Origin of the sequence: Roseovarius gaetbuli, assembly GCF_900172365.1 — a bacterium.
Lineage (GTDB): Bacteria > Pseudomonadota > Alphaproteobacteria > Rhodobacterales > Rhodobacteraceae > Roseovarius > Roseovarius gaetbuli.
Window position 1 is genome coordinate 1 of the sequence record NZ_FWFJ01000010.1, and the last position, 55,696, is coordinate 55,696.

Annotated in this window: 54 protein-coding genes, 1 tRNA gene and 1 pseudogene (2 of these 56 running past the window's edge); 29 read left to right on the forward strand and 27 right to left on the reverse strand. The window is 61.8% G+C overall.

The window, feature by feature from the left end; translation table 11 throughout:
• Positions 1 to 100 precede the first annotated feature (100 nt).
• Entirely contained in the window at positions 101 to 409 is a 309-nt protein-coding gene (locus ROG8370_RS20900; protein ID WP_085826351.1) for a transposase, read from the reverse strand.
• A gap of 66 nt (positions 410 to 475) precedes the next feature.
• Here ROG8370_RS20900 and chlG point away from each other — a divergent pair.
• From chlG to idi, 4 genes and pseudogenes are all read left to right on the forward strand, one after another.
• Positions 476 to 1,217: pseudogene (chlG, locus tag ROG8370_RS06895) on the forward strand (chlorophyll synthase ChlG); the annotation flags it as partial.
• Entirely contained in the window at positions 1,214 to 2,506 is a 1,293-nt protein-coding gene (locus ROG8370_RS06900) for a BCD family MFS transporter (RefSeq protein ID WP_085826352.1), read from the forward strand. The pseudogene chlG and the gene ROG8370_RS06900, both read left to right, overlap by 4 nt.
• Before the next feature lie 2 nt (positions 2,507 to 2,508).
• Entirely contained in the window at positions 2,509 to 3,648 is a 1,140-nt protein-coding gene (locus tag ROG8370_RS06905; protein ID WP_085826353.1) for a geranylgeranyl diphosphate reductase, read from the forward strand.
• Entirely contained in the window at positions 3,645 to 4,160 is a 516-nt protein-coding gene (gene idi, locus ROG8370_RS06910; RefSeq protein WP_085826354.1) for an isopentenyl-diphosphate Delta-isomerase, read from the forward strand. The genes ROG8370_RS06905 and idi overlap by 4 nt, the downstream gene beginning before the upstream one ends.
• 82 nt (positions 4,161 to 4,242) lie before the next feature.
• On the opposite strand, the gene ROG8370_RS06915 is transcribed toward idi, so the two are convergent.
• The 7 genes from ROG8370_RS06915 to bcoG form a co-directional block, all read right to left on the reverse strand.
• Positions 4,243 to 5,028, reverse strand: a complete 786-nt coding sequence (locus ROG8370_RS06915) for a carnitinyl-CoA dehydratase (protein ID WP_085826355.1) — start codon at positions 5,026 to 5,028, stop codon at positions 4,243 to 4,245.
• Positions 5,025 to 7,067 carry an acetate--CoA ligase family protein gene (locus tag ROG8370_RS06920; RefSeq protein WP_085826356.1) on the reverse strand — a complete coding sequence of 681 codons (2,043 nt, stop codon included), beginning with the start codon at positions 7,065 to 7,067 and terminating at the stop codon, positions 5,025 to 5,027. Before ROG8370_RS06920 ends, ROG8370_RS06915 begins: the two co-directional genes overlap by 4 nt.
• A 252-nt stretch (positions 7,068 to 7,319) precedes the next feature.
• Entirely contained in the window at positions 7,320 to 8,480 is a 1,161-nt protein-coding gene (locus ROG8370_RS06925) for an acyl-CoA dehydrogenase family protein (protein WP_085826357.1), read from the reverse strand.
• Between the two features lies 1 nt (position 8,481).
• Entirely contained in the window at positions 8,482 to 9,891 is a 1,410-nt protein-coding gene (locus ROG8370_RS06930) for a carnitine 3-dehydrogenase (protein ID WP_085826451.1), read from the reverse strand.
• A 14-nt stretch (positions 9,892 to 9,905) separates the two neighbouring features.
• Complete coding sequence (locus tag ROG8370_RS06935) at positions 9,906 to 10,430, reverse strand: lipocalin family protein (RefSeq protein WP_085826358.1); 525 nt, start codon at positions 10,428 to 10,430, stop codon at positions 9,906 to 9,908.
• On the reverse strand, positions 10,427 to 11,191 hold the full coding sequence (locus ROG8370_RS06940) for an SDR family oxidoreductase (RefSeq protein WP_085826359.1): 765 nt from the start codon (positions 11,189 to 11,191) through the stop codon (positions 10,427 to 10,429). The genes ROG8370_RS06935 and ROG8370_RS06940 overlap by 4 nt, the downstream gene beginning before the upstream one ends.
• Positions 11,188 to 12,102, reverse strand: coding sequence for a 3-dehydrocarnitine:acetyl-CoA trimethylamine transferase BcoG (gene bcoG, locus ROG8370_RS06945; protein ID WP_085826360.1), 915 nt, complete (start codon positions 12,100 to 12,102; stop codon positions 11,188 to 11,190). The genes ROG8370_RS06940 and bcoG overlap by 4 nt, the downstream gene beginning before the upstream one ends.
• Before the next feature lie 81 nt (positions 12,103 to 12,183).
• Here bcoG and ROG8370_RS06950 point away from each other — a divergent pair, with 81 nt between their 5' ends.
• Entirely contained in the window at positions 12,184 to 13,134 is a 951-nt protein-coding gene (locus tag ROG8370_RS06950) for a GlxA family transcriptional regulator (RefSeq protein ID WP_085826361.1), read from the forward strand.
• A gap of 6 nt (positions 13,135 to 13,140) precedes the next feature.
• On the opposite strand, the gene ROG8370_RS06955 is transcribed toward ROG8370_RS06950, so the two are convergent.
• Positions 13,141 to 14,424, reverse strand: a complete 1,284-nt coding sequence (locus ROG8370_RS06955) for a hypothetical protein (protein WP_085826362.1) — start codon at positions 14,422 to 14,424, stop codon at positions 13,141 to 13,143.
• 139 nt (positions 14,425 to 14,563) lie between these two features.
• On the opposite strand from ROG8370_RS06955, the gene ROG8370_RS06960 reads away from it, so the two are divergent.
• Positions 14,564 to 15,226: a transglycosylase SLT domain-containing protein gene (locus ROG8370_RS06960; protein ID WP_085826363.1), complete on the forward strand. Its 663-nt coding sequence runs from the start codon at positions 14,564 to 14,566 to the stop codon at positions 15,224 to 15,226.
• A gap of 58 nt (positions 15,227 to 15,284) precedes the next feature.
• On the opposite strand, the gene pepN is transcribed toward ROG8370_RS06960, so the two are convergent.
• Positions 15,285 to 17,837, reverse strand: a complete 2,553-nt coding sequence (pepN, locus tag ROG8370_RS06965; protein ID WP_085826364.1) for an aminopeptidase N — start codon at positions 17,835 to 17,837, stop codon at positions 15,285 to 15,287.
• Between the two features lie 108 nt (positions 17,838 to 17,945).
• Between pepN and ROG8370_RS06970 the strand changes: the two genes are divergently transcribed.
• The 3 genes from ROG8370_RS06970 (at position 17,946) to ROG8370_RS06980 (ending at position 20,603) form a co-directional block, all read left to right on the forward strand.
• Complete coding sequence (locus tag ROG8370_RS06970) at positions 17,946 to 19,430, forward strand: FAD-binding domain-containing protein (protein ID WP_085826365.1); 1,485 nt, start codon at positions 17,946 to 17,948, stop codon at positions 19,428 to 19,430.
• Positions 19,430 to 19,618: a DUF2256 domain-containing protein gene (locus tag ROG8370_RS06975; RefSeq protein WP_085826366.1), complete on the forward strand. Its 189-nt coding sequence runs from the start codon at positions 19,430 to 19,432 to the stop codon at positions 19,616 to 19,618. Before ROG8370_RS06970 ends, ROG8370_RS06975 begins: the two co-directional genes overlap by 1 nt.
• A 208-nt stretch (positions 19,619 to 19,826) precedes the next feature.
• Positions 19,827 to 20,603 carry a gamma-glutamyl-gamma-aminobutyrate hydrolase family protein gene (locus ROG8370_RS06980; RefSeq protein WP_085826367.1) on the forward strand — a complete coding sequence of 259 codons (777 nt, stop codon included), beginning with the start codon at positions 19,827 to 19,829 and terminating at the stop codon, positions 20,601 to 20,603.
• Here the strand turns inward: ROG8370_RS06980 and ROG8370_RS06985 are convergent, their stop codons facing one another.
• The 6 genes from ROG8370_RS06985 to ROG8370_RS07010 all read right to left on the reverse strand — a co-directional run bounded on the left by ROG8370_RS06985 (position 20,604) and on the right by ROG8370_RS07010 (position 30,896).
• Positions 20,604 to 22,439: a Hint domain-containing protein gene (locus ROG8370_RS06985; protein WP_245827238.1), complete on the reverse strand. Its 1,836-nt coding sequence runs from the start codon at positions 22,437 to 22,439 to the stop codon at positions 20,604 to 20,606.
• A 29-nt stretch (positions 22,440 to 22,468) separates the two neighbouring features.
• Positions 22,469 to 26,665 (reverse strand): beta strand repeat-containing protein, encoded by a 4,197-nt coding sequence (locus ROG8370_RS06990; RefSeq protein WP_085826368.1) that lies wholly within the window; start codon positions 26,663 to 26,665, stop codon positions 22,469 to 22,471.
• Between the two features lie 188 nt (positions 26,666 to 26,853).
• Positions 26,854 to 28,401, reverse strand: a complete 1,548-nt coding sequence (locus ROG8370_RS06995) for a Hint domain-containing protein (protein WP_085826369.1) — start codon at positions 28,399 to 28,401, stop codon at positions 26,854 to 26,856.
• A gap of 4 nt (positions 28,402 to 28,405) precedes the next feature.
• Positions 28,406 to 29,107, reverse strand: a complete 702-nt coding sequence (locus tag ROG8370_RS20510; RefSeq protein ID WP_085826370.1) for a hypothetical protein — start codon at positions 29,105 to 29,107, stop codon at positions 28,406 to 28,408.
• Positions 29,108 to 29,340: 233 nt separating this feature from the next.
• Positions 29,341 to 30,534, reverse strand: coding sequence for a kynureninase (gene kynU / locus ROG8370_RS07005; protein WP_085826371.1), 1,194 nt, complete (start codon positions 30,532 to 30,534; stop codon positions 29,341 to 29,343).
• Positions 30,531 to 30,896 (reverse strand): MmcQ/YjbR family DNA-binding protein, encoded by a 366-nt coding sequence (locus tag ROG8370_RS07010; protein ID WP_085826372.1) that lies wholly within the window; start codon positions 30,894 to 30,896, stop codon positions 30,531 to 30,533. The genes kynU and ROG8370_RS07010 overlap by 4 nt, the downstream gene beginning before the upstream one ends.
• A 182-nt stretch (positions 30,897 to 31,078) precedes the next feature.
• On the opposite strand from ROG8370_RS07010, the gene ROG8370_RS20515 reads away from it, so the two are divergent.
• Positions 31,079 to 31,255 (forward strand): hypothetical protein, encoded by a 177-nt coding sequence (locus ROG8370_RS20515; protein WP_170925192.1) that lies wholly within the window; start codon positions 31,079 to 31,081, stop codon positions 31,253 to 31,255.
• Positions 31,256 to 31,292: 37 nt separating this feature from the next.
• Positions 31,293 to 31,622 (forward strand): arsenate reductase family protein, encoded by a 330-nt coding sequence (locus ROG8370_RS07015; protein ID WP_085826373.1) that lies wholly within the window; start codon positions 31,293 to 31,295, stop codon positions 31,620 to 31,622.
• 69 nt (positions 31,623 to 31,691) lie between these two features.
• On the opposite strand, the gene ROG8370_RS07020 is transcribed toward ROG8370_RS07015, so the two are convergent.
• The 4 genes from ROG8370_RS07020 to ROG8370_RS07035 all read right to left on the reverse strand — a co-directional run bounded on the left by ROG8370_RS07020 (position 31,692) and on the right by ROG8370_RS07035 (position 34,288).
• Positions 31,692 to 32,168 (reverse strand): DUF1203 domain-containing protein, encoded by a 477-nt coding sequence (locus ROG8370_RS07020; protein WP_085826374.1) that lies wholly within the window; start codon positions 32,166 to 32,168, stop codon positions 31,692 to 31,694.
• A 121-nt stretch (positions 32,169 to 32,289) separates the two neighbouring features.
• The gene (locus ROG8370_RS07025; RefSeq protein ID WP_139838064.1) at positions 32,290 to 32,529 is read right to left on the reverse strand and encodes a hypothetical protein; all 240 of its coding nucleotides are present in this window, start codon (positions 32,527 to 32,529) and stop codon (positions 32,290 to 32,292) included.
• A gap of 174 nt (positions 32,530 to 32,703) precedes the next feature.
• Entirely contained in the window at positions 32,704 to 33,306 is a 603-nt protein-coding gene (locus ROG8370_RS07030) for a class I SAM-dependent methyltransferase (protein ID WP_085826376.1), read from the reverse strand.
• Positions 33,307 to 33,343: 37 nt separating this feature from the next.
• Positions 33,344 to 34,288: a LysR substrate-binding domain-containing protein gene (locus ROG8370_RS07035; RefSeq protein WP_170925193.1), complete on the reverse strand. Its 945-nt coding sequence runs from the start codon at positions 34,286 to 34,288 to the stop codon at positions 33,344 to 33,346.
• A 258-nt stretch (positions 34,289 to 34,546) separates the two neighbouring features.
• Here ROG8370_RS07035 and ROG8370_RS07040 point away from each other — a divergent pair, with 258 nt between their 5' ends.
• The gene (locus tag ROG8370_RS07040) at positions 34,547 to 35,083 is read left to right on the forward strand and encodes a YaeQ family protein (RefSeq protein WP_085826378.1); all 537 of its coding nucleotides are present in this window, start codon (positions 34,547 to 34,549) and stop codon (positions 35,081 to 35,083) included.
• Between the two features lie 328 nt (positions 35,084 to 35,411).
• Entirely contained in the window at positions 35,412 to 36,215 is an 804-nt protein-coding gene (locus ROG8370_RS07045; protein ID WP_085826379.1) for an alpha/beta fold hydrolase, read from the forward strand.
• A 24-nt stretch (positions 36,216 to 36,239) separates the two neighbouring features.
• Here the strand turns inward: ROG8370_RS07045 and ROG8370_RS07050 are convergent, their stop codons facing one another.
• Both ROG8370_RS07050 and ROG8370_RS07055 read right to left on the reverse strand, forming a co-directional pair.
• Positions 36,240 to 36,542 carry an SH3 domain-containing protein gene (locus tag ROG8370_RS07050; RefSeq protein WP_085826380.1) on the reverse strand — a complete coding sequence of 101 codons (303 nt, stop codon included), beginning with the start codon at positions 36,540 to 36,542 and terminating at the stop codon, positions 36,240 to 36,242.
• A 51-nt stretch (positions 36,543 to 36,593) separates the two neighbouring features.
• On the reverse strand, positions 36,594 to 37,346 hold the full coding sequence (locus tag ROG8370_RS07055) for an SDR family NAD(P)-dependent oxidoreductase (RefSeq protein ID WP_085826381.1): 753 nt from the start codon (positions 37,344 to 37,346) through the stop codon (positions 36,594 to 36,596).
• Positions 37,347 to 37,447: 101 nt separating this feature from the next.
• Here ROG8370_RS07055 and ROG8370_RS07060 point away from each other — a divergent pair, with 101 nt between their 5' ends.
• From ROG8370_RS07060 to ROG8370_RS07080, 5 genes are all read left to right on the forward strand, one after another.
• The gene (locus tag ROG8370_RS07060) at positions 37,448 to 37,882 is read left to right on the forward strand and encodes a methyltransferase family protein (protein WP_085826382.1); all 435 of its coding nucleotides are present in this window, start codon (positions 37,448 to 37,450) and stop codon (positions 37,880 to 37,882) included.
• Positions 37,883 to 38,009: 127 nt separating this feature from the next.
• Entirely contained in the window at positions 38,010 to 39,584 is a 1,575-nt protein-coding gene (locus tag ROG8370_RS07065) for a Re/Si-specific NAD(P)(+) transhydrogenase subunit alpha (protein ID WP_085826383.1), read from the forward strand.
• A gap of 13 nt (positions 39,585 to 39,597) precedes the next feature.
• A complete protein-coding gene (locus ROG8370_RS07070) occupies positions 39,598 to 41,031 on the forward strand; it encodes an NAD(P)(+) transhydrogenase (Re/Si-specific) subunit beta (protein ID WP_085826384.1) in 1,434 nt (477 codons plus the stop codon).
• 225 nt (positions 41,032 to 41,256) lie between these two features.
• The gene (locus ROG8370_RS07075) at positions 41,257 to 42,537 is read left to right on the forward strand and encodes a DUF3422 family protein (protein ID WP_085826385.1); all 1,281 of its coding nucleotides are present in this window, start codon (positions 41,257 to 41,259) and stop codon (positions 42,535 to 42,537) included.
• A 53-nt stretch (positions 42,538 to 42,590) separates the two neighbouring features.
• On the forward strand, positions 42,591 to 42,935 hold the full coding sequence (locus ROG8370_RS07080; protein WP_245827247.1) for a cupin domain-containing protein: 345 nt from the start codon (positions 42,591 to 42,593) through the stop codon (positions 42,933 to 42,935).
• Positions 42,936 to 42,977: 42 nt separating this feature from the next.
• On the opposite strand, the gene glyA is transcribed toward ROG8370_RS07080, so the two are convergent.
• Entirely contained in the window at positions 42,978 to 44,294 is a 1,317-nt protein-coding gene (glyA, locus tag ROG8370_RS07085; protein WP_085826453.1) for a serine hydroxymethyltransferase, read from the reverse strand.
• 103 nt (positions 44,295 to 44,397) lie between these two features.
• On the opposite strand from glyA, the gene ROG8370_RS07090 reads away from it, so the two are divergent.
• From ROG8370_RS07090 to ROG8370_RS07115, 6 genes are all read left to right on the forward strand, one after another.
• Positions 44,398 to 45,279 (forward strand): LysR family transcriptional regulator, encoded by an 882-nt coding sequence (locus ROG8370_RS07090; RefSeq protein ID WP_085826387.1) that lies wholly within the window; start codon positions 44,398 to 44,400, stop codon positions 45,277 to 45,279.
• A 79-nt stretch (positions 45,280 to 45,358) separates the two neighbouring features.
• Positions 45,359 to 46,507: a 3,4-dihydroxy-2-butanone-4-phosphate synthase gene (ribB, locus tag ROG8370_RS07095; RefSeq protein WP_085826388.1), complete on the forward strand. Its 1,149-nt coding sequence runs from the start codon at positions 45,359 to 45,361 to the stop codon at positions 46,505 to 46,507.
• 11 nt (positions 46,508 to 46,518) lie between these two features.
• Positions 46,519 to 47,064 carry a 6,7-dimethyl-8-ribityllumazine synthase gene (locus tag ROG8370_RS07100; protein WP_085826389.1) on the forward strand — a complete coding sequence of 182 codons (546 nt, stop codon included), beginning with the start codon at positions 46,519 to 46,521 and terminating at the stop codon, positions 47,062 to 47,064.
• Positions 47,061 to 47,558, forward strand: coding sequence for a transcription antitermination factor NusB (nusB, locus tag ROG8370_RS07105; protein WP_085826390.1), 498 nt, complete (start codon positions 47,061 to 47,063; stop codon positions 47,556 to 47,558). The genes ROG8370_RS07100 and nusB overlap by 4 nt, the downstream gene beginning before the upstream one ends.
• 224 nt (positions 47,559 to 47,782) lie before the next feature.
• Positions 47,783 to 48,118 (forward strand): hypothetical protein, encoded by a 336-nt coding sequence (locus ROG8370_RS07110; protein WP_085826391.1) that lies wholly within the window; start codon positions 47,783 to 47,785, stop codon positions 48,116 to 48,118.
• A 290-nt stretch (positions 48,119 to 48,408) separates the two neighbouring features.
• Positions 48,409 to 48,852, forward strand: a complete 444-nt coding sequence (locus ROG8370_RS07115; RefSeq protein WP_085826392.1) for an MmcB family DNA repair protein — start codon at positions 48,409 to 48,411, stop codon at positions 48,850 to 48,852.
• On the opposite strand, the gene ROG8370_RS07120 is transcribed toward ROG8370_RS07115, so the two are convergent.
• Positions 48,847 to 49,035, reverse strand: a complete 189-nt coding sequence (locus ROG8370_RS07120) for a DUF6324 family protein (protein WP_085826393.1) — start codon at positions 49,033 to 49,035, stop codon at positions 48,847 to 48,849. The two genes, ROG8370_RS07115 and ROG8370_RS07120, sit on opposite strands and share 6 nt — an antisense overlap.
• Positions 49,036 to 49,256: 221 nt before the next feature.
• On the opposite strand from ROG8370_RS07120, the gene ROG8370_RS07125 reads away from it, so the two are divergent.
• Positions 49,257 to 49,333: transfer RNA gene (locus ROG8370_RS07125), tRNA-His, on the forward strand.
• Positions 49,334 to 49,347: 14 nt separating this feature from the next.
• Here ROG8370_RS07125 and ROG8370_RS07130 read toward each other — a convergent pair.
• Positions 49,348 to 49,653 (reverse strand): DUF6476 family protein, encoded by a 306-nt coding sequence (locus tag ROG8370_RS07130; protein WP_085826394.1) that lies wholly within the window; start codon positions 49,651 to 49,653, stop codon positions 49,348 to 49,350.
• Here ROG8370_RS07130 and ROG8370_RS07135 point away from each other — a divergent pair.
• From ROG8370_RS07135 to ROG8370_RS07145, 3 genes are all read left to right on the forward strand, one after another.
• The gene (locus ROG8370_RS07135) at positions 49,652 to 50,710 is read left to right on the forward strand and encodes an RluA family pseudouridine synthase (RefSeq protein WP_085826395.1); all 1,059 of its coding nucleotides are present in this window, start codon (positions 49,652 to 49,654) and stop codon (positions 50,708 to 50,710) included. The genes ROG8370_RS07130 and ROG8370_RS07135 overlap by 2 nt on opposite strands.
• A 126-nt stretch (positions 50,711 to 50,836) precedes the next feature.
• Positions 50,837 to 51,733, forward strand: coding sequence for an RNA polymerase sigma factor RpoH (gene rpoH, locus ROG8370_RS07140; RefSeq protein WP_085826396.1), 897 nt, complete (start codon positions 50,837 to 50,839; stop codon positions 51,731 to 51,733).
• Between the two features lie 59 nt (positions 51,734 to 51,792).
• A complete protein-coding gene (locus ROG8370_RS07145; RefSeq protein WP_245827249.1) occupies positions 51,793 to 52,908 on the forward strand; it encodes an alpha/beta hydrolase in 1,116 nt (371 codons plus the stop codon).
• Here the strand turns inward: ROG8370_RS07145 and ROG8370_RS07150 are convergent.
• Positions 52,905 to 54,725, reverse strand: a complete 1,821-nt coding sequence (locus tag ROG8370_RS07150) for a M3 family oligoendopeptidase (RefSeq protein WP_085826397.1) — start codon at positions 54,723 to 54,725, stop codon at positions 52,905 to 52,907. The two genes, ROG8370_RS07145 and ROG8370_RS07150, sit on opposite strands and share 4 nt — an antisense overlap.
• Before the next feature lie 142 nt (positions 54,726 to 54,867).
• On the opposite strand from ROG8370_RS07150, the gene ROG8370_RS07155 reads away from it, so the two are divergent.
• Positions 54,868 to 55,696, forward strand: the 5' portion of a protein-coding gene (locus ROG8370_RS07155) for a fumarylacetoacetate hydrolase family protein (RefSeq protein ID WP_085826398.1). Its footprint extends 2 nt past the window's final position; only the first 829 of its 831 coding nucleotides appear in the window; its start codon is at positions 54,868 to 54,870; the stop codon is cut by the window's right edge — 1 of its three bases falls inside, at position 55,696.
• A protein-coding gene (locus ROG8370_RS07160) for an alpha/beta fold hydrolase (RefSeq protein ID WP_085826399.1) crosses the window boundary here: on the reverse strand, positions 55,646 to 55,696 show its final stretch. The gene runs 945 nt beyond the window's last position; 51 of the gene's 996 nt are visible here — the last part of the coding sequence; its start codon lies off the right edge, out of view — the gene reads right to left on this strand; it ends in the stop codon at positions 55,646 to 55,648. The genes ROG8370_RS07155 and ROG8370_RS07160 overlap by 53 nt on opposite strands.

Consider the following 55,696-nt stretch of genomic DNA (forward strand, 5'->3'; position numbering starts at 1 on the left):
AGGTTCTCGGCGCTCTCGCCCTTCGGCTCATAGTACAGATTTGACCGCGCCAATGTCAGCAACGCACATTGGCGGCGAACGCTTAGCTTATGGTTTCCGCTCACCATTTTTTGCCTCGCGTCCCGAGTAACTGTTGCGAGGCATCTGCCAAAAAATCCCGTTCCACCACAAGCTGGCCAATCTTGGAATGCAGCTTGTCGACTTCAGCTGAGCTTACCTGTTCTGGGGCTGCACCTCGGCGCGTGAATGCCGTTGCCATGTTCTCTATCGCCGCGCGTTTCCACGTGCCAATCTGAGTTGGATGAACGCTGTATTTCTTCGACACCTCCGCCAACGTCATCTCCTCGCGGATCGCCTCAAGCGCAACACGGGCTTTGAATTCGGGTGAATGGTTTTTGCGTTTCTTCATACCGGATCACTTCTTTCGTCATGCGATCCACCTTAACAACTGGTCCGAAATTTCGCGACCACCTCTGTGCTTGCCGGTCCGGTGGTCTGCGGCATGAGCCAGGCCGCCAATGACTGGTGTGACCGCCACGTCGATGCCATCGACGAACCCGACCGCCCGATCCCCTCGGGCCGGGTGCCGGGCCGTTGGGGGCTGTGGATCGCGCTGATCATGTCGGCGATGGCGCTTGGTATCGGCGCGCTGCTTGGTCCCTGGGGCTTTGGCGCGACGGTGTTTGGCGTGATCGCGGCCTGGGCCTATTCCGCAGTGCCGGTGCGCCTCAAACGCTCGGGCATCTGGGGGCCGGGGCTTGTGGGGCTGTGTTACGAAGGGCTGCCCTGGTTCACCGGCGCCGCGGTTTTGGCGAATGGCGCGCCTGCGCTGCCGGTGGTGGTTGTGGCGCTGCTTTATGCGCTTGGCGCGCATGGCATCATGACGCTCAATGATTTCAAGGCCTTGGAAGGGCGACCGCCAGATGGGAGTCAACTCTCTTCCGGTCACGCTTGGGCCGGAGCGCGCGGCGCGCGTGGCGTGCTGGGTCATGGCCCTGCCACAGGTGGCGGTGATCGCGCTTTTGTTGGGCTGGGATCGCCCCTGGCACGCCTTGGCGATTGCCGGGCTTTTGGCGGCGCAGTTCTGGGCGATGCGGGTCTTGCTGTCCGATCCCAAGGGTCGCACGCCCTGGTATAACGGCACCGGCGTCACCTTTTACGTCAGCGGCATGATGGTCTCTGCTTTCGCGCTGCGCACGATTGGCGGTCTGGGATGACCCTGAGCTGGCTTCAGATCGTCCGGCTTGGCCCGGTGCAAATGGCATTGAGCGCGATTGTCGTGCTGACCACCTCGACGCTGAACCGTCTGATGGTGGTCGAACTGGTCCTGCCGACGGTCTTGCCGGGGCTTTTGGTGGCGCTGCATTACGGCATTCAGATCACCCGGCCCAATTGGGGCTTTCTGTCCGACACGGGCGGCCATCGCACCCGTTGGATCATCGGCGGCATGCTGGCGCTTGCGCTTGGCGGGATGGGGGCGGCGTTGAGCGTTCTGGTGTTGGCCGAACATTTTGCCGTCGGCCTGGTGCTTTCGGTGGTCTCTTATGCCTTGGTCGGTCTTGGGGTCGGGGCCTCTGGCACCTCGCTTCTGGCGTTATTGGCCACGGCGACGGCGCCGCATCGCCGCGCGGCGGCGGCCACGATCACCTGGCTGATGATGATCGCAGGCATTGCGGTCACGGCCGCCACGGTCGGCTCGTTCCTTGATCCCTATAGCCCGGCGCTGTTGGTCAAGATCGTGGGTATCGTCACGACTGGCGCGTTTTTCGTGACCCTTCTCGCGGTCTGGGGCATCGAGGCCCGCGTCAGCGCCGACCCTGACCTGAATGCGGCGCCGATGAGGTTTCGCGAGGAGCTGGCCGAGATCTGGGCCGAACCCGAGGCCCGGCATTTCACCATCTTCGTCTTTTTGTCGATGACCGCCTATTTCATGCAGGAACTTATCCTTGAGCCCTATGCCGGTCTGGTGTTCGGCTTTACGCCCGGCCAATCGACAAGCCTGTCTGGCGCGCAGAATGGCGGGGTTTTCCTTGGCATGCTCAGGGTCGGCATCGCCGCCACAGGATTTTGTCTTGGCAGTTTGAAACACTGGGTCGTGGCGGGCTGTCTTGGCTCGGCCTGCGCGCTTGCAGGGATCACTCTGCTTGGGGGCCTCGGCGCGACAGCGGCATTCGTCCCGGCCGTTGTGGCGCTTGGCGTCTTCAACGGCATGTTCGCCGTGGCCGCGATTGGCGCGATGATGGCCTTGGCCGGGCAGGGGCGCGGCGCGCGCGAAGGCACCCGCATGGGGTTTTGGGGCGCGGCACAGGCGATTGCGGTCGGCTTTGGCGGGCTGATCGGTGCGGCCTCGGTTGACGTTATGCGCCTCTGGCTTGGCAATGATGCCCAGGCCTTTGGCACGGTCTTTCTGTTCGAGGCCACTCTATTCGTTCTCTCGGCGCTGCTGGCGCTCAGGGTGATTGATCACGGTCGCAACCGCGGTGCGGCCCTTGTTGCGGGGGAATGAGCATGTTTGACGTTGTCGTTATAGGCGGCGGGCCGTCGGGGGCCACGGCGGCCGATGATCTGGCGCGCTCTGGCTATAGTGTGGCGCTTCTGGATCGGGACGGGCGGATCAAGCCCTGTGGCGGCGCGGTGCCGCCGCGCATGAACGCCGATTTCCACATCCCCGACAGTCAGCTTGTGGCCAAGGTCACCACCGCGCGGATGATCTCACCCACGGGGCGCAAGGTGGATATTGCGATTGAAAACGGCTTTGTCGGCATGGTCGATCGTGACCGCTTTGACGAATTCCTGCGGGCGCGGGCGGCCCGTGCCGGGGCCAGCCGGGTCACCGGCACCTTTCTGCGCATCGAGCGCGACACTGGCACCACCAGCGTGATCTATCGCGACAAGACCAGCGGCGAGGAGGCTCGTCTTGCCACGCGGTTGGTCATCGGCGCCGAGGTGCCCGGCGGCGACAAGATTCCCTATGTCATCGCCTGTCACGAGATTATCGAGGCCCCGCGCCCGAGCGAGCACTATGATCCGACCCGCTGTGACGTGATCTATGACGGCGCGATTTCGCCCGATTTTTATGGCTGGGTGTTTCCGCATGGCACATCCGCCAGCGTTGGCATGGGCAGCATGATCCGCGAGGTCGACCTCAAGAAGGCCACCGCGCAATTGCGCGCGGCCTCTGGCTTGACCGACTGCAAGACGATCCGCCGCGAAGGCGCGCCTATCCCTCTCAAGCCAATGGAGTGCTGGGACAATGGCCGCGAGGTTCTGCTTGCGGGCGATGCGGCGGGGGTGGTTGCGCTCTCCTCTGGCGAGGGGATTTATTATGCCATGGTCGGCGGTCGCGTGGCAGCGACGGCCTGTCTTGCCTCGGGGCGGGTGCGCGACCTGAAACTTGCGCGCCAATTGTTCATGCGCGACCATAAGACCGTGTTTCGTGTACTGGCATCCATGCAAAACGCCTATTATAGATCAGACGAGCGGCGCGAGCGGTTCGTGTCGCTCTGTCATGATATCGACGTGCAACGCCTGACATTCGAGGCCTATATGAACAAGAAACTGGTGCGCGCCCGCCCGCTGGCGCATGTCAAGATCGGCTTGAAGAACCTCGCGCATCTGACGCGGATCGTGCCCGAGTCTTACGTATGACGGTGCTTATTCCCACATGGGTGGGCGGCGATCTTGTGGCCGTCGAAAAGCTTGAGGCGCATCAGCGCGGTTTGCGTCACAAGGCGGTGTCGGTCTTCGTGATGGCGGGCGACGATCTTTTGATCCAGCGCCGCGCGCTTGGCAAATATCACACCCCGGGGCTTTGGGCGAATACCTGTTGCACGCATCCCAACTGGGGCGAAGACCCCGAACCCTGCGCGCATCGGCGCCTGACCGAAGAGCTTGGCATCACCGGGCTGAGCCTCACGCACCGCGACCGCGTGGAATACCGCGCCGATGTGGGCGGCGGGCTTGTGGAACATGAAGTGGTCGATATCTTCATGGCGCGGCTGCCCGAGCGCATCCCGCTTGATCCCAATCCCGAAGAGGTGATGGAGACCCGCTGGATCAGCCTGAACACGCTGAACCTCGCGCTTGCGACGCACCCCTCACGCTATACACCCTGGCTTCGGATTTACATGCAAGAGCATGCAGCGCAGATTTTTGCCTGACGGGAGGATTGGGGGCGCTGCCCCCATCGCCGCAAAGCGACGATTCCCCCGGGATATTTAGGGCAAGAAGAAACGGCTGGGCCTATTTGCCTTTCCAGACCGGATCGCGCTTTTCGGCGAAGGCGCGCGCGCCTTCAAGTTGGTCTTCAGAGGCGTAAAGGGTGTCCACCGTCGCAAGCTGGCGTTTGGTAATCCGGTTCATCGCATCCTGAAAGCGCAGTGCTTCGGCGTCGCGTACGATCTCTTTGATGGCGGCGTAGACCAGCGGCGGGCCGGAGGCCAATTGATCGGCCATGGCGCGCGCTTCGGCCATGAGGCGGTCGCCGGGGTAAAGATGATTGACGATGCCCCAGCGGGCGGCCTCTTCAGCCTCAAGCCAGCGACCGGTCAGCAGCATTTCCATCGCGATATGATAGGGGATGCGCTTGGGCAGTTTGACGCTGGCGGCATCGGCCACCGTGCCGGAGCGGATTTCGGGCAGGGCAAAGCTGGCGTGATCCGCCGCGAGGATGATATCGGCCGAAAGCGCCAGTTCAAGCCCGCCCCCACAGCAAATCCCGTTGACGGCGGCGATCACCGGTTTGTTGAGGCCGCGCAATTCCTGCAACCCGCCAAAGCCGCCAACCCCGTAATCGCCGTCAACCGCATCGCCATCCGCCGCCGCCTTGAGATCCCAGCCGGGGCAAAAGAACTTATCGCCCGCCCCGGTGAGAAGGGCCACACGCAACGCAGGATCATCGCGGAAATCGCGAAAGACCTCGCCCATGATGCGGCTTGTCTCAAGATCAATTGCATTGGCCTTGGGGCGGTCAAGCGTCACCTCCAGCACGGCGCCGCGGCGTTCGGTTTTCACTGGGCTTTGGGTCATCTCTCGTCTCCGATCCTGATCAGGGCATCTGCGGCGATTGCGAAAGTTTCGCCACATATCAAAGGGTTGATTTCAATCTCGTCCAGGCGCGCCGCATTTGCGGTCACATAAGCCTGCACCGCCATGACCGCACGTGCAATGGCGTCGGTATCCACCCCCGACTTGCCGCGATAGCCCGCAAGCAGGGGGGCGATGCGCAATCGTTTCAGGGCCGCGCAAATCTCGGGCTTTTGTACGGGCAGCAACAGGGATTGACTGTCGGCCATGACCTCGGTCAGCACCCCGCCCGCGGCAAGCGTCAAGACAAAGCCATGCGCAGGATCGCGCAGCACGCCGATCAACAGTTCGACCAATCCACCGGTGATCATAGCCTCAATGAGAAATCCGTCGCTTTCCATGTCAGCGGCGGCCTCGGCCACGGCCTCGGGGTTAGTGAGGCTTAGCGCCACCAATCCGGCCTCGGATTTATGCGCGACGCCCTGACCTTTGAGGGCAACAGGAAAGCCAAGGTGCTCGGCGACGCAGGCGGCCTCTTGCGCTGTCGCGGCAGAGCATGAGGCGGGCACCGAGAGGCCAAACCCGGCCAGGGCGTGCTTGGCCTCAGATTCAGATAGCATATGCACGTCATTCGGCGCGCCAGGAGGCAGGATCGGCTCTGGCGCAAGGCGCGGTAGCCCTAGGCGAGCGGAAAGCGCAATCGCGGTGAGGGCATCATCAAGCCCGATCAACGGGATCAACCCGGCGGCAATACAGCGCGCGATGATCGGCTCTGGCAGGGTCTCGGGCAGGGTGGACAAAAGCGCAAGCGGCTTGCCTGCACGGGCGCGGGCCGCACCGCCTGCCTCAATCACGCAATCCCAGGCCGAAGGATCGCACCGATCCGGGCGCGGAAAATCGACAATGACACAGCCCATCGCCACATCCCCCGCCAGCATTGCCGCGAACGTGTCGGTCATGCGCGCGACGTCACCCCAGATAAAGGTATGATAATCCAAGGGGTTGGCCAATGCTACCCGTGGGCCAAGCGCCGCGCGCAGGCCGTTAATCTGGACGGGATCAAGCGGTGGAAAGGCGATGTCGCGGCCCAGGGCGCTATCGGCCATCAGGCTTGCCTCGCCGCCCGAACACGACAGAGACACGATCCGGTTTGATGGGAGCGGCCCGGCCAAATGCAAGAGCTTGAGCGTTTCCATAAAGGCAGGCAGGCCCTCGACCTGCGCCACGCCGAGGCGTGCCAAAAGGGCGCGCGCGCCTGCGTCTGATCCAGAAAGTGACGCTGTATGCGAAACCGCCGCCGCGCGCGCCTGTTCGGATTTGCCCGCCTTGAGGGCGACGATTGGCTTGCCAAGGGCGCGGGCCTCGCGGGTGAGGGTTTCGAAGGCATCAAGATCGCCGATCCCCTCGATATGCAGGCCAAGGGCGGTCACACGGGGATCGGCCAAGAGCGCGCGACCAAGCTGCGCAAGACCAAGCTGCGCCTGATTGCCCGCCGTCATCAGATAGGCAATCGGCAAGCCGCGCGCCTGCATGCTCAGGTTGATCGCGATGTTCGAGCTTTGGGTCAGGATCGCGACGCCACTTTCCACCCGCTGTCCGCCATGTTGATCCGGCCATAAAAGCGCGCCGTCGAGATAGTTGATGTAGCCATAACAATTGGGGCCGATGATTGGCATAGCGCCCGCAGCCTCCAGCAATCGGTCCTGCAAGGCATCGCCATCGCCGGTTTCGGCCTGCATCTCGCGAAAGCCGCTGGCAAAACAGACCGCGCCACCAGCCCCGATGGCCGAGAGGTGCGCCACGACATCCAGCGTGGTCTCGCGATTGACGCCGATAAAGACCGCATCAGGCACGCCGGGAAGACCCTCAAGGCTGGCAAATGCCGCGCGCCCGGCAATCTCGGGGCGTGTGGGGTGAACCGGCCAGACAGGGCCGACGAAACCGATCTTGCCACATTGCTCAACCACAGAAGTACACCATGCGCCGCCACCTACGACAGCGATCGAACCGGGGCGTAACAGCCGATCCAAGCTGGGCGTCATTGGCTGATCCCTGGGTGTGCCGCACAGACGGGAGCCTCCGGCGGGGATATTTTCAGCAAGAAGAACTGGCCGTAACGCGATATTAACCAAGCACCGCGAGTCTGTTCGTACGGTACAGGCGGGGACGCCGATGACCGTGCAAGGAGAAGAGGCGTGACCTTTTCACCGGGGGGGGCTTGCGGGCCTCCCCTTTTCTTCTTGCTCCAAATATCCCCGCCGGAGGCATGAATACTCTTTTGGACGGGCATCGCCTCAGGCTCCCAGGGGGCGAAGCAGATCGCGGCTTATGATATGGCGCTGAATTTCGCTTGTGCCGTCCCAGATCCGTTCGACCCGCGCATCGCGCCAGAAGCGTTCGATGGGGAAATCATTCATCAGCCCCATGCCGCCGTAAATCTGCAAGGTGGCGTCGGTGACTCGCGCGAGCATTTCCGAGGCGTAGAGTTTGGCGCTGGCGATTTCGCGGTTAGCCGACAGGCCCTGATCCAACCGCCAGGCGGCGTTCAGGGTTAGAAGGTCGGCGGCGTCGATTTCCGTAATCATATCGGCAATCTGAAAGCTGACCCCTTGGAATTTGCCAATCTGCTGGCCGAATTGTTTGCGGTCTGCGGCATAGTTGAGCGCGTAGTCAAAACAGCGCCGCGCGCGCCCGACGCTCATCGTGGCCACGGTAATCCGGGTGGCGTAAAGCCATTCGTTCATCACCGCGAAACCGCCATCGACCTCGCCCAGAACCTGCGCATCCGACAGGCGGCAATCATCGAACTCCAGAATGCAGTTCTTATAGCCCCGGTGGCTGACCGACTTATAGCCGTCGCGGATGGTAAAGCCGGGCGTGCCGCGATCGACCAGGAATGTGGTGATACGCTTTTTCGGTCCGCGCGGGGTGTCGTCTTCACCAGTGGCGACGAAAACAATAATGAAATCAGCGTGATCCGCGCCACTTATAAAGTGCTTTGTGCCGTTGAGAAGCCAATCCCCGCCGTCGCGCCGCGCCGAGCAGGTCATGCCGCGCACATCCGAGCCGGCGCCCGGTTCGGTCATCGCAAGCGCATCCATCCGCTCGCCGCGCACCGCAGGAAGCAGGTAGCGCTCGCGCTGTTCGCCCGTACAAGCCATCAGGATATTTTGCGGACGTCCGAAAAAGTGGTTAAGCGCCATCGACCCGCGCCCCAATTCGCGCTCGACCAGGGCAAATTCGAGATGGTTGAGGCCCGCGCCGCCGACCTCTTCGGGGAAATTACAGGCGTAAAACCCCAGATCAATCGTCTTTTGCTTGATCGCCTGCGCCACCTCGGGCGGCACCTCGCCGGTGCGCTCGACCTCGGCCTCGTGGGGGTAGATCTCGTTCTCGACAAAGCTGCGTACTGTCGAGACGATCATCTCCTGTTCGTCGCTCAATCCGAAATGCATCTCAGTCTTCCTTGTGCAGGGCGGCCAGGGCCTCGACCCGCGCCAGAACCTCGGGCAGGGGATCGCACGAGCGGCGCGTTTCAAGGTTCACATGCAGCATGAACTGATCCGATGTGGCCAGAAGCTCGCCATCGCTTTCGCGCTTCATCTCATGATAACACCGCAGCTTTTTGCCCGACCCTTCGGTCACGCGGGTTTCGACGATGATGTGTTCGCCGGCCTGCGCCTCGGCCAAAAACTTGATCGTGGTCTCGGCGGTGAAATAGCTGTTGCCCGCCGCGATATAGGCGGCATCGGCGCCGACATGGGTCATCACCGCATCGGCCGCATCGCTAAAGAGCTGGCCATAGCGGCCCTCGTTCATATGACCGTTATAATCGGTCCAATCGGCGGGAATGACACGGCGCGCGCTGACAATCGGCTGGCCATCCTCAAGCCTAGGGCGGAACGTCACCTGATGCTCGTTGATCAGCCGCCCGGCGGCGTTGCCTTGCTGGCGCAGGGCGCGCATCATCGCGATCAGGTTGTTGTCGCGCTTGCGCTCAAGCTCACGGATGCTCAGGTGGCCCGATTGCGCATCGGATTGATCGGCGATCATCTGGGCAAGCTCATCGGTCAGTTCCGGCACATCCATCAGCTTGGTCCAGGGCCACTGAAGGCAGGGGCCGAACTGATCAATGAAATGCCTCATTCCGGCCTCGCCGCCGGCGATGCGGTAGGTCTCGAACAGGCCCATTTGCCCCCAGCGGAGGCCAAAGCCAAAGCGGATTGCGTTGTCGATTTCTTCGGTCGTCGCGATCCCGTCCTTGATAAGCCAAAGCGCCTCGCGCCACACGGCCTCTAGGAAACGATCGGCGATATGGGCGTCGATTTCCTTTTTGACATGAAGCGGATAGAGGCCAAGCGCGGTCAGGGTCTCGCTGGCCTCCGCCACCAGGTCGGCGCTGTTCTTCTCGGTCGTGACAAGCTCGATCAGCGGCAAAAGATAGACCGGGTTGAACGGATGCGTCACCACGATCTGTTCGGGGCGCGTGGCGCAGCCCTGCAATTCCGAGGGCTTGAAGCCAGAGGTGGACGAGCCGATGATCGCGCCCGCGTCGCAATGCTCCTGCAAGGTCTGATAGACCTTGCGCTTGAGCGCGAGGCGCTCGGGCACGCTTTCCTGAATCCAGCTTGCCCCTGCCACAGCCTCGGACATAGTGTTGTGAAAACTCAATGCGCCCTCGGCGGGCAGCGCCACATCGTAAAGCATCGGCAGCGCGTGGCGTGCATTGCCCAAGACCTCGCCGATTTTGCGCTCGGCCTCGGGATCGGGGTCGAACACCCGCACATCCCAACCATTGAGCAGGAACCGCGCCGCCCATCCGCCGCCGATCACGCCCCCGCCGATAATTGCTGCTGTTTTCGTCATCTTTGTCACTCCCGTTAGCGCAGGATCATTGCGCCGGTATCATATCCGTTGAAATCCAGAATTTCGCGCGCGGCGGTGATCCGGTCTGTGCCGCCCGCCGCGGCGCGGTCAAGCACCCAGCCATAGCCGCCATCGGGCGCGCCGATGGCAGCGGTGCGATAGCCTTCATCGACCCAGATCACCCATAAATCGCGGGGTTTGCCGCCTTGCGGATCTGCAAGACGCCAGCGGTTGGGGCCAAGCGGCGTGGCGCGCCAGAGGGCGGCGAAATCCTTGCACCCGCCATTGGCGTCGCATCCGCGCGACACCAGTTTGAACGCCTCTTGCCCGTCGCGGGCGCGCAGATAGCTGACCCGCCTTAGCCACTCATCGCCGGGGTAATGCGCGCGCAGGTGCCAGTCGCCCGCAAGCCGGATGGCATCGCTGCGGCTGGTATAGGTCAGGGGCACTTGCGTGTCGCGATAGCCGGGGCCGGGGGCCTCGGGCGCGGCGCAACCCGCGATCAGCGTTGCAACCGCCAAGGCGCCCCAGATCCTCATGGCACCAAGGTCTCTGTGTGTCCGTCCACCGCCAGAACCTGCCCCGAAATCTTGTTCGCGGCAGGCGAGGCGAGGAACAGCGCCATATCGGCCAGATCATCGACATTGACCCAACTGCGCAGGCTCACGCCCTTGACATATTGCGCGCGTACCTCGTCCTCGGATTTGCCGCCTGCCGCCGCCTCCATCGCCACAACACGGTCCATCCGGTCGCCCTCGACCGCGCCGGGTGCAAGCGCGTTGACGCGCACGCCGACGGGGCCAAGCTCCATCGCCAATGTCTTGGTCAGGCCGACCAGGCCCCATTTCGCCGCCGCATAGGGCGCGCGCAGCGGGTAGCCGAACAAGCCCGCCGTCGAGCTTGTGATCACGATCAGGCCAGAGCCTTGTGCGCGCATAACCCGCGCCGCCCACCGACAGGTCAGGAAGGTGCCCGAGAGGTTCACATCCAGACAGGCGCGCCAGGCGTCATACTTCAGATCCTCGATCCGCCCGGCGGGCCCGCCGGTGCCGGCATTGGCGCAGACCACATCGACGCCGCCCCATGCGCGTTCGACATCGGCGAAAAACGCCTCCATCTGGGTCTCGTCGGTGACATCGGCCTGAGCGGCGATAAACGCGGGATGCTCGGCGCGGACCCGCGCCACCGCCGCACCATCGGCGTCACAGATCGCAACCCGGTCACCGCGCGCCGCGAAGCGTTTGGCAAGCCCAAGCCCGATCCCCGACGCGCCGCCGGTGATCAGAACGCGCTCGTTCATCCGCGCGGCGCCTGTTTGGTGAGGCCCAGCTTGTCGCGCACCTCTTGCGGGCCGATCACCCGCGCGCCAAGGTTCTCGATGATCCCGACCGCGCGTTCAACAAGTTGCGCATTGGTCGCCAGAATGCCGCGATCAAGCATCAGGTTATCCTCAAGCCCGACGCGCACATTGCCGCCCGCAAGAACGCTTGCCGCCACATAAGGCATCTGGTTGCGCCCAAGGCCAAAGGCCGAAAACGTCCAGTTGTCCGGCACGTTATTGACCATCGCCATGAAGGTATTGAGATCATCCGGCGCGCCCCACGGCACGCCCATGCAGAGCTGCACAAGCGCGTCGGGCTCCAGAATGCCATCGGCGACAAGCTGTTTGGCATACCAGAGATGGCCGGTGTCAAAGGCCTCGATCTCTGGCTTTACGCCAAGCTCGGTCATCATCCGGCCCATCGCTTGCAACATGCCGGGGGTGTTGGTCATCACGTAATCGGCCTCGGCGAAATTCATCGTGCCGCAATCGAGCGTGCAGATTTCCGGCAGGCAGTCGGCCACATGCGCCACCCTCTCGGTCGCGCCCGCCATATCGGTGCCGGCCGCTTTCGGCGGCAGCGGGCTCTCAACCCCGCCAAAGACGATATCGCCGCCCATCCCGGCGGTCAGGTTCAGCACCACGTCGGTGGCGCTGTCGCGGATGCGGTCGGTGACCTCGCGAAACAGGCCAAGATCACGGCTTGGCGCGCCGGTTTCGGGGTCGCGCACGTGGCAATGCACCACGGCCGCCCCGGCCTTGGCCGCCGCAATCGCGCTGTCGGCGATCTGTTCGGGCGAGCGCGGCACATGCGGGCTTTTGTCTTGCGTGCCCCCCGATCCGGTGACGGCACAGGTGATGAAAACCTCGCGGTTCATGGTAAGCGGCATGGGGGCTCCTCCGGGGATGATGGTCTGGCTTAGCCTAGCGCGCTGGTGTTGATCTATATCTTGCAGTAAAAGACAAAAATCATGCCGCAATGGACAAAATCACCAGACGCCCCGGTTAGCATCGCCTTCCTGATCTTTGATCAGTTCTCAAACCTGTGCCTTGCCAACTGTCTTGAGCCGCTGCGCGCGGCCAATACCCTGACGCGGCGGTCAAGTTTCGACTGGCAGATTTTGACACGCACCGGCGAGCCGGTCCTGTCGTCTTCGGGGATGCAGGTGGTGCCGCACAAGCCGCTCAAGGCGCTTGAGACCTGTGATTGCCTGTTCGTTGTGGCGAGTTACGCCCATACCAAGCACGACACCGCCGACACCCGCCGCGCGCTGCGCGCCGCCGTGACGCGCGCCAAAAATGTGGTCGGTCTGGATGCCGGGCCATGGCTTTTGGCCTCGGCGGGTTTGCTGAACGGGCGGCGCGCCACGGTGCATTGGGACCTGCTTGACGCCTTTACCGAGCGGTTTCTCGATATCGAGGTGGCGCGCGCGCGGGTGCTGAGCGATGGGCCTTACATGACCTGCGCCGGGGCGATGTCGGCGCTTGATCTGACGCTGGGGCTGATTGCCGATCGGTTGGGCCTGTCGGTGCGCCTTGATGTCGAGGCGATGTTTATTCACGGTGACCCCCCGGTCAGCGCGGCCCGTGAGGGGCAGGCGGTGGGCGATGCGCTTGTGCGCCGGGCGCTGACGGTGATGCGCGACACGCTTGAGCGGCCCCTGTCACAGGCCGAGCTTGCGCGCCACCTGTCGTGTCAGGCGCGCACGCTTGATCGTCGGTTTCGCGCCGGGCTTGGGGCGCCGCCGGGCACGGTTTACCGGCATCTGCGGCTGTCGTCGGCGCGCAAGATGCTAGAAGGCACCAGTCTTGGTATTGCCGAAATCGCCCTGCGCTGTGGCTATGATTCCCCGGCGGCCATGGCCCGCGCGATGCGGCGCCATTACGGCGCCAGCCCGCGCGAGTTGCGCAAATCCGGCTGAGGTGGATCAGAGGGTCGGCAGGCGATACATGCCGGAGCTGGAAAACGCGATCGAACTTCCGTCTTCGATATCCTCGGCAAAGCGCTGTGCGATGACGCGAAGCGCGGTTTGCCGCCCCTTGGCCACCAGGGCACGCCGCGACGGAAGCGCAGGTGTCAGCCCGGGTTTCAGCAGGGTCTGTGACCAGATCAGCGGGTGCAACTCCTGCATGTGATTTTCCAAAAGCCAGTCAAGACAGTCATGGATGCGCGCGCGCGATGCCTCGGCGCCCAAAGGCAGACGCGCCTTGCCGCTGCGCGGGGCCATCACGATGCCGCAAAAGGCGGAAAGCTGATTGATCACATGCTGATCTCGCTTGCGCGCCACGATATCGCGCAGCCCGTCGATGAAGAAATCGCAATCCAGCCGCTCAAGCGCGCCGGGATCAAGCGCCAATGCATCAAGGTAAACCCAGGCATATCCGCCCGCGCCCCAAACCTCGCCGGTACGCGCGGCGGTGCGGCGCGCCTCAAGGTCGAGCATCTCGTAACTGCCATAGCGCGTGGGCAAGATCACCTCGCCAAGGGCGCGCATGTGGCGCGGGCTATCGGGGTCAAGGTCGATCAGTTTCTCGTAATCATCCGCCACCCGAAGGCGTGGCCTCTGCCGCCCGGCCAAAAGCGCGCATTGCGCCGAGGCCAGCGACGGCGCGTCAAGGTCAACCCCGTCAAAGGGCCCGAGAATATCGTCGGCGCGCTTGAAATGCAGGTGAAACTGCGCCTCGTGCTCGACGGTTTTGCGCTCTGTTGCCGTCGCGCGCCAGGCCCAGCCGATGTCGATATGGGTCAGCGCCACGATCAGCGCACAGGCATAGTTGTCATGAAATTCGGCGCGCATTTCCTCAAGCGCGTCAATGCCCGCAGTGTCCGGCGCAACCCCGTCATGCAGCGAATCCTCGGCCGCCGCGACCACATCGGCGCGCGCGCCATAGGCCAAAAGCATCGTGGCATTCTCGCCGCCCGGCGTGCGCAGCCGAGCCTCGTCGCCATATTCAATCAGGCGCGCCAGCTCTTCCCACATTTCCTGGCGGGCAAGTTTCTGGCCTTTGTCCTGATGGGTGGCACGGGCCATTTCCTCATCGGTGACCGGCAGGGACGGCAACAGGATGCGCTTGGTCAGGCTGTCCAGGTCGGTCTGCGGCTTGCGGCGCAACAGCCCCAGCAAGTCAGGCAGGCGGCGCCCATCGCGGCCCTTGCGCATGCGCGGGTACGGTGTGGTATTCTCTGATTCTGCAATCGGTTCGAAAGGCATGGCGTCTCCGGCGTGCTACTCTGGAACACCCTGACGCCGCTTTTCGACCAAAAGAGGGCAAGCCTAGGGTGAAGGCAGGGAATTTGCGGCCAACCGCATCGGCGTTGCTTTGGCGGACGACTCGGGGCACACTCGACTCATGAAAAAGCTGCTGTTTGTTGTTTTTATTGCGATTTTCCCGCTCTCCAGTCTTGCTGAAGAGGGCGCGAATAGCGCTTTTCCCCTGTCACCGCTGGCGCGCGATGGCAATATTCCGCGCACAAGATGGGAACACCGGGCCGATGCGCCCCTTTTAACCCGTACGGCCTTGTCGGCCCTCAAGGCGCATGGCGCCGCGCTGACAAAGGTGGTGCCGCGCGACATCGTAACCTGGTGCCCGGCCTATCCGCAGGCCAGCGATGCCAATCGGCGGGCGTTCTGGGTTGGGTTTTTATCGGCCCTGGCCAAGCATGAAAGCACGTATAACCCGCGTGCCGTGGGCGGTGGTGGGCGATGGTACGGGCTGTTGCAGATCCTGCCAGCCACGGCGCGCGGCTATCAATGTCGTGCGGGATCAGGCGAGGCATTGCAGGACGGGCCTGCAAACCTGTCCTGTGCGGTGCGGATCATGGCGCATACGGTTTTGCGCGACGGGGTGGTGTCGGAGGGCATGCGCGGCGTGGCCGCCGATTGGGGGCCGCTGCACAGCGCCAGAAAGCGCCAGGACATGCAACGCTGGACCCGTGCACAAAGCTATTGCAAACCGCTCTCTTCCGTCCGCCCCCGCACGCGCCCTGCACGCCTTGCGCAGGTCGTTGACTGAGTCCCAGAAAATTCGGCGAATTTTCTGTCTCATTTTCTTCGACGAAGAAAATGGCCGCTCAGACGCCGCGGATGCGTGTCACCATTTCTGTCGTATCCCGGCTTAGCCCCGGCGTGGCGAGGATGCGGTCAAGTTCTGCCTTGATCAGGGTTTGGCGTGCATCATCGTACCGCCGCCATGTCTCGAACGCCGAGCACATGCGCGCGGTGGTTTGCGGATTGAGCGGATCAAGCCTGATCAGCCAATCCGCCAACAGGCGGTATCCCTTGCCCGAAGCGTGGTGAAAGCCGGCCGGTGACATGACCATCGCCCCAAAGGTGGCGCGAAAGCGGTTGGGGTTGCGAATGTTGAAATCGGCATGATTTGCCAGACGGCTTGCCGCCTCGGCGGTCTCTTCGGGGCTTGCATGCACGATTTGCAGGCTGAACCATTTGTCGACCACAAGCCGGTCCTCTTGCCACTGATCATAGAACGCCTGTGTCGCCGTCTCCCCTGCGCCTGCCTGCAAAAGGCAGGACCATGCCGCCAGTTGCTGGGTCATGTTGTCGGCACTCTCGAATTGCCGGGCGGCCAAGGCGCCGCCGTCCAGACGCGAGATCATGGCCAGGGCGGCGTTTGAGAGCGCGCGCGCGCCGGACTGTTCGGCATCGGGGCGATAGGGTGCGGTGACCTGATGCGCCTTGTTAAGCTCGCGCGCCACCGCTTCGATATGTTTGGCTCGGGCGTTGCGCAGCTGTTCCAGCGCCTCCCAGATGGCCTGGGGGTCAGGCGTGCTGCCCATGTCAAAGAGGGTTTGCGCCAGATCATCCTCGCTTGGGAGGCCAAGTGCCAAGGCGCGAAACGCCGGATCAAGGGTCTCGTCGCGCGCCATCGTCTGGACCGCATCGAGATAGGCCGGGTCGGGCGCGGCGCCCTCGCGGATCATCGCAATTATTCCGTCGCGGGCCAGGGCGCGCCCGGCTTCCCATTTGTTGAACGGGTCGGTGTCATGCGCCAGAAGGAAGGCGCGTTCGGCATTGCTGGTGTCGCGCTCCAAGATAACGGGCGCCGAAAAATCGCGTAAAATAGACGGGATAGGGCGCGAAGCTAATCCATTGAACGAAAAGCTTTGCGCGGCTTGCGTCATCTCGAGAAGGCGGGTTTCCTGAACCTCATCGCCATTGACGCCAAGCAGGCCCAAGGCAATCGGAATAACCCGCGGGTGTTTTGTGTCCTGCCCCGGTGTCGCCGGAGTTTGTTGTTCAAAGTGAAGGGTATAGGTGCCATCCTTGAACTCGTCTCTCACCTTGAGGCGCGGCGTTCCGGCCTCTTCATACCAGAGCTTGAACTGAACCAGATCGCGACCGGTTACCTCTTCAAACACCGCCAGCCAATCCTCGATCGTGCACGCCTGACCATCATGGCGTTCAAAATAGAGATTGAGCGCCTTTTTATACGCCTCATCGCCCACAAGCCGCTTGAGCATCCCGATAAGCTCGGCGCCTTTTTCATAGACCGTGGCGGTATAGAAATTGTTGATCTCGACAAAACTTGCAGGGCGCACCGGATGGGCCAGCGGGCCGTTATCCTCGCGGAACTGCCGTGCGCGCAGGTCGATCACATCCGAGATCCGCTTGACCGGGGCCGAGCGCATGTCAGAGGTGAATTCGGAATCGCGATAGACCGTCAGCCCCTCTTTCAGGCAGAGTTGAAACCAGTCGCGACAGGTGATCCGATTGCCGGTCCAGTTGTGGAAATACTCATGCGCGATGATCGCTTCGATACGTTCGAAATTGGCATCTGTCGAGGTTTTAGGTGTGGATAAGACGCAGGACGAGTTGAAGATGTTCAAGCCCTTGTTTTCCATCGCGCCCATGTTGAAGTCATCCACCGCAACGATGTTGAAGATATCGAGGTCATATTCGCGTCCGTAAACCTCTTCATCCCATTTCATCGACTTTTTGAGCGCCTCCATACCAAAGGCGCATTTGCCCTCATCACCGGGGCGTACCCAGATGTTGAGCTCGACATCGCGGCCAGAGCGGGTGGTGAAACGATCCGGGTGGTTGACAAGATCGCCCGCGACAAGCGCGAAAAGATAGGCCGGTTTTGGCCAGGGATCATGCCATTCGGCAAAGCCATCCCCCTGCGCGACCGCATCGCCATTGGACAACAGAACCGGCGCATCGCCCTCGATGCGGACGCTGAACACGCTCATCACATCGGGGCGGTCCGGGTAATAGGTAATCTTGCGAAAGCCTTCGGCCTCGCATTGGGTGCAATACATGCCGTTCGACATGTAAAGACCCTCAAGGGCGGTATTGGCGGCCGGGTTGATCTCAACCTCGGCCTCGAAGGTGAAGGGCGCGTCCGGCACCTGCGCGCGCAGGCCTTCCGGCGTTATATCAGGCGAAATTTCGGCCCCGTCGATTGTCGCGCGGATAAGGCGCAGTGCCTCGCCATGCAGGAAAAACTCGCGGCTTTGGGCATCCGGGTTGGGGCGAAACCTGATCTTGCTGAGGACGCGGGTCGCCTCGGGGGCGAGACGAAAGGTCAGATGCACCTCGTCCACCAGATAGGCGGGGGGCGTGTAATCCGAGAGGTAAACCGGTTGCGGGGCGGCATCTTTCATCGCGTGCATCTCCTTGAGGGGCGGGGCGTTTGCCGCGACCCTAGGGCGTGGCGCGCGGGCCTGCAATGGGGGCTTTCCCTTGGTGGTGATCCCGCTATCTCTGACGATATGGAAAGGCCGGTCATCTGTTGGTTCAAGCGCGATTTGCGGGTCTGTGATCACCCGGCGCTTGCGCGTGCCGCGGCCCTCGGGCCCGTGATCGCGCTTTACATCATTGAGCCAGAGGCCTGGGCGCAACCCGATGCCTCTGGGCGGCACTATGCGTTTTTGCAAGAGTGCCTAGAGGGCTTGCGCGATGAACTTGCAAAAATTGGCCTACCTCTGACGCTGCGGGTCGGGGATGCGGTCGGCACGCTTGAGGACCTGCGCCGCACCCACGGCATTCGCCATTTGATCAGCCACGAGGAAACCGGCAACGGCTGGAGCTTTGAGCGCGACCGGCGCGTCGGGGCGTGGGCAAAGGCGCAAGGCGTGGCCTGGCGGGAACTTGCGCAATGCGGTGTGGTGCGCCGCCTGAAAGGTCGCGATCACTGGCAGGCAACCTGGAATGCCTTTATCGCGGTGCCGCTTGTTGCGCCCGTGCAGGCGTGCCGCGCGGTTGAGGGCGTGGCCAGTGATGCGCCCCCCAAGGCCGCCGAATTGGGGGTGAACGATGCCTGCCCGATGCGCCAGAGCGGGGGGCGGGCGCGGGCCTTGCGCGCGCTTGACAGTTTCCTGACGACACGCGGGCGCAGCTATCGGCGGGCCATGTCGTCGCCGCTGGAGGGCGCGCGGGCCTGCTCCCGGCTTAGCCCGCATCTGGCGCTTGGCACAATGTCGATCCGTGAGGTGGTTGCGGCGACCAAGGCAAGCCCGGCGCGCGATGCACAGTGGGCGGGGGCGATCCGCTCGTTTCAGGCGCGGCTGGCCTGGCGCGATCATTTTATCCAGAAGCTGGAGGATGAACCAATGATCGAACATCGCTGTCTGCATCCGGCATATGAGGGGTTGCGCCCGCTGATCCCCGACGCCGCGCGGCTTGCGGCCTGGGACAGGGGCGAAACCGGTCTGCCGTTTGTCGATGCCTGCATGCGCGCGCTCAATGCGACCGGGTGGCTTAATTTTCGCATGCGCGCGATGCTGATGGCGGTGGCATCCTATCACCTCTGGCTCGACTGGCGCAGCACCGGGCCGATCCTTGCGCGCCGCTTTACCGATTACGAGCCGGGCATTCACTGGCCTCAGGTTCAGATGCAATCAGGCACCACCGGGATCAATACGATCCGGATTTACAACCCGGTCAAGCAGGGCCTGGATCAGGACCCGAGCGGCACCTTTACCCGCCGCTGGCTACCCGAGCTGGCCGAGGTGCCGGATGCCCATTTGCAAACCCCTTGGACATGGGAGGGTGCGGCGCGCCTTTTGGGGCACAGCTATCCCGCGCCTGTGGTCGATCCGGTGGCGGCCGCGCGTCATGCGCGCGAGGTGGTCTGGGGCCTGCGCCGCGCGCATAAATCAGACGCCGAGACCGCGCGCATCGTCACCCGCCATGCAAGCCGCAAACGCCCGCGCAAGGCAAAGACCGCCGATCCACAGCTTCGGTTCGATTTCTGATGGCCCGGCAACGCCGCAAATCCGACCTTCCGGTCAAGACCTGCGCCACTTGCGGGCGACCGATGCAATGGCGGCGCAAATGGGCCCGCGTCTGGGACGAGGTGCGCTATTGCAGCGAGGGCTGCCGTCGCCAGCGGTCTGGTGTGAGCGGCGCGCCCCCGGCCGACCGGGATGCATTTGGCCGGTAACGGGGCTGGATAGGGCCAAGGGCCGCGCCCACAGTGCACCGCTCACAGGCTCAACTCTGGCAGGGCAAGATGAACAAGCGGTGCATAAACTCTGTGCAGTTCTGCGGCCGAGCGCAGATTCATGTGCGTGCTTTGATGTTTTATTATTCAATTTTACGCTATATTTAAGTGCAATACATGGGAATGAACCAGCAGGCACAGGACAGCTATGAAACGCCCTATCATCGGCATTATTGGCAATGAATACGTGATTGATAATCGCTATCCGATGCATGCGGGTGGCACGATGAATTCCTCTGCGATTGCCGATGTGGCGGGGTGTATGCCGCTGATTGTGCCCTCTGATCCGCGCTTTGTGAGTGTGCCGGAACTTCTTGAGGCCTGCGACGGGTTCTTGCTGACCGGTGGGCGGCCCAATGTTCATCCGCAGGAATATGGCGAAGAGGCGACCGAGGCGCATGGCGCGTTTGATCGCGCGCGCGATGCGATCACCCTGCCGCTGGTGCGCGCCTGTCTTGAGCGGGGGCAGCCCTTTTTCGGGATTTGCCGTGGGTTTCAAGAGGTGAACGTCGCCCTCGGCGGAAGCCTGCATCCCGAAATTCGCGATCTTCCGGGGCGTGACAATCATCGCATGCCCCCTGATGGAACCATGGCAGAACAGTTTGCCCTGCGCCATTGTGTGCGGTTCACGCCGGGTGGCGTATTTCACCGCCTTATGGGGGCGCAAGAGGTGATGACCAATACCTTGCACGGGCAGGGGGTTGTGCGCCCCGGCCAGGACATTGTGATCGACGGGCATGCGCCCGACGGCACGCCAGAGGCGCTTTATGTCGAGGGCGCGCCGGGCTTTACGCTCTCGGTGCAATGGCATCCCGAGTGGAATGCCGCCAACGATCCGGTCAGCCGCCCGCTATTTTCCGCCTTTGGCGATGCGGTGCGGGCCTGGGCGGCAGGGCGCGTGACGCCGGTTCTCAAATCTGCCTGATCAGGCCATCCAATCGTTCGATGCCTCACCGCGCAGCAATTGGGCCTCGTGCCGTTTAAGGCAGGTGCGCGCCGTGTCGCGGTGGCGACCCGGTGCGCTGCGCAATTCGGGGAAAATCGCGAAAAGCTCGTCGCGCGCGGCGGCGGTCACGGCACTTAGCGCCGTATCGCCCGCGTGGAAGCTTTCGGTGGCGATCCCTTCGGCATAGATCACCTCGTGGCGATCGAACATGATGTGGATATAGGTCACCTCGTCGCGCGGGCAGACGCGCACATCACGGTCATCGATCAAGTGCTTGGCCGCCACCAGAACCTCGCTTTCGCCAAACAAAAGCTCGGCGCGATAGCCGGTGAACAGAATTCGGTGTTGCGGCGAGACAAGCAGCCCTTCGCGCGCCCCCTCCATCACGCTTGAGGCGACCGAGATCGGGGCAAAATCGCCAATGCCGGGCACTGTCCGCTGGCCGATCCAGCGGATCGCCTGAAGCCCGTGATCGCGCGTCACCACCATGTCGCCAAGTTGCAGGGTTTCAATCGCCCGTTCGCCAAACTGTGTCAGAATACGCGCGCCGGGGGTGAAACAGATGATGTTCTCGATCTCGCTAAAGGTCACAAGCGAGCCATCCATGCTGAAGGTCCCGCTAAACCCACCGGCCGCATCGTCGGTATTGGTAAAATTGATGTCGGCGCGGCTTATGTCAGAGGTCAGGCGAAGCGTGTCACCTGTGGTTTCACCGCCTTCGCCACCGATGATGGTGATCGCGCCGCTACCGGCCTCGGCAAGTTCGCTAAGGATAAAGGTGTCATCGCCATCGCCACCCTCGGCAATGTCGCCCTGTGCGGCCTGAATGGTGTCGTCTCCGGCGCCGCCGACAAGGCTGTCGGCGCCGATCCCGCCAGTGAGAAGGTCGTCGCCATCCCCGCCCAATAGCGTGTCGGAGCCGTCCTGACCCACCAGAACGTCGTCATCGATGCCGCCGTCCAAAAGGTCGTCGCCGGGGCCCCCGAAAAGCGTGTCGTTGTCATCGCCGTCGAAAATGCTGTCACTGCCGGCGCCGCCGCTCAGGCTGTCGCTGTTGTTGTCCGGCGCGAGGTCGGGGTTGATCGGGTCGTCATCGGCAAGGCTATAGGCCTCGGAGGCGGCAAAATCCGGGTTCGTGGGGGCAAGGCCGCCATAGATCACGTCGTCGTCATCACCGCCGTCGATGGTGTCGCGGCCCTCGCCACCCTGTATGGTGTCATTGCCAGCGCCGCCCGCGACAAGGTCGTCGTCAAAGCCGGCATCGACAAGGTCGGCCCCGGTGCCCCCGTCAATCGTATCGGCATCATCCCCGGTGAGGATGGTGTCATTGCCATCGCCGCCCAGAACGCTGTCGCGGTCATTGTCGGGGTCGGTATCGGCGCCATATCCCAAGCCGCCAGAGGTGATCAGCACCGGATCGGGATAGGCCTGATCCGGGAGGCCGGTGCCCAGAGAGGTGCGGGTGTTGATCAGATCGTCGCCGATGCCGCCATCAACCGTATCGCTGCCCTCGAAGCCAAAGATCGTGTCGTTGCCATCGCCGCCAGAGACAGAATCGTCGCCCGCCCCGGCGCGCACGGAATCGTCGCCAAGACCGGCCAGAACCGTGTCGTTGCCGTCGCCCGCAAGGATGGTGTCGTCATTGCCGTTGGTCCGGCTGTCGAGGTTGTCGACAAAATCGCCATCCGGATCGCCGGCATAGTCCGCATCAATCAGATCGCCCCCGGCAGTGCCGTCGACGATGTAATCGGTCTGCGCAATCCCCATGGCCGCAAGTGCGTCATGATCGGTCACATCGGCGGGTGCCACGCCCACAAGGGTGATGCTTTCTCCATTGGGAAAGCTCAGAACCGCATTGCCGGCCCATCATCGCCGACGCTCACATCGGCCACGTTGACGGGATTGCCCGCCGCATCGGTCAGGCCCGAGACGTCAAGTTGGTCGTGGCCGTCAAAGGTGCCATCGCCATTGTCGGTCGGGGCTTCGAAACCGGTGAGGGTGTCACTGCCGTCGGTGTCGCCAAAGACAACCGTGTCGACCGCGCCGTCGGCGGGCCCAAGAAAAAAGCTGTCGTCGCCCGCCCCGCCCTCGACCGTGTCGGCGCCCGCGCCAGTGGCGACGCTATCGTTGCCGGCCGATCCGGTCACGGCGTCATCGCCGTCGCCAAGGATCACGGTTTCGATATCGCTGAACCCGACTGTGTCGGCGCCATTGGTGAGTGTGCCGGATTCCGGGTCAAGCGGATTGCCCGCACTCAGATCAAGCGTCAGGTTCTGTGTGACGGCCCCGGCATCAATGCTGTCGCCGGTGGTTTCACCGCCAAACCAGCCGTCAATCGTGTCATTGCCGAAATCATTACCCAGCATAAAGCGGTCATCCCCGGCCGCGCCGAACTGAAAGTCGTCGCCCGCGCCACCGATCAGCGTGTCATCACCGTCGCCGGCACTCAGGCTGTCATCGCCGATGCCGCCATCAAGGGAATCGTTGCTGGCATCATTGCCGGCCAGAAGGGTGTCATTGCCATCCCCGCCGATAAGCGTGTCGGCCCCGTCCCCCCCGTCGAGATAGTCGTTGCCGATGCCCCCATCGAGAGAATCCTCGCCGATCCAGGCCTCGATGCTGTCATCGCCATCGCCACCCAAAATGGTGTCGTTGCCGACCCCGCCAAACAGGCTGTCGTTCTCGGTGCCGCCATCCAAAAGATCGTCGCCATCGTCACCGAAAAGTTTGTCCGTTCCTGCGCCACCGATCAGGGTGTCGGCCTCGGCGCCGCCGCTCAGGTTATCGTTGCCCGCGCCGCCAAGGATGGAATCCTGGCCAGTGCCGCCCTGCACCGTGTCGTCACCAAGCCCGGCGATCACCGTGTCATTGCCGGCCCCGGCCAGAACCAGATCGTCATGGCTGCCATCGGCGGCGTCGGTGTTGTCGATCCGGTCGCCTTCGGGGTCGCCAAGATAGGCGGCGTCAATCAGATCGCCGCCGGTTGTGCCCTCGACGATGAAGTTGCCGACAAAGGGCGGAATGCCCATCGCCACCAGTTGATCGACGCTGTTGACCTCGGCCAGGGTGACGCCGACGAGGGTCACAGCCTCGCCGCCTGGGAAGGTCAGAACCGCATTGCCGGATGTGTCTTCGCTGACGGTGACATCCTCGGTCGTGACCGGGTTGCCGCTGGCATCATTCAAGCCGCTGACGTCAAACTGATCGCGGCCGTCAAAGGTGCCGTCGCCATTGTCGATTGGCGCCTCGAAGCTTGAAACAACATCTAGGCCAGAGCCGTCCTGAAGCACCAGAACGTCAACCTCGCCGTCGCCGGGGCCAAGGTCGATCTGGTCATCGCCGGTGCCGCCGTCAATCGTGTCGGCGCCCGACGAGGCCACAAGCGAATCGTCACCCGCGCCGCCCTCGACATAGTCGTCGTCAAAGCCGGAAAACACCGTGTCGTTGCCGCCGCCTGCGATGATGCTGTCGTTGCCGTAGTTGCCGATGATCTCTTCCACACCGTCCGAGCCGATCACCGTGTCACTGCCGGTGCCCATCTGGAAGCGTTCGATCTCGAAGAACTCGGTGACCGAGGTGCCATCGGTGATCGTGCCCGCCTCGGGGGCGGTGAAATTGATCGTCAGCGGGCTGGAAATGGCCGAAAAGTTGATCCGGTCGCCTTCGCCTGCGATCTCGCCGATCTCGCCCCCATAGATCGTGTCGTTCTGAAGCACGGCATCAAGGAAGATTTCATCGTCGCCAGAGCCGGCAAAGATCAGGTCATTGCCAAGGCCGCTGTCGATGCTGTCATTGCCATCGCCCGCAAGGACTGTGTCGTCGTTGCTCAGGTCGGCGGCATCATTGGCGTCGATAAGGTCGCCCTCTGGGTCGCCAAGATAGCCGGTGTTGATGACATCGGCCCCCGCCGTGCCATCGACGGGGCCGGGTTCGGGGATGCCCATCGCGGCCAGAGCCGCAGGGTCCGAGACCGCCGCAGGCGCGACCCCGATAAGGGTCAGGCTCTCGCCGCCCGGAAAGCTGAGAACGGCGTTTCCATCCGCGTCACTGGTCACGACCGCATCGACGGTGTTGACCGGATTGCCGCTCAGGTCCTGCAAGCCGCTTACGTCAAGCTGATCGCCGCCCGTGAACGTACCGTCGCCATTGTCGATGGGCGCGGCAAAGCCGGTGACCGCGTCATTGCCAGACCCATCGGCCAGCACGAGCGTGTCGATGCCGCTGCCGAGGGTGATATTCTCGATCTCGGTGAACGTGGCGGTCGATGCGCCATCGCTGACGTTGCCGGCTTCGGGGTCTGTGCTTGTCAAATCAACCGTGGTCGGCCCGGTCACCGCCGAGAGATCAAGCGTATCGCCGAGGGTTTCACCGGTTTCGCCGCCGGTGATCACGTCATTGCCAAAGCCGTCGCTCAGGATGATCTTGTCGTCGCCGCTTTGGCCAAGGATGGTGTCATCGCCGCCGCCGCCCAGAATGGTATCGTCGCCGGTGCCGCCAAAAAGGCTGTCGCCCCCGTCGCGGCCATCAATAAGGTCGTCGCCCGCGCCACCATCAAGAACGTTGGTATAATCCGCGCCCGATCCGTCAAAGCCGGTCAGCGTATCGTTGAAATCCGTCCCGATGATCCCGTCGATACCGCCGGCGATCACATCATTGCCCGCATCGCCACCGCTCAGGGTGCTCGTGGTAAGATCAACCGAAACGCCGCTGCTGGAGGCCGAATAGTCGATGATATCAAGCCCGGTATCACCAGAGAAGGTATCGGCGCCGTCACCTGCCACGAAGGTGTCATCGCCAGCCCCGCCGGCAAGGCTGTTGTTGCCGATGCCGCCGCTCAACAGGTCGTTGCCGCCGCCGCCAAGAATGGTGTCGTCACCCGCCTCGCCAAAGATCGTGTCAGCGCCCTCGCCACCATCAAGCAGGTCATTCATCGTGACCGGGGTCGCAGCCGTGATGACGGGCGTATTGGTGAATTCGAAAGACCCAAACCCATAGGCGGTAAACCCAGCCCGCGACGTCATGGTGAAATCCATCGACGACTGCCCCTCAAAGAGGAACTGCGCCCAGTGGTTTTCGTCCACGAAACCCGAGCTGGTACTGTCGGACGAGGCGATCAGCGTGTCGGCGGTCGCGGTGGCGGTCAGGTTGGTGGCCGGATTGCCAGACAGGGCAAGCCCGGTCACATCGCTTGACGACGCACTGACGCTTTCGGCGACAGTGTCGATATCGCGGAAGGTCAGGGCGCCGTCGATCTGGATCGGCTCGCCCGTGGCCTGATCGAAAAACTCGAAGCGAAAGGTCACGCCGGTGCCCGCATCCACACCGCTATCAGAGTTGAGCCCGATGGTATCGCCAAGGTCGACGATCATTTTCGGGTCTTCGACGTCGACCACGGTCACGCGCATCTGAACGACGGTGCCGGTATCGGTGGTGGCGACGCTGTCATAGGTGGCGAACTGGCCCACGGGGCCGCCGGTGCCCGCGCCCGACTCCGAGATATTGGCCGCGTTCAGGGTAAAGTTGCCAATCGTGCCGGCAAATGTGCCGCTATCGCCACCGTCGCCAAAGATCAGGTCATCGCCGACGCCGCCGCGAACCGTGTCGTCGCCATCCCCGGCAATCACCGTATCCTGACCATCCCCCGCCTCGATCGAATCGTTCTTGCTGGCGGGGGCATCAAGGTCCACGGCATCGCCCTGTGCGTCCGTGAATTCGGTGTCGATCAGATCGTCGCCGGCCGTGCCGTCAACAACGCCGTCGGTGTTATCGGTATAGCTTGGCGCCGAAACGACGCTTGCCGTGCCGCTATCGGTGAACCAGGTGTCAGGCGTGAAATAGACGTTGCCATCGCTACCCAGAAAATAGGTGCCCGTATCGGTGACGTTTGAATAGAAGTTCCCGTCACCTGACCAGATGCCGCTCCACGTCCACTGGCCGGTGCCGAGGGTGCTGTCGATGGTAAAGGTTGATTGGCTTGCTGAGATTGCATCGCCCGAATCAAGGCTGTTGTTCCCAAGGCTGACAAGATACCCGATTGCCATAAATCATTACTCCAGACGTTACTTTCAGGCATTCGACCTGACAGAATGCATTTCCTTTCAGGGCTATGTCGTGGGATTCACGCCACCCTAGCCCCGTTTCGTTAGATTTTTATTAATCGCCGCCGGGGGCATGATTTGGGTCGCATTGCGGCATCTCTGCTGTGGCGCGCCACAATTGGCGGCGCCGATCAGGTCGCCATGAGAACAGGCGCCGGTGCAGGCAGCAAAAGCCGTGCTTCATGGCGCTTGAGACAGGGGCGCGCGGTCATGCCGTAAGCATTAGAATTGGCGCGCAATGCCGGGAAAACGCTGAACATTTCCTCGCGGGACTGATCCGAGATTGCAGAAATGCCGATATCGCCCGCGTGAAAGCTTTCGGTGGCGGCGCCATCGGCATAAACCACCTCATGCTCGTCAAGCATCATGTGAATATAGGTCACCTCTGCCTGCTCGGTTGCAACGACGTCGCGGCCATCCAAAAGGTGCTTGGCGGCGACCAGAACCTCGTTACAGCCAAACAAGAGCTCGGCCTTGTAGCCGGTGAACAAAAGCCGGTGCTGTGGTGAGACCAAGAGCGGGCGCGTCGCCCCGTCAAGCACATGCGCCGCAATGGAAATCGGGGCGAACTTGTCAACACCGGCCACCGTGCGGCTGCCGATCCAGCGGATCGGTCGGGGCCCGTGATCGCGGGTGATCACCATGTCGCCGGGGCGCAGCGTTTCAATCGCGCGCTCGCCATGCGTGGTAAGAATGCGCGCGCCGGGGGTGAAACAGATGATGTTCTCGATTTCCGAGAAGGTGACAACCGTGCCATCCACCATCGTGAAATTGCCCGAGAGACCGCCTGCGGCATCATCGGTGTTGGTAAATATAATATCGGCGGGCGTTACATCGGCGTTGAGTTGAAGCGTATCACCGCCGGTCTCATTGCCTTCGCCGCCGACGATGTTGATCGTCCCGCCACCGGCCTCGCCAAGGTCTTCGATGATGAACAGGTCATCGCCATCGCTGCCAAAGGCCTCGTCGCCCTGCGACACGAACAGGATGTCATTGCCGGTGCCGCCATAAAGCATGTCCGCCCCGGTGCCGCCCAAGAGCGTGTCATCTCCCGCGTCGCCGTAGATCGTGTCATCGCCTAACCCGGAAACGACATAGTCAGCGCCCCCGCCCGCTACGACCGAGTCGTTGTTGCCGCCGACGGATCCCGGCTGTAGCGGGTTGCCGTCGCCATTGTCGATCAGGTCGCCTTCGAGATCGCCCTGATAATTCACATCGATTATATCGTTGCCGCTTGTGCCTTCGACGATGTAATCTGGAGCAGGCTCGGTCCCGAGGTTCTGAAGATCGATCGCTCCGTTTCCGAACGCATCCATTTCAGCCTGCGTTGTGGTATCGTTTGGCAAAAAGGTCAGGCGGGTCGTGTCGCCTGCGGACGGGTAGTCCTGCACCGTAATAATATAAACCGTCGAGCCTTCGAACTGGTCTGGGACCTGACCTGTACCGTCCCGTTTCAATGTCGGAAGCGTTGCCGAAAGCTCGAAGGTAAAATCATACAGAACGCCGCCGATTTCGACCTGGGTGTCAGGGTCGGGTGCGCCACCGTTGGTGTCCAGAGTCAGATCGCCATTCGTGCCCGAAGCGACAAACGTAATTTGCTGTGCCGGATCGCCCGTGAGGTTTAGCGCAGGGTTATTTGCGTTGTTGCTGTCTGTCCTGGCCCAAAAAGTATAAGACATTAGTTTACCCACTCGCCTTGGTTTGCCCGGATCGAGGGGGAAAATATACTGAAAATTCAGAAGTATAGACGGAGTTTGCACGTCTCACTTCTTTGTGATGTCCAGCCAGAAGCCGCCGCGCTTTTTCACTGTGTTGCGGTTTTTTGCCGGTTTGCGTGTCTTGCTTTGCCTTTTGATTTTCCATTGCCACGTCGGTCGGATCAGATGCCCCCGTCACGCGAATTGGGCCAATCGTGCCAGCCGGTGCGCCGCTCAGAACCGAGTCATTGCCAAGCCCGGCAGAGACGCTGTCATTGCCCGCCCCGGCGTTGATGGTATCGTCATTGCCGCCTGCGCCACCGCCGTTTCCGCTATCGACGGAATCGCCCTGCGCGTCCGTATAACTTGCGTCAATGATGTCATCGCCGATGGTTCCGTCGACAGGCCCGTTTGTCACCGAGAACGTCGGCGCGCTCTGCACTGTCGCGCTGCTGATCGTGGTGACTGGCCCAAAATCCGGCACGAAATAGACGCTGCCGTCTGTCGCAAGGAAATATACGCCCGGCTCGGAGGTGTTGGTAAAGGTCTGGCCGTTCCAGGTGCCCGACCATATCCACTGACCTGCACCAAGCTGCGTATCGGTGGTGAAGGTGATCAGCGGGCCGCCGATGCCATCGTTCGGGTCTAGCGATCCATCGCCCAATTGTACCAGATAACCGTTGGGCATAACCCATCACTCCTGCCACGCGGGGAAACACAACCCGCTGCTGCCTCTGCCGCGCGGGAGATCGTGATGTCACCCTGCGCTTTGGGATGCTTTGACTGCTCTCACATCCCGTTGTTTCCAATTTGGATACACACTGTGTGCGGCGGCATTTCGCGCAATTTCAGGTAAATTTTAGACAGATTGGGGCAGGATCAGGGCGGCGCATTCTTAGGGTTGCGCCCCCCTTCGCGCCCTCAGGTCACCGTGGCGCGGGCCTGATAGACCGGATCACCCCAGAGCCGGTTTTGCATGACATGGGCCAGACGGCGCGCCGCCTCTTTCACATCCTCAGTGTCGATATAAAGCGGTGCAAAGCCAAAGCGCATAAGGTCAGGCGCACGGAAATCACCGATCACACCCTGCGCGATCAGGGCCTGCATGGCGGCGTAGCCATGCTCGAACTGGAATGACACCTGCGAGCCGCGTGCACTTGGGTCACGCGGGCTTGCCAGCGTCAGCATCGGACAGCGGACCTCGACCTCGGCGATGAACATCTCGCCAAGCGCGATGGACTGTGCGCGGATATCGGTCAGGTCAACCCCCTCCCAGATATCCAACGCCGCCTCAAGCGCGGCCATGGCCAGAACCGGCGGTGTGCCAACGCGCATCCTCTCGATGCCCTCGCCGGGGCGATACGCGGCCTCAAACGCAAACGGCGCCGCATGGCCGAGCCAGCCTGACAGGGCTGGAGCGGCGCACGTTGCGTGGCGCGGGGCCACATAAATAAAGGCCGGGGCGCCGGGGCCGCCATTGAGATACTTATAGGTGCAGCCCACGGCGAAATCCGCGCCGCAGCCGACAAGATCAACCGGCAAGGCGCCCGCACTATGCGCCAGATCCCAGATCGTCAGCGCGCCCGCATCCTGTGCGCGCCGGGTGATCTCGGCCATGTCATGCAGCCGCCCGGTGCGATAATCCACTTCGGTGAGCAGGGTCACCGCGACCTCATCGGTGATCGCGCCCGCAACCTCTTGGGGGGCGACCACGCGCAATTCGTGCCCCCGCCCAAGCGCCTTGATCAAGCCTTCGGCCATGTAAAGGTCGCTGGGGAAATTGCCGCTATCCGACAGGATTACCCGGCGCTCGGGGCGCATTTCAAGGGCGGCGGCAAGCGCCTGATAGACCTTGATCGAGAGGGTGTCGCCCAGCACCACATGCCCCGGCTCGGCCCCGATCAACCGCCCGATCCGGTTGCCCAAAACGCCCGGCTCTGCCATCCATCCGGCCTTGTTCCAGCCGGTGATAAGCAATTCACCCCATTCCTCCTGAACCCTGTGCTGAACCCGCGCGGCGGCGGCGCGGGGCAGGGGGCCAAGCGAATTGCCATCAAGGTAAATCACCCCCTCGGGCAAATGAAACAGCGCTTTGGTGCTGGCAAAATCGGTCATTGCGGGCCTTCGAGGCCCAACTCGGCGCGCTTTTTGCGTGAGAGCTTGGCCACCACCATATCATAGGACATCACCAGATGCTCGCAGAGCGCCGCATCGCCAAGGCCGCCGGGCTCGTGCACCTGCAACCACTTGAGCCCGCGTGACGCGAGATAGGGCGCGGGCCGGATGCCCGGCTGATCCTGCAATACCTCAAAGGCGATATCCGAGGCCTTGAAGGTAAAGGCATCGCGCCCGTCGTTCCGGCCACAGATTGCAAACACCTTGTCGCCCACCTTCCAGACATCCGCATTGCCCCATTGCACCACATGGGTGGTGGCAATCAGCGACTGGCAGAACGCGTTGAACTCTTCTCGGGTCATCCGGGGCCTCTGGGCGTCAAGCGGGGCTTTGGACAATCTAGCGCAACCGCCCCACCATCACCATCGTTCCCGAAAGTCACCCAGCCGGTCAAGCGATCGCTTTTCTTCCTGCCAGATGTCGTTAAGGTCAGGGGCATCCCCGCTCTGCTGGAACGGCAGGGCGCAACAGGAAGGTCCGAGCGATGAAGCAAGTCACCAAGGAAACCACCGATGAGGCGCTGATCAGGGAGTTTCTTGAAAAAGGCGGCAGCGTCAGTGTCGGCAAGACAAAACCCATGCCAAGCGATCTGGGCATCAGCAAGAACACCTGGAACGTCAAACTCACCAAAGAGGAAAAAGCCGCAAAGCGCAGCAAATAGGCTGTCGTTCGGCGCCTGACCCTTTGAAGGATCCCGCATGATCATCTATGGAATTAGCACCTGCACCGCGACCCGCAGGGCCCAGAAAACCCTTGAGGCCGCCGGCCGCGAGGTCACCTTTCGCGACGTGCGCAGCGAGCCGATGAGCGAGGCGGAATGGGGCGAACTGATCGCCGAGTTTGGCGAGCGGCTGGTGGATCGCAAATCCACCGAATGGCGCGGGCTGAGCGACTGGCTGAAACACGCGGAGGCCGACGCGCAACTGGCCGCCAAACCCAAGCTCATGGTCAGCCCGGTGATCCGCGACGGCGACACCTTTTACCTCGGCTGGGATGACACCATCGAGGCCGCTCTGCTGGCAGGCTAACACCGGCACAGCGCAGGGCGGCCTGGTCTTGTCTTGGGGCACGGATGGGGCGGGGTCAGGCCCGTTCAATCAGACCCGTTCAATCAAACCCGAGAAACAGCCATGCTTGGCGTTATGGGCATGATGGGCATGAATATAATCAACGGCACTGTTTTCAAAGAGACGGTGGATCAGGGGTTCAATCTCATTGCCTTGGGCGATGTCGGCATCAACGATGAAACCGCGTTCGTCGACCCCCCGCAGCGCGATAGCCCGGCGCGTCATCACCTCTGGAACGACACCAACCCGATCATAGGCCCTGTCGGCACCTTCCTGCACGAAGATCGCGTGGCACGAACGATAGGGCGAGCTGACCGGCAGATGCTCGTAATTGAGCAGCAAGGCGTTTTCGCCGGGCGCGATGTCCTTCATGCCGATACGGTCGGGAAAGCCGGGGCAGGTCTCGACCTCGTAGCGGATCACCCCGCTCTCGGCCAACGCGGCGTCGCTAAGGCCGTAGAACTTTAGAAAGGGGTCCGGGGCCAAGCCATTTATGCGATAGGTCATGTGGGTGTCCTTACTGTTTGGCGATCTATGAGAGATGCCGACAGGATCGAACAAAGCACACAAGACGTCAGCCCGTTTCTTGCGCAATTCACCCATTCGCACGGCAGGCCAAAACCCAGGGTTATAAATCACCCAGCCCAAGCCAAAGCCCGAGTATGAAAACCGCGACAACCGTCACAAAGAGAGCCCCGAGCGATTTCGCCGGGAATTTCAGGCCGGGCCGCGTCGCCTTGTCCGACATAAGCCAGGAAACCGCGTCAAACAGCACCATTGCGCACCAGGCCAAGGTCGCGCCGACAAGCATTTTGAAGGGCATGCCAAACGCGCCGACAAAAAAGCTGCTTACCAAGGTCACGATCATGAGGATGACCAGAAGCACTAGCCTTGGCGGGCAAGGTCGATGGTTTCGGGGGTGTGGTGTGCTCCATCGGGCTATTTCCTAAGGTTTAGCGCAGTCGCGTCCCGGCACCTTTTCAAAGGTGAATGGTGGCAATGGGCGGCGCCGGGCACGATGCCAGATAGTTTGGGGCGATCCCTATCCGGTCATGAAAACATCATACCGCGTTGTTTTTCCAAGAATTTGGTGATTGCATGGCCGAATTCCTTCAATCGGATCGGCCTTGGCTGGCCACTTCAGAACCACGCGCTTGAGCGCATGCCTGAGCGCCACACCTACCAGATCGGCCGCGTCATCATCGTTTCCGACGATCTCGCGGACTTGACGTAACTCCTTTTTCACCAGCGCGGAGGTCTTGCGCGGTGGATGCATGGGATCAATCAATATCGCCTCGCCCGACAGCCCCGGCAGCAAGTCCTTAGCGTCGCCCTTCAAAAGGGTCATGCGGTCAATGATCTCGCGAAACACGCCGCCTTCTTTTGCCGCGCGTTCCATGCCCTGAGCCAACAGCGCATGCATTTGCTCTGAGCGTTCGATCAATGTGACCTGCGCGCCGAGCGATGCCAAAAGAAACGAGTCGCGGCCAAGGCCCGCTGTCGCATCAACAATCATCGGCGTTTTGCCCGCGCGCAATCCCATCGCCTTTGCAAGATCCTGCCCGCGCCCGCCACCAAACCGCAGCCGGTGTGCCACGGCACCGCTGACAAAATCCACGCTTAAATCCGTAGCAACTTGTTTCAAACTCCGCTCACTTTCGTCGCCATAGGTGCCCTGATGCCTAGAGTCCCCGGTTTGTAACCACTTTCCTACACCGACCAAAGCCCCAGAATTCAAACGCGGCACCAAAGAACGCACATCGCAGGGCCTCGGCGTCGCCCGGTATTGCGAAAACCTTGAGAGCGTCGACCACGAACGGGCCGCTCATGATTTCGTTCACGGCGGTTGACAGCCACTCTTGCACCTGCGCCCGCAGCGCGAACTCGCCATGCGCCAGTTCCAGAAAGCGTCGCAGCGCGTTTGAACGCACGCGGCCCGGCGGCGTGACCGTGGAAACGCCGCCCTTGCGAAGCGCCCAGTCGGGAACAAATTGCTTCAGGCGCCCTGCGGCAAGGTCTTCTTTCAACAGGAAATCAGGCAGAACCGCATAGGCCTGACACTCGGCGACAAAGGCCCGCATCGCCAGCGTGTTGTTCATCTCACTGATGATAAGGGCTTTCGCGGTTCCGCTCTTGTCGCCCTTGGTGAAGGTCCATTCGCTTTTGCCCGCGAACACCTTGGCACGGACAAACGGCAGGACGGATAGATCGGCGGGCGTCTCGACCTTGGCTTTTGCAAAGGTCTCTGCCAAGCAGACGGCGATTTCTTCGAAGTCCAGAAGCTTGCGCGCCAGGTTGCTGGATTCTGCCAGCCAGCCCACGCGGAACGACAGATCAAAGCGGCCCTCGATGATGTGGATACGCTCGTCCGACAGTTGCAGGTCGATGGTCACCTCTGGATAGGTCTCGCGGAAACAGGCGGCAAAGGGCGCGACAAAGGTGATGCCGTAGTCGACCGATGCTGCGATGCGCAGCCTGCCGCGCGGTTTCCGGTCGCGGTCCTGTACGCGCTCGTAAGCGGTGTTTGCCTGGGTCAGCGCCGAGGTTTTTGCCATCGCGATGCTGGACGAGGTGGAAAGGCCAACGCAGTTCCACACGATTTTCAAAGTCGGGTACTGAGGGGGCATTGTTGCGGCTGATCTCTGAGCCTGGCGGGTCGTGACCTTGGCTCCGCATGGCATCCGCGATCAGCGACCGTGAAACCCGTCGCGTCAGGCGCGGCGATGGGGGGCGTCTTTATACGTACCAACTGTCCTGCCTCGATATGTCTCACACCTCGGCAGTACATGTTTGGCCCGCTTTTATTCGGGGGCCTTTCTTTATCTGCTTTCACAAAAGCCCCAGACGCACTAGGCATCCCTATCATTGCAAACCCGGGACCAGTCATGGCGCAAAAAGCCACCATTTATAAAGTCGAACTTACCGTCTCCGATATGGATCGTCACTATTATGAGACCCATAAACTGACCGTTGCCAAACATCCGTCGGAGACGGATGAACGGTTGATGGTGCGCCTTCTCGCGTTTGCCCTGAATGCCGATGAGCAGTTGGAGCTGACCAAGGGCCTTTCAACGGACGACGAGCCCGACATTTGGCAGAAAAGCCTGAGTGACGAACTGGAGCTTTGGGTGGCACTGGGGCTTCCCAGCGAGAAGGTCGTGCGTCAATCCTGTGGCAAGGCCGACAAGGTGATTGTCTATTGCTACGGCGGCCGGACCGCCGAGATGTGGTGGGAGAAGATCAAGAACAGCACCACCCGTTTTGATAATCTTCAGGTCGTCAATTTCTCAGAACAAGATACCGGTGATCTGGCGAACCTGGCAAGTCGGTCGATGAAGCTTCAGGTCAACATTCAGGACGGCGATGTCATGGTCAGCATTGATGACAGCATCGTTTATCTTACCCCGGTCCAATGGAAATGACGCTGATCATTGACCGTCGAGCGGCTCACAACGCGCACGATGGTCCGGACGAGCGATTGCAGCGTCGATGACGGATGTCCGCTGAATTGACGGATCTGCGTTGCCAAGTGACATCGAACGTACTCAGATATGGCCTGCCAGCAACCGCTGAAGACAAGCAGCATCACAGCGCGGATGACGACGACGAAGGCCCGGTGTGGGGCGAAAACGAATAGCCCTCAACGGCCCATACACCATCCACACGTCACCCCGTTTTTGTGTTTTTGACCCGGAGAGACTGCCGGACAGGCTTTGACGATGCTATGCTGGGCCTAAAGGGGAACGAAAAGTGCCACATGTTGACCTGAACGGAGCGCATATTCACTTTGCCGATACTGGCGGCGACGCAGAGGCGATCGTGTTTTCGCATGGCCTTTTGATGAGCGGGGCGATGTTTGACAAACAGGTCGCCCATTTCCGGGAGGGCTATCGCTGTATCACCTTCGGTCACCGCGGGCAGGGCCAGAGCGGCGTGACGACCGATGGCTACGACATGGACAGGCTCACGCAGGATGCGGCGGCGCTTATCGGGCACCTCGGTGTTGCGCCCTGTCATTTTGTCGGGCTGAGCATGGGCGGATTTGTCGGCATGCGCCTGGCCGCGCGCAACCCCGAGATGCTGAAATCGCTGACCCTGCTCAATACCTCTGCCGCGCCCGAGGCGCCCGAGAACGGGCCGAAATACCGGCTGCTCAATTTCGTGGCCCGTTGGGTCGGGCTCTGGGCGGTTGTGGGGCGCGTCATGCCGATCCTGTTCGGTCGGAGTTTTCTCAACGATCCGGCGCGCGTGCCTGAAAGGGCGCAATGGGCCAAGGCCATCGCCAGCAATCACCGGATTGGCATCACGCGGGCAGTACAGGGTGTGATTGCCCGTGAGGGCTGCGGCGATCTTTTGGGCAAGATCACGATACCTGTCGGCATCGGAGCCGGACAAGAGGATGTCGCCACCGAGCCCGAGAAATCCGACCAGATGCATGCGGCGATCAAGGGATCGGAGCTGATCGTTTTTCCGGGCACGGGCCACTCGTCATCCATCGAGTCACCGGGGCTGGTCAATGACCTGATCGAGCGGACGATCACGCGCTCGACATAACGCCTTTTGCTCGCAATGGGCCGCTCAGAGCTTGCGCAGATAGGCCCATGAGACATAGCCCTTGAGGCCAGGCGCCCGATCCAGCGAGACCTTGCACCAGCGGGTGCCGCCGGTCTGCTGACAGCTGCGCACGCGCAGCACGGTTGCATTGGGAAGGCCGACGATCACGATAAACCCGGTGCCGGGCCCGCCCCGCATTTTCAGCATATCGCCGTCCTCGACGCCGAAAACCTCGTATTTCCCAAGCGAGGCCGCCGTTGCGGGCGCCGCACCCAGGGTGAACCCTGTCAAAACTGTCGCCAAGGCGATCAAGACGGTTCTGCGCATCGCTTTCTCCTGTTTCCTGCTTTGGGGACGACCCTGGCGGGCCAGACCGCCCTAGAACTGCCCGCCCGCGATCTCGATGGCCTGACCGTTGATGCTCTGTGATCCCGGCCCACACAGCCAAAGCACCGCCTGTGCCACCTCGTCGGGCGCGATCAGGCGGTTGTGGCGGTTGGCGCTGACCATCATGGCGCGGGCCTCGTCTTCGCTCACGCCGGCGCGCTCGGAAATGGCGGTGACGTTGCGGCTTACGATTTCGGTGTCGACATAGCCCGGACAGATCGCGTTGAAGGTGAACGGCGTGCCAAGGTAATCCTCGCTGAGCGCGCGGATCAGGCCGATCATGCCATGTTTGCTGGCCGAATAGGCCGCCGCACCCTTCAGGCCCTTGAGCCCGGCAATCGAGGAAATCGCGATCACCCGGCCCCAATCGGTGCCGCGCATGCCGCCCAGACATTCGCGCACCGTGTAAAACGCGCCGTCAAGGTTGGTGCCCATCACCTTGCGCCAAAAGGCCGCATCGGTCTTGTGAACGGCGCGCCCCTCGGCGATGCCGGCATTGGGGATGCAGATCTGGACCGGGCCGCGCTCGGCCACGGCGCGCGCCACGCCCGAGACAACCTGCGCCTCGTCGCTGACGTCCATAGCCAGCGGGTAAAGCCCGTTTCCGGCGACATTTTGCAGCACGCTTTCGCGCCGTCCGGTGATGGTGACCTCGGCGCCGACCCCGGCGAGGGCGCGGGCAATCGCGAGGCCGATGCCGCTTCCGCCGCCAGTGATCAGCGCGTGTTTTCCGTTCAGTGTCATCTTGCCTCCGCCATATCTGGCGTTACTCTAACGCTCTGCCGTGAACTGGCAACCGCTGCGCGGCGATCACAGGGGAAAGAATCGTGTTGAAATGGATAGATATGCCGCCAGTGTGGCTTCTGGCGTTTTTGGGCCTGGCGTGGATGCAGGCGACATACCTGCCCATGTGGTTTGATTTCGGCGGGGCGTGGTCTGATTTGGTCGGCGGCCTTCTGGTTGGCGGAGGGGTGTTGCTGATCGTGCTGGCCGCCTCAGAGTTTCGCCGCCACCGCACCACCATCGTGCCGCACCAAGAGGCGGAGCGGCTGATTCAATCGGGGATTTTCACCCGCTCGCGCAATCCGATCTATCTTGGCGACGCCCTGATCCTGGCCGGGCTTATCCTGCGGTGGGACGCGGTTTTGGCGCTGCCACTGATTCCCATCTTCGTCTGGATCATTGAAAAACGCTTTATTATCCCCGAAGAAAACCGGCTAAGACGAAAGTTTCGGATGGATTTTGCCAAATATTGTGACAAAACCCGGCGTTGGGCCTGAGGGGCGCGACAATCTTGGTGTCGCCTCTCACGGATTTGTGTGAAATAACGACCTTCGGGAATAGGAAACCGGCACCTGCAAAACGCGGGGCCACAGGATACGTGATCTGCCAAAGGGGGACACAGCATTGAAGATCGGAACGCCAAAGGAAGTGCTTGAGGGCGAGAACAGGGTGGCGATGACGCCTGAATCGGCCCTGCAACTGCAAAAACTCGGCCATAGCTGCGCGATTGAGACCGGGGCGGGCGTGCGTGCCGGCTTCTCGGATGAGGCCTATCAAGAGGCCGGGGTGGAAATCGTCAAGACCGCCGCTGCGCTTTGGAAAAACAGCGATATCATCGCCAAGGTGCGCATTCCCACCGACACCGAGGTCAAGCGGCTGAGCGAAGGCCAGACCCTGATTTCGTTCTTCAATCCCGGCGGGAATGAAAAACAGCTCAAGATGGCCGCCGACAAGGGCGCGACCGTTGTGGCGATGGAAATGGTGCCCCGCATCAGCCGGGCCCAGAAGATGGATGCGCTCAGCTCGATGGCGAACATCGCCGGCTATCGCGCCGTGATCGAGGCCAGCAACAACTTCGGCCGCTTCTTCACCGGTCAGATCACCGCTGCGGGCAAGGTGCCCCCGGCCAAGGTGCTTGTGGTCGGCGCCGGCGTTGCCGGTCTGGCCGCGATCGGCACCTCGACCTCGCTTGGCGCGATCACCTATGCGTTCGACGTGCGCCCCGAAGTGGCCGAGCAGGTCGAATCGATGGGCGCAGAGTTCGTCTATCTGGATTTCGAGGAAGAGGCCAAGGACGGCGCCGCCACGGGCGGCTATGCCTCTGTCTCAAGCCCCGAGTTCCGCGAGGCGCAGCTTGCCAAGTTCCGCGAACTGGCCCCCGAGGTCGATATCGTGATCACCACGGCGCTTATCCCGAACCGCGAAGCGCCCGAGCTTTGGACCGAAGACATGGTCGCCTCGATGAAGCGCGGCTCGGTGATTGTCGATCTGGCGGCGGAAAAGGGCGGCAACTGCAAGCTGACCGTGATGGACGAGAAGATTGTCACCGACAACGGCGTGACGATCATCGGCTATACCGATTTCCCAAGCCGGATGGCGGCGCAGGCCTCGACGCTTTATGCCACCAACATCCGTCACATGATGACAGACCTCACGCCGGACAAGGACGGTGTCGTCAATCACAACATGGAAGATGACGTGATCCGGGGCGCGACCGTGACCCATGACCACGCCGTCACCTTCCCGCCGCCACCGCCCAAGGTGGCCGCGATTGCCGCGCAGCCCAAGAAGGAAACGCCAAAGGAGCTGACACCCGAGGAAAAGCGCGCCAAGGAAATGGCCGCTTTCAAGGCGCAGACCAAAAATCAGGTTACCCTGCTCGTGGTCGGGGCTGTCCTGCTTTTGAGTGTGGGGCTTGTCGCCCCGGCCAGCTTCATGCAGCACTTCATCGTCTTCGTGCTGGCGGTTTTCGTTGGCTTCCAGGTGATCTGGAACGTGTCGCATTCGCTGCATACGCCGCTGATGGCGGTCACCAATGCGATTTCGTCGATCATCATTCTTGGCGCGCTGATGCAGATCGGATCGGGGTCTTTCCTCGTGATTTTGCTTGCCGCGCTCTCGGTCTTCATGGCCGGTATCAACATATTCGGCGGTTTCATGGTCACACGGCGCATGCTCGCCATGTTCCAGAAATCGTAAGGGGGCAGGTCTAATGGATTACGGTTTTACAACGGCCGCATATGTGGTCGCGGCTATCCTTTTCATCCTGAGCCTTGGCGGTCTGTCGGGTCAGGAAAGCGCAAAACGCGCGGTCTGGTATGGCATTGCAGGCATGGCTCTGGCCGTGGCGGCAACGCTTGTTGGCCCCGGCTCGGGTCTTTGGGTCTTGTCTGCGGTGCTGATCGCGGCGGGCGGGACCATCGGTTATTTCGTGGCGCAACGCGTGCAGATGACCGAGATGCCACAGCTTGTGGCGGCAATGCACAGCCTTGTCGGCCTTGCCGCCGTCTTCGTGGGGTTCAACGCGCATATCGAGCTGAACAATGTTCTGGCCATGAGCCATGACGCGCGCGAGGGCCTGGAAGGATTTGCGGCGCTTCTGGCCCATAAATCCCCGGTCGAGCAGTCGATCCTGCGGGTCGAGGTGTTTCTCGGCATCTTCATCGGGGCGGTGACATTCACCGGCTCGATCATCGCCTATGGCAAGCTTGCGGGCAAGGTCGACACGGCGGCGAAAAAGCTGCCCGGCGGTCATGTCCTTAATGCCAGTGCTGCGACGATTTCGGTGCTCTGCCTGATCTGGTACTTCAACACCGGTGGCTTTTTGCCGCTGGCCCTGATGACGCTTGCGGCGCTGTTCATCGGCTATCACCTGATCATGGGCATCGGCGGCGCCGACATGCCCGTGGTTGTGTCGATGCTCAACAGCTATTCCGGCTGGGCGGCGGCGGCGATCGGGTTCAGCCTTGGCAATGACCTCTTGATCGTGGTCGGCGCGCTTGTCGGCTCGTCCGGTGCGATCCTGTCGTACATCATGTGCAAGGCGATGAACCGTTCGTTCATCTCTGTGATCCTCGGCGGCTTTGGTGGCCCCGCAGGCGAGCAGATGGCGGTTGAAGGCGAGCAGATCGCGATTGACGCCGATGGCGTTGCCGCAGCTCTGAATGAGGCCGACAGCATCATCATCATCCCCGGCTATGGCATGGCCGTGGCGCAGGCCCAACAGGCGGTGAGCGAGCTTACCAGCAAGCTGCGTGCACGCGGCAAGAACGTGCGCTTTGCCATCCACCCGGTCGCGGGGCGTCTGCCGGGGCATATGAACGTGCTTCTGGCCGAAGCGCGTGTGCCCTATGACATCGTAATGGAAATGGACGAGATCAACGATGATTTCCCCAGCACGGATGTGGCCATCGTCATCGGCTCAAACGACATCGTGAACCCGGCCGCCCAGGAAGACCCCAACAGCCCCATCGCCGGCATGCCGGTTTTGGAATGCTGGAAGGCGAAACAGGTGTTCGTGTCCAAGCGCGGACAGGGTACCGGGTATTCCGGCATCGAAAACCCGCTGTTCTACAAGGAAAACACTCGCATGTTCTATGGCGACGCCAAGGACAGCGTGTCCAGCCTGTTGTCCAAGATCGACTGATCACGACATTGGACGGATCTTTGAAGGGGCGCTCTTAACGGGGCGCCCCTTTTGCATGCGATAGGCATGGCGTGACCGGCGGATTTTGAGTATTTTTGCCAAGAAGAAGCCCGAACCCTGTGCAGTATACGATTGTGTGCCGCTAAATCATTGGAATTTATGGAAAAACTCTTTTGTGGGCTCGGTGAAGCGGCTATGAAGCCGATGAGTTAAGGAGAGCGGCCCATGCCACCGATAGAAGACCATCCGCTGCGTTATGAGCTGGCCAACGAGTTGCACGCGCGCCCGTTTCCATCGCTGAGCGCGCCCTGTACGGCGGCCTATCTGGCGATCAAGCAGCCGCATGATGCGGCCAAACGGGATCGCGGGGCGGATTTGGCGCATCTTGTCGCTTTGCTTGATCGCTATGGCGCGGGCCATCCACAGCCCGGCGCGACGCATTATTCGGGCAAGATCGGGCGGCATGTCCTGAAGTGGGAAAGCCATACCGAATTTGTGACCTACACGGTGTTTACCGAAGGGGTTAGCACGCGCCCCTTTGATCCGGCTGATTTCGAGGTCTTTCCCGCCGAGTGGCTTGCCGCGTCGCCGGGGATGCGGGTGACCTCGGCCTTGATCCGGGTGACGCCCTGGAAGAACAAGGAGCAGACCCGCGATGAAACCGATCAGTGGTTTGTCTCGGAAAGCGTGGCGGTGGCGCGGGTGCTGGATGATGCGGCCGTGATCGCGGGGGATTTCCGGATTGATACGGCGGGGCATCTGCGGTTTTCGGTGAGCGTCGCCCCGAACACCGGTGCGCGCCGGATCGGGCGGATCGTGCAGCGTCTGTGCGAGATCGAGACCTATAAGTCGATGTCGATGCTGGGCTTTGCGCGGGTGCGCGAAATGGGTCGCCAGATGGGCGAGACCGACAGCCAGCTGAGCCGTCTGATCGGCGATATGACCGGCGGCACGCAGCCCGCCGAGGAAACGCTTCAGGATTTGCTGCATGTATCGGCCGAGCTTGAATCGCTGGTGGCGCAATCCTCGTTCCGCTTCGGCGCGACGGCCGCCTATGAGCAGATCGTCAATCAGCGCATCAGCGTGCTGCGCGAGGAACGCTTCGAGGGGCGCCAGACCTTCGCCGAGTTCATGATGCGCCGCTACGAGCCCGCGATGCGCACGGTGCGCGCCACCAAGGAAAGGCTGGATGCCATGGCGGATCGGGCGATGCGCGCGGGCGAGTTGCTGCGCACGCGGGTGGATGTGGAGCGCAGCGCGCAGAACCAGATTTTGCTGGAAAGCATGGACAAGCGCGCCGATCTGCAACTGCGTCTGCAGCGCACGGTTGAGGGGCTGTCTGTCGTCGCGATCAGCTATTACGCGGTGTCGCTGGCGGGCTATCTGCTTTATCCGCTGACCGGGGTTCTCGGGCTGAGCAAGGGGATGATCACCGCTGCGGTCACCCTTCCGGTGGTCGTGCTTGTCTGGTGGATGGTACAGCGTATTCGCAAAAAGCTTCATTGATCATTTGCGCTCGAAGGCAGACGATGTAAGCTCGGGCTTTCAAGCGCGAGGTCATGCCAATGCCTTTTCCCGATTTCATTATGGGTTTTCCAGCAATCGACGTGCCGTTTTCCGAAGATGTCGTGCAGACCCGCGCGATCCGCTCGGATGATGGTCTATGCGTCTTTTTCACCTTCCTGCAGGATATGGAATTGCCGCCCCATAGCCACGGGGCGCAGTGGGGCACCGTGGTCGAGGGCGAGATCGAGTTCACCATCGGGGGCGAAACCCGGACCTATGGCCCCGGTGACAGCTATTGCATTCCCGCCGACGTGGTGCATGGCGCGATGATCAAGGCGGGCACGCGCGTGATCGACGTCTTCTCAGAGCCGGATCGCTATCCGATCAAAACGCCATAGCCCTTTCGCGCGCGGCGCGCCCGCAAGAGCGCGAAGAGCGGCTCAGGTGATATAATGCAGCGCGTCGAAACCCTGACGCCAGGCCGAAACCTCTGGCAAAAGCGCGCTCGCGTCATTGCTGCGCAGCGCCTGTGCGATAAGCCCTGCCATGCGCGGGGCGTCATCCGGGGTTACCCCCCACCGCACCAGTTCCGGCGTGCCGATGCGCAAGCCGTTCATGTCCCCCGCCACCGGATCAATCGGAAGGCCGATACCACAGGCCAGAAACCCGGCCTTGCGCAGGGTCTTTGACGCCGCCTGACCGCCGCCAAACCCGGCGGCTGCAATCGCGAACTGATGCGAATTGGTGGCCCCCTGCGCACCCTTGAACACCGGCAGCCCCTCGGCCTCCAGAGCGGCGGCAAGCGCTTGCGCCACGGCCACCATCTGCGCTGCGTAGGCCACGCCATGGGCGCGCCAGTCGAGCAACGTCACCGCCAAAGCCGCCGATTTGGCCGCGTCGAAATTGGCCGTCATGCCCGGAAAGGCAATCGCATCAAGGCGCTCGGCAAGGGCGGCGTCATTGCTGACGATCAAGCCGCCCGCCGGGCCGCCAAGGCTTTTATAGGTGCTCATTGTCATCATATGCGCGCCCTCGGCCAGTGGGTTGCGCCAGGCCTTGCCGGCGATGATCCCGCATTGATGTGCCGCATCAAACAACAGCTTCGCGCCGACCTCATCGGCAATCGCGCGGACCTCGCGCACCGGATGTTCAAACAGATTGAGGCTGGCGCCAAGCGTGATCAGTTTTGGGCGCTCCTTGCGCGCCAGGTCTGCCAGACCGGCCAGATCGACGGTATAGCCATCTGAATCGACCGGCGCCTCGATGATCTGCAGCCCATAAAGCCCGGCACAGCCGCCCGCATGATGTGTCACATGCCCGCCGACGCTGGCCGGGGGGGCGATGATCGTATCGCCGGGTTTGCAGGTCGCCATGAAGCCGTAGAGATTGGCAATCGCGCCCGAGGGCACGCGGATTTCGGCAAACTTGGCCTCGAATACTTCGGCGGCGAGGCTGGCGGCAATCACCTCGATTTCCTCGATCGCCTCAAGCCCCATTTCGTACTTATCCCCCGGATAGCCAAGCGAAGGCCGCGAGCCGATGCCGCTGGCCAAAAGCGCCTCGGCGCGTGGGTTCATCACGTTGGTGGCGGGGTTGAGGTTGAAGCACTCGGCCTCGTGGATGCGCCGATTGTTGGCGGCAAGCGCCTCGATACGGGCGGCGATACTTGCGCTGTCCTCGGCCTCCGTGCGCGCGGCAAGGGTTTGAACAAGGTCTTCGCAGTGGGCAGGCACCCAAGCGCGGCGGGCCAATGTCATTTTGAAATCTCCCTGACTGGTTTGCGTCACTCTGGCGCGCGGCGGCTTGCCTGCGCAAATCAGATTATGTAAAAATCAGCTTAGAAAAACTAAGGCTAGATAAATGTCCGTTTCCCCGCCGCGCCCCAAGGGCCCGCCGCTCAACGCCCTGCGCGCCTTTGAGGCCGCGGCGCGGCTTGGCGGCTTTGCCAATGCCGCTGACGAGCTTTGCGTGACGCCGGGGGCGGTGTCGCAGCATATCAAGGCGCTTGAGGAGTGGATCGGGGCCGATCTCTTTGAGCGCCGCTCGCAGGGCGTGCGCCTGAGTGCCTTTGGTGCCGAGGTCGCACCCGGATTTGCCGAGGCCTTCGATGCAATGGGCGCGGCGGTGCATGGCATGCGCGCGGCGGCGCGCCACAAGACCCTGCATATCGCGGCCCTGCCGAGCGTGGCGCAGCTTTGGCTTTCGCCGCGCCTGCCAAAGGTACGCGCGGCCTTGCCAGAGTTAAGCATTTCGGTCTCGGCGGTTGAGGCCCCGCCCAATCTTGCGCGCGAATTGTTTGACTTGAGCCTGTTCATCCGCCGCCCCACCGGGGGCCTGCGCGAAACGGTTCTGGCGGAGGATGTGATCTTTCCGGTTTGCACGTCGGTGATTGCCGCGCGCCTTCATGGGCCCGCCGACCTCATGAATGAGACGCTGTTGCATGACGCGCTCTGGCCCGAGGATTGGGCGATCTGGGGCAAGGCTGCGCTGCCCGGTCAGACCCTGCCGGACAAGGGCCCGCGCTTTTCGCTTTATAGCATTGCCTTGGAAGAGGCGCGCAACGGCGCGGGTGTTCTGATGGGGCATCAGTCGCTGGTAGAGGCGGCGCTTGCGCGTGGTGATCTTGTGGCACCCTTTGCCGAAAAGGTCGAAACCGGCAAGGCCCTGGTGCTTGATCGGGCGGGCTTTGAGGGCGGGCCAAATCACCTGGCGCAGGTTCTGACGTTGCTGCAAGAGGCGTGAAGCGTGCCATTCGCCTCTGGCCAATGCCGCCCGGCTGCGCTATCCGGGCCGGGCTATAGCCGCGAAAAGGGGGCAGCTGATGTCCGACACTGTGCCATTTGAAAAACCCGGCCCCGTCGAGGCCAACCTCAAGAGCGCGATTGCGTCGACCGAAGAGATCATCGTCGAGGCCCGCGCCGGGCGGATGTTCATCCTTGTCGATCACGAGGACCGCGAGAACGAAGGCGACCTTGTGATTGCCGCCGAATTCGCCACGCCCGAGGCGATCAATTTCATGGCCATGCACGGGCGCGGTTTGATCTGTCTGCCGATGACCTCCGAGCGGGTTGACCGGCTTGGCCTGCCGATGATGGCGGTCAACAATTCGTCTCGCCACGAGACCCCGTTCACCGTGTCGATCGAGGCGCGCGAAGGCGTGAGCACCGGGATTTCGGCCGCCGACCGCGCGCTGACCGTCGCCGTGGCGATCAATGAACAGAACACCATGGCGGCGCTATCGACGCCCGGCCATATCTTTCCGCTGCGTGCACGCGCGGGCGGCGTCTTGATCCGTGCGGGTCATACCGAGGCGGCGGTCGATATTTCGCGTCTGGCCGGGCTGAACCCCGCTGGCGTGATCTGTGAAATCCTGAAGGAAGACGGCACCATGGCGCGGCTGCCGGATCTGATCGGTTTTGGCGAAAAGCATGGTCTCAAGATCGGCACGATTTCCGACCTCATCGCCTATCGCCACAAGCATGACAACCTGATCACCGAAGTGCGCCACGAGACCGTCGAGTCGAGCCATGGTGGTACCTGGGAGATGCGGATTTTTGCCGACCAGATCACCGGCACCGAGCATGTCGTGCTGAGCAAGGGCGACATCACCGACGGCAAGCCGGTGCTGGCGCGCACCCATGCGCTCAACGCTCTTGAGGATGTGCTTGGCATTGGCCTTGAGGCGTCTGCCAAGGGCGGGCCGACCGGCAAGCTGACCCGCGCGATGGAGATCATCGCGGCCGAGGGGCGCGGCGCCGTGTTCCTGTTTCGCCAGCCCCGCCCGAAGCTTTCGGGCGAGATGGAGGATGACGACACCCCGCGCACGATCAAACAGACCGGGCTTGGCGCGCAGATCATGTCGACCATGGGTGTGCACGATCTGATCCTTTTGACCGATAGCCCCCAGACCCGGTATCTTGGCCTTGATGCCTATGGCATTTCCATCACCGGCACCCGCCCCATCACATAGGTTGATCCAAAATGGCCGAAAAAGAATATTGCCTGCCGCGCGCTGAATTTGACAAGCCGGTCAAACTGCTCATCGTGGTGGCGCCGTTTTACCGCGATATCGCCGATAACCTGATCGCCGGTGCACAGTCGGAAATCGAAGCTTCTGGCGGCACCTGGGATCTGGTCGAAGTGCCCGGCGCGCTTGAATTGCCCACCGCCATCGGCATTGCCGAGCGGATGTCGAACTTTGACGGCTACGTCGCGCTTGGCTGTGTGATTCGGGGCGAGACCACGCATTACGAGACCGTCTGTAACGACAGCTCGCGCGGGATCACCCTGCTGGGGCTTCAGGGGCTGTGCATCGGCAATGGCATCCTGACGGTGGAAAATCGCGCCCAGGCCGAAGTGCGCGCCGACCCGAAAGCGATGAACAAAGGGGCAGGGGCGGCGGCCGCGGCCTTGCATCTTATCGCGCTCAGCCGTAAGTGGGGCGCTTCGCGCAAGGGCGTGGGGTTTGTTCCCTCGACCGAAGAATACAAGCTGGCAGGCGAGCCGAAGGATACCCCCAAAGCATGACGACCCCCGATCTCGAGAATAACGGCCCGGTCTCTGGCAACCAGAAACGCAAAATGCGCTCTGCGGCGCGGCTTTATGCGGTGCAGGCGCTGTTTCAGATGGAGCATTCGAACCAGACCGTCGATGCGGTCTGTGCGGAATTCCTTGAGCACCGGTTCGGCGCCGAAGTGGATGAGGGCGTGGACATGGCCGAGGGCGATGTCGATCTGTTTCGCACCCTGCTTGAGGATTCGGTCAACTGGCAGGCGCGGATCGACCAGATGACCGATCGTGCGCTGGTGGCCAAATGGCCGATTGCGCGGATTGACCCGACCTTGCGCGCCCTCTTTCGCGCAGCAGGCGCCGAAATGACCCAATCCGACACGCCGCCGCGCGTGGTGATCATGGAATACGTCGATGTTGCCAAGGCGTTTTATCCCGATGGCAAGGAGGCGAAATTCGTCAACGCCGTGCTTGATCACATGGCGCATGAGGCCAAACCCGAGGGGTTTTGACCTGCGGGGCGTTTCCAGACGGAGCGCGCCAGGGCGCGCAGGTTTTTTGCGAGAGTGAATGAGGGGCGCTGCCCCTCAAACTCCCCGGAGTGTTTTTGCCAAGAAGAAGCAGGCGCCGCTTTTCGGGCGAAAAAGCGCGCGTCTTAACGCTAAGTTAGCCATTTTCTTGGGAAGATGGGAGAAATCGGTTATACTTGCAACACACCGTCGAAGGATTCGCCCTAATGCCCAAGCTCGTTCGCCTCTACATTACGCAGGTTGCCATTGGATTTGGCCTTGCCGGTGTGTTTGTGGCGATGCTCTTGTGGTTCAATATCGCAAATCTTTGGCATCTGGTCACCCATTCCGACAAGGGCCTGCTCGCCGTTGCCATCCTTTGGTTTGCCAATGGGATCGTCTTTGCGGGGGTTCAGTTTGGCATTGCCGTGATGCGGATGAAGGATGACGACGATGACGAGCCACGCGGCGGTCACCGCCAGCATCTTATGCAGCGTGAGTATGCGGTGATCCCGATCCCCGTGAATCAGGGGCGAAAGAACAACGCTTGGCGCAGGCGCTAAGGCGCCTATCCTTCAAACGTATCAAATCCTGAAGAGACGACCGGCGGAAAAGGTGTGACGGGCCCGCACGCAGCCGTTTGGTTATCTCATTCCCGAGGACCTGTATGTACAGGTGGGCACCGGTTAAACGGACCACGGTCCGGACAGAGCCAGCTCCCTCGGAATTGCTTAAGGCCACCGGAATGCAACCGTTCACGAGAAGGGCAGCACCCGCCACAGATCATAGTTAGGGCTTGCAGAGCGCCACGACAAGGGGTTGATTGCGTTCGTGGTTTGTTCATAATTCACATATGGAGCAAATCAGCGATCAAACCCTGCTGCCGGGGCAACTTCTGGCGCGCGGCGTGTGCCGCCATCTGCGCAGTCATGACTTTGATTCCATTGTGGAATTCACCCCGGAACGGGGGCGGCGTGTGGATGTTATGGCGCTTGGCCCCAAGGGGGAAATCTGGGTGGTAGAGTGCAAGTCAAGCCGCGCCGATTTCATGTCGGATGGCAAGTGGCAGGGCTATCTGCAATGGTGCGACCGATACTTTTGGGCGGTCGACTCGGATTTTCCGGTCGAGTTGCTGCCCGATGGCACCGGATTGATCATGGCCGATTCCTATAGCGCCGAGATTATTCGGATGGGGCCTGAAACCCGCCTTGCGGCGGCACGGCGGGCGGCGCTTACGCGCAGGTTTGCCCGCCATGCGGCGCGGCGCCTGCAGTCGGTGCTTGATCCGCGCTTATGAGGATTTGGCACGCGCCGCCTTGGCCGAAGATATCAGTTCAGAGGCGATTTCCTCGGCCTCTTCCGGGGTGAAATCCATTGGGATTTCAACGCCTTGACCTTCAACGTAAAGACGCACCATGCCTTGATCGGTTGGCCCGATTTGCAGGTTTGCTTCGATATAGCTTTCGCTGTTGATGCCCATGGCTGCCTCCTTGAAACAGGCGATGAGCTACTCTTTTCCCTCTTGCTTGGCAAGCGCCTTCGCGGTTTGCCGGGCCACGCGGTCAGAGGTTTTCCCGCCCTGCGCTTGCCAGGTGCAAGGCGGCTGCGCCCGTCTTGACCGGACATTGTTGAACAAAGCTTGGAAATCACGCTCTAAGAGGCTTGCAATCGGGCGTGGGAAAAGCTAATTCGCCCCCCAGTGCCGCCTTAGCTCAGTTGGTTAGAGCGCTGGATTGTGGATCCAGAGGTCCCCCGTTCAAGCCGGGGAGGCGGTACCATCCCACCCTATGATTTAATTGACCGGTGCGATCGTCACGCTTTGGCGCAGGGTTCCGCTGTCGCGGTCATAAATCAGAATGCGGTCATCGGTGGTGACAATCGCATACCATCCGGTGCCTTGGGTAAAGGCCGTGGCGCGCGCGCCGTCGGGCAGGGTGACCGCCTCTGGCAGGCTTGGTGCGTCATTGCCCCAGAAGCGGATGACAAACAGTGTAATGATCACTAGAAGGCCAACAATCATCGTGGCGGTCAGTGTCGTGACCAGCCGCGTCAGAAATTTCAGCATCGCCGGGTTGACCGGCTGAGGGGTATCATCCATGGGCCAGGCCCCGCTTAGCTTCGAGATCGAAAGTGATCCGCCTGCGCGCCTTGATAAGGCGCTTTCGCGCGATGTGCCAGAGGCGGCGAACCTGTCGCGCACCCGGCTCATGCGGTTGATCGCCGAGGGTTTGGTGACGTTGAACGGCGTCGTGGTGCAAGACGCCAAGGCCCGTGTCGCCGAGGGCGACGTGGTTGAAATCACCGTGCCGGAGGCCCGCGAAAGCCATATCGGCGCAGAGGATATTCCGCTTGAGGTGGTCTATGAGGATGACGACCTGATCGTGATCAACAAACCCGTCGGCATGGTGGTGCATCCGGCCCCTGGCACGCCCGAGGGCACGCTGGTGAATGCGCTGTTGCATCATTGCGGTGACACCCTGTCGGGTGTGGGCGGCGCCAAGCGGCCCGGCATCGTGCACCGGATCGACAAGGACACCAGCGGCCTTTTGGTGGTGGCCAAATCCGACGCGGCGCATCACGGGCTTGCGGCGCAATTTGAGGCCCATACCGTCGAGCGCTATTACCGGGCCATCGTGCATGGCGCCCCCGAGGCCAGCGATCCGCGGCTGCGCGGGGTGCGCGGCGTCAGTTTCGAGTCGGGCAATGTGATTCGTATCATCACCCAGCTGGCGCGCCACAAGACCGACCGCCAGCGTCAGGCGGTGCTGTTTCACGGCGGTCGCCATGCGGTGACCCGCGCCCGCGTGGTCGAAACCTTTGGCACCCCGGCCACGGTGAGCCTTGTGGAATGCTGGCTTGAAACCGGGCGCACCCATCAGATCAGGGTACATCTGACCTATGCCGGTCACGGACTTATCGGCGATCCGGTTTATGGCGGGCGGCGCAAGCTCTCGGAAAAGGCGCTGTCGTCGGCCGGGATCGAGGCGGCGCGCGATTTCCCGCGTCAGGCGTTGCATGCGGCGATCTTGGGGTTCACCCATCCGGTGAGCGGCGAAGAAATGCGCTTTGAGGCGCCGTTGCCTCCTGATATGAGCGCCCTGATCGAGGCGCTCAGAGGCGATAGGTCGGTCGGTGCGTTCCTGGAAACTGAGTGAAATCAATTTGCAGCGACGGAAAGATGTTAAATTCACGTTAAACTATATGACCTACCAAGCCTTGAAAGGGGCGGCGTGACTTCCTAGGTCAATGTTAACGATATAAACATCAAGAGGGATGAAGCCATGGGCAATTATAAAAATCTGCCGGCTCCGACACCAGAAGGCGGGTTGAACCGCTATATGCAGGAAATCCGCAAGTTCCCACTTCTGGAACCGGAAGAAGAATACATGCTGGCCAAGCGTTGGGTCGAGGAACAAGACACCGAGGCGGCGCATAAGATGGTCACCAGCCACCTGCGCCTCGCGGCCAAGATCGCCATGGGCTATCGTGGCTATGGTCTGCCGCAGGCCGAGGTGATTTCCGAGGCGAACGTCGGCCTGATGCAGGCGGTCAAACGCTTTGATCCCGAGCGCGGCTTTCGCCTTGCGACCTATGCCATGTGGTGGATTCGCGCCAGCATCCAGGAATATATCCTGCGCAGCTGGTCATTGGTAAAGCTGGGCACGACGAGTGCGCAGAAAAAGCTGTTTTTCAACCTGCGCAAGGCCAAGGCCAAGATCGGCGCGTTTGAAGACGGCGACATGCGCCCGGATGTGGTCAAGAAAATCGCGACCGACCTTGGCGTGACCGAGGCCGAAGTCATTAGCATGAACCAGCGGATGGCCGGTGCGGATGCCTCTCTTAACGCCACGGTTGGCTCCGAGGGCGAGGGCACCATGCAATGGCAGGACTGGCTTGAGGATGAACATGCCGATCAGGCCGGCGATTACGAGCGTGCCGACGAACTTGGGGCGCGCCGCGAACTGCTGAGCGAGGCGATGGATGTGCTCAATGAGCGCGAGCGCGATATCCTGACCCAACGCCGCCTGAGCGAAAAGGCGGTCACGCTGGAGGATCTGAGCGGCTCGTATGACGTCAGCCGCGAGCGTATCCGCCAGATCGAGGTGCGCGCCTTTGAAAAGCTGCAAAAGCGGATGCGCGCGCTTGCGCAGGAAAAAGGCATGCTCGCCTCTGCATAACCCTTGGTGTGCGCCGTGATTCCAAGTAGGTTCTGCCGTAAGGCGAGGGGCTGTGGATCTTGGGGCATGCGATGGAAATGGCGGCGCGCAGGGGGGGCGGGGAAGCGGCGGCGTGCAAGCGCCGGAGCCGCATCACACTGGCCCTCTGCGCGCTGCTTTTGACGCTCTCGGCCTGTTCCGAGCGCATGACAGCCGAGCGCGCCGCGCCGCACCCCGACGCGCAAATCCAACCGATCTATGTGGCGACCGAACGCGAGCTGGATCAGACCGGACCGATTTTCGGCCTCAAGCGCCCAAGCGGCCTGAAGTATTTCCGCACCGATATATCTGTGCCCCCCAGCCATCAAATCGGGGTCATTGAATGGCCCGAGGGCCGCACCGATGCGGCCAGCGATTTCGTGGTGACCGGAACACAGGTGTTTGACGGGCCGGGGCAGATGCTTGGCGATATCCGCCGCACCGAACCGGGGCGCGAAACGCTGGTCTTCATTCACGGCTATAACAATACCCTGTCGGAATCGATGTACCGTTTGGCCCAGATCCAGACCGATTTTGCGACCGGCATGCCCGCTGTGCTGTTTTCATGGCCCTCGGCGGGCGATCCGCGGGGTTATATCTATGACCGCGACAGCGTGCTGTTTGCGCGCGACGATCTTGTCACGCTGCTTGACCGGCTGACGGCGCGGCCCGGCGACAAGGTGTTTCTGCTTGGCCACTCGATGGGCTCGCATCTCACGATGGAGGCCCTGCGTCAGGCCAAGCTAAGCGGCAACACCCGGCTTTTGTCGCGCGTCAGCGGCGTGACCCTGATGTCGCCGGATATCGACCCGGATCTGTTTGACCGTCAGGCCGAGGTGATCGGCAAGCTGCCGCAACCCTTCCTGATCTTCATCTCGAAACAGGATCGTGCCCTAAGTCTGGCTGGGTTCATAACCGGGAGCAAAGCGCGGCTTGGGGTGATCGACGAGGCCGAAAAGGTCACCCGCCCGGATGTCACAGTGATTGATTTCACCGAACTGGCCGATGGCAATAGCCTCAACCATTTCGTGCCCGTGACCTCGCCCGCGGCGATCCGGGTGTTGAACGGCATCATCTCGCAGGCCGGGCGCGAAGGCACCGGCTTCCTGCGAGATATGGCGCTAAAGCTGCCGAGCGCGCGGGCGGTGCGGCCTTAGTCTTCCATCGCCTCAAGCTGGTCGATAAAGCCAGAGATCATCGACAAGCCCTTGTCCCAGAACGCCGGGTCGCTGGCATCAAGGCCAAACGGCGCCAGCAATTCCTTGTGGTGCTTTGATCCGCCGGCCTTGAGCATGTCGAAATACTTTTCCTGGAAGCCCTCGGGGTTTTCCTCGTAGACCGCGTAGAGTGCGTTCACGAGGCCGTCGCCAAAGGCATAGGCATAGACGTAGAACGGCGAATGCACGAAATGCGGGATATAGGCCCAGAAGGTCTCGTATCCTTCGGCGAAATCAAACGCCGGTCCAAGGCTTTCGGCCTGCACCGACATCCAGAGCGCGTTGATATCGTCAGGCGTCAATTCGCCCTCGCGGCGGGCGGCGTGAAGCTTGCATTCAAAGTCGTAGAACGCGATCTGGCGCACGACGGTGTTGATCATATCCTCGACCTTGCCGGCCAGAAGCACCTTGCGCTCCTGGTCGGTCTTGGCCCCGTCAAGCATCTTGCGAAAGGTCAGCATTTCACCAAACACCGATGCGGTTTCCGCCAGCGTCAGCGGCGTGCTGGCGAGCAACTCGCCCTGATCGGCGGCCAGAACCTGATGCACGCCATGCCCAAGCTCATGCGCCAGCGTCATCACATCGCGCGGTTTCCCGAGGTAGTTGAGCATCACGTAGGGGTGCACATTGGTCACCGTCGGGTGGGCAAAGGCCCCCGGCGCCTTGCCGGTTTTCACCCCGGCGTCGATCCAGCCCTTCTCAAAGAACGGCTCTGCAAGATCGGCCATGCGCGGATCAAACGCGCCGTAGGCGTCCATCACGGTGGTGCGGGCGCTGTCCCAATCGACGATCTTGGTGCTTTCCATTGGCAGCGGCGCGTTGCGGTCCCATGTCTGCATCCGCTCAAGCCCAAGCCATTTGCGCTTGAGCTCGTAATAGCGGTGGCTGAGCTTCGGATAGGCCTCGACCACCGCGTTGCGCAGCGCCTCGACCACCTCGGGTTCGACATCGTTGCTGAGGTGCCGCCCGGTTTGCGCCGTGGGCATGCCGCGCCAGCGGTCGATGACCTCTTTTTCCTTGGCGGCGGTGTTATGGACGCGCGAAAACGTGCGGATATTCTCGCCGAACACGCGCGCCAACTCGTGACTGGCGGCCTCGCGCTTGCTGCGGTCCTGTTCGGTCAAGAGGTTCAGCGTGCCCTCGATGGTAAGATCCTCGCCATCGACGTTAAAGCTTAGGCCGGCGATGGTTTCGTCAAACAGCCTCTCCCAGGCATCACCGACCACCCCGAGATCATGCAGGAATTTTTCAAGCTCGTCAGACAGCTGATAGGGTTTCATCGCGCGAATGCGGTCAAGCACCGGCTTGTAACGCGCCAGATCGGCGTTCTCGGCATACATCGCCGCAAGCGGCTCTTCGGCGAGCCGGTTGAGTTCGAGCGAGAAAAACACCAGCGGCGTGGTGTAATTGGTCACCTTTTCCTGGCAATCGGACATGAATTTCGCCCGCCCGCCATCAATCGTAAGCTGGTAATAGCGCAGCCCGGCAAAGGACATGACCCGCCCGGCAATATTGCTTATCTTTTCGTCGCGATGCAGACATTCCAAAAGGCCGGCCGCATCAAGATCGGCCAGTTTGCCCTCGTAATCAGCAGCGAATTCGGCGCAGGCGGTTTCAAGCCAGTCGAGATCACGCTTGAGTTCGGGCGCGTCTTCACCGCTGTAAAGATCGCTCAGGTCCCATTCGGGCAGCTTTCCCAGATCCTTGTTGCCGGAACCGGCATTTGCGTCGCGGACGGGGAAAGGCAGATTGAACATGAGGCACCTCTTGTTGATTGTTGGCCCAAGACATAGGCCGCACCGCCGCGCGCCACAAGGGGCCGCTGTGGCGGGGTCAATCTCTTGCCATTTATGGGCGGCAGGCTAGGGTAGGCACAAACGCCAAAAGGGAAGTGACGCGATGAAATTTGCAAGATACGGCGCGCCGGGACAGGAAAAGCCCGCTCTCGTGGATAAGGCGGGACAGCTTCGCGATCTCTCGGGCGTGCTGCCCGATCTGGCGGGGGCGGTGCTTGGCGATCTGCCAAAGGTCAAACCCGAGAGCCTTCCGTTGGTCGAGGGCAACCCGCGCCTCGGCCCGCCGGTGGGCGATGTTGGCAAGCTGATCTGCATCGGCCTCAACTATATCGACCACGCCGCCGAACTTGGCGTCGATCCGCCCAAGGATCCGGTTGTCTTTCTCAAGGCAACCTCGGCGATCATCGGGCCGCATGACACCGTGGTTCTGCCGCGCGGATCGAAACGTGGCGATTGGGAGGTCGAGCTTGGCATCGTGATCGGCAAACGCGCCAAATACGTCAGCGAAGACAGCGCGCTTGATCACGTGGCCGGTTATACCATCGTCAATGATGTCTCCGAACGCGGTTTTCAGCTAGAGCGCTCTGGCCAATGGACCAAGGGCAAAAGTTGTGACACCTTCGGCCCGATGGGCCCCTGGCTCGTGACCCCGGACGAGATCGGCGATGTGCAGGCCCTTGATCTTTCGGTCGATGTGAACGGCGCGCGCATGCAAAGCGGCAACAGCCGGTTGATGATCTTTACCGTGGCCCAGATCGTGGCCTATCTCAGTGACCTGATGACGCTTGAACCGGGCGATGTCATCGCCACGGGCACGCCGCCGGGCGTTGGCATGGGGCATAAGCCGCCGCGCTATCTGTCTGCGGGTGACGAAATGGTGCTCAGGATTTCCGGGCTTGGTGAGCAACGCTCGCCTGTCGCGCAGGACCCGT

Bases quoted from the DNA above. Each gene is read 5' to 3' on its own strand.
- ROG8370_RS20900 (WP_085826351.1), bottom strand. From the start codon at position 409: ATGAAGAAACGCAAAAACCATTCACCCGAATTCAAAGCCCGTGTTGCG.
- ROG8370_RS06900 (WP_085826352.1), top strand. From the start codon at position 1,214: ATGACCCTGAGCTGGCTTCAGATCGTCCGGCTTGGCCCGGTGCAAATG.
- ROG8370_RS06905 (WP_085826353.1), top strand. From the start codon at position 2,509: ATGTTTGACGTTGTCGTTATAGGCGGCGGGCCGTCGGGGGCCACGGCG.
- idi (WP_085826354.1), top strand. From the start codon at position 3,645: ATGACGGTGCTTATTCCCACATGGGTGGGCGGCGATCTTGTGGCCGTC.
- ROG8370_RS06915 (WP_085826355.1), bottom strand. From the start codon at position 5,028: ATGACCCAAAGCCCAGTGAAAACCGAACGCCGCGGCGCCGTGCTGGAG.
- ROG8370_RS06920 (WP_085826356.1), bottom strand. From the start codon at position 7,067: ATGACGCCCAGCTTGGATCGGCTGTTACGCCCCGGTTCGATCGCTGTC.
- ROG8370_RS06925 (WP_085826357.1), bottom strand. From the start codon at position 8,480: ATGCATTTCGGATTGAGCGACGAACAGGAGATGATCGTCTCGACAGTA.
- ROG8370_RS06930 (WP_085826451.1), bottom strand. From the start codon at position 9,891: ATGACGAAAACAGCAGCAATTATCGGCGGGGGCGTGATCGGCGGCGGA.
- ROG8370_RS06935 (WP_085826358.1), bottom strand. From the start codon at position 10,430: ATGAGGATCTGGGGCGCCTTGGCGGTTGCAACGCTGATCGCGGGTTGC.
- ROG8370_RS06940 (WP_085826359.1), bottom strand. From the start codon at position 11,191: ATGAACGAGCGCGTTCTGATCACCGGCGGCGCGTCGGGGATCGGGCTT.
- bcoG (WP_085826360.1), bottom strand. From the start codon at position 12,102: ATGCCGCTTACCATGAACCGCGAGGTTTTCATCACCTGTGCCGTCACC.
- ROG8370_RS06950 (WP_085826361.1), top strand. From the start codon at position 12,184: ATGCCGCAATGGACAAAATCACCAGACGCCCCGGTTAGCATCGCCTTC.
- ROG8370_RS06955 (WP_085826362.1), bottom strand. From the start codon at position 14,424: ATGCCTTTCGAACCGATTGCAGAATCAGAGAATACCACACCGTACCCG.
- ROG8370_RS06960 (WP_085826363.1), top strand. From the start codon at position 14,564: ATGAAAAAGCTGCTGTTTGTTGTTTTTATTGCGATTTTCCCGCTCTCC.
- pepN (WP_085826364.1), bottom strand. From the start codon at position 17,837: ATGAAAGATGCCGCCCCGCAACCGGTTTACCTCTCGGATTACACGCCC.
- ROG8370_RS06970 (WP_085826365.1), top strand. From the start codon at position 17,946: ATGGAAAGGCCGGTCATCTGTTGGTTCAAGCGCGATTTGCGGGTCTGT.
- ROG8370_RS06975 (WP_085826366.1), top strand. From the start codon at position 19,430: ATGGCCCGGCAACGCCGCAAATCCGACCTTCCGGTCAAGACCTGCGCC.
- ROG8370_RS06980 (WP_085826367.1), top strand. From the start codon at position 19,827: ATGAAACGCCCTATCATCGGCATTATTGGCAATGAATACGTGATTGAT.
- ROG8370_RS06990 (WP_085826368.1), bottom strand. From the start codon at position 26,665: ATGGCAATCGGGTATCTTGTCAGCCTTGGGAACAACAGCCTTGATTCG.
- ROG8370_RS06995 (WP_085826369.1), bottom strand. From the start codon at position 28,401: ATGTCTTATACTTTTTGGGCCAGGACAGACAGCAACAACGCAAATAAC.
- ROG8370_RS20510 (WP_085826370.1), bottom strand. From the start codon at position 29,107: ATGCCCAACGGTTATCTGGTACAATTGGGCGATGGATCGCTAGACCCG.
- kynU (WP_085826371.1), bottom strand. From the start codon at position 30,534: ATGACCGATTTTGCCAGCACCAAAGCGCTGTTTCATTTGCCCGAGGGG.
- ROG8370_RS07010 (WP_085826372.1), bottom strand. From the start codon at position 30,896: ATGACCCGAGAAGAGTTCAACGCGTTCTGCCAGTCGCTGATTGCCACC.
- ROG8370_RS20515 (WP_170925192.1), top strand. From the start codon at position 31,079: ATGAAGCAAGTCACCAAGGAAACCACCGATGAGGCGCTGATCAGGGAG.
- ROG8370_RS07015 (WP_085826373.1), top strand. From the start codon at position 31,293: ATGATCATCTATGGAATTAGCACCTGCACCGCGACCCGCAGGGCCCAG.
- ROG8370_RS07020 (WP_085826374.1), bottom strand. From the start codon at position 32,168: ATGACCTATCGCATAAATGGCTTGGCCCCGGACCCCTTTCTAAAGTTC.
- ROG8370_RS07025 (WP_139838064.1), bottom strand. From the start codon at position 32,529: ATGATCGTGACCTTGGTAAGCAGCTTTTTTGTCGGCGCGTTTGGCATG.
- ROG8370_RS07035 (WP_170925193.1), bottom strand. From the start codon at position 34,288: ATGCCCCCTCAGTACCCGACTTTGAAAATCGTGTGGAACTGCGTTGGC.
- ROG8370_RS07040 (WP_085826378.1), top strand. From the start codon at position 34,547: ATGGCGCAAAAAGCCACCATTTATAAAGTCGAACTTACCGTCTCCGAT.
- ROG8370_RS07050 (WP_085826380.1), bottom strand. From the start codon at position 36,542: ATGCGCAGAACCGTCTTGATCGCCTTGGCGACAGTTTTGACAGGGTTC.
- ROG8370_RS07055 (WP_085826381.1), bottom strand. From the start codon at position 37,346: ATGACACTGAACGGAAAACACGCGCTGATCACTGGCGGCGGAAGCGGC.
- ROG8370_RS07060 (WP_085826382.1), top strand. From the start codon at position 37,448: ATGCCGCCAGTGTGGCTTCTGGCGTTTTTGGGCCTGGCGTGGATGCAG.
- ROG8370_RS07070 (WP_085826384.1), top strand. From the start codon at position 39,598: ATGGATTACGGTTTTACAACGGCCGCATATGTGGTCGCGGCTATCCTT.
- ROG8370_RS07075 (WP_085826385.1), top strand. From the start codon at position 41,257: ATGCCACCGATAGAAGACCATCCGCTGCGTTATGAGCTGGCCAACGAG.
- ROG8370_RS07080 (WP_245827247.1), top strand. From the start codon at position 42,591: ATGCCAATGCCTTTTCCCGATTTCATTATGGGTTTTCCAGCAATCGAC.
- glyA (WP_085826453.1), bottom strand. From the start codon at position 44,294: ATGACATTGGCCCGCCGCGCTTGGGTGCCTGCCCACTGCGAAGACCTT.
- ROG8370_RS07090 (WP_085826387.1), top strand. From the start codon at position 44,398: ATGTCCGTTTCCCCGCCGCGCCCCAAGGGCCCGCCGCTCAACGCCCTG.
- ribB (WP_085826388.1), top strand. From the start codon at position 45,359: ATGTCCGACACTGTGCCATTTGAAAAACCCGGCCCCGTCGAGGCCAAC.
- ROG8370_RS07100 (WP_085826389.1), top strand. From the start codon at position 46,519: ATGGCCGAAAAAGAATATTGCCTGCCGCGCGCTGAATTTGACAAGCCG.
- nusB (WP_085826390.1), top strand. From the start codon at position 47,061: ATGACGACCCCCGATCTCGAGAATAACGGCCCGGTCTCTGGCAACCAG.
- ROG8370_RS07110 (WP_085826391.1), top strand. From the start codon at position 47,783: ATGCCCAAGCTCGTTCGCCTCTACATTACGCAGGTTGCCATTGGATTT.
- ROG8370_RS07115 (WP_085826392.1), top strand. From the start codon at position 48,409: ATGGAGCAAATCAGCGATCAAACCCTGCTGCCGGGGCAACTTCTGGCG.
- ROG8370_RS07120 (WP_085826393.1), bottom strand. From the start codon at position 49,035: ATGGGCATCAACAGCGAAAGCTATATCGAAGCAAACCTGCAAATCGGG.
- ROG8370_RS07135 (WP_085826395.1), top strand. From the start codon at position 49,652: ATGGGCCAGGCCCCGCTTAGCTTCGAGATCGAAAGTGATCCGCCTGCG.
- ROG8370_RS07130 (WP_085826394.1), bottom strand. From the start codon at position 49,653: ATGGATGATACCCCTCAGCCGGTCAACCCGGCGATGCTGAAATTTCTG.
- rpoH (WP_085826396.1), top strand. From the start codon at position 50,837: ATGGGCAATTATAAAAATCTGCCGGCTCCGACACCAGAAGGCGGGTTG.
- ROG8370_RS07150 (WP_085826397.1), bottom strand. From the start codon at position 54,725: ATGTTCAATCTGCCTTTCCCCGTCCGCGACGCAAATGCCGGTTCCGGC.